Here is a 48,442-nt window from a genome sequence, read left to right on the forward strand (position 1 = left end):
GCGGCATCCGTGCGCAGTTCGGCACCGCTGCCGCGCGGCTGCGCCTGGCCGTCCCGGCGCGGAGTGGTGAGCTGGCCCAGGTGCAGCGCGCTGTCATGCGGGCTGGCGCGCAGATGCGCACCGACCTCACCAGGGCTGTCGTCGAACACGAGCTCGGCATGGGCGTTGCCGCCATGCTCGCGCGACTGGATGCCCGACAGCGCACGGTTGCCCGGCAGCTGGCCGGCACCGGAGAACCGCGGCGGCGCATGCCGGCCGTTGTGCAGCACGCCGACGACCACCGGGCGGTCCATGTCGCCGTGGAGAAAGTCCACCAGCACTTCCTGGCCGATGCGCGGCAGGAACTGGTGGCCGAACCCGTCGCCCGCGCTCGGTAGGGCGACCCGTATCCAGGTGGAGGCATGCGCCAGATCGGCGTCATCGCCATCGGCGCGATCCTCAGCCCGCTGCCAATGGAAGCGGATGCGGATGCGGCCGAGCGGATCGGTATGCACGGTCTCGCCCGGCGGGCCCACCACGGTGGCGCTCTGCGGCCCGTTGGCCGTCGGGCGGTGCAGGCGGTCGGCATACTCGGGCACCAGCGGCTGGTCGTGCGGCAGCGCCCGGAAGCGGGTGCGGCACTGGCCGGGCTGCAGACGGTCGTCGGGCGATGCATCTGGATCAACCTCCACCCGTGCGGGAAGGTTGTTGCAGGCCTGCAGGTGCACGCCGCTGACCAGGAAGCTGCGCGCGTTCACGTCCAGGGTCGCATGCGCGGGATGGCCCTCGATGACCACTGCGTCGCCGGTGGCCAGGCCGCGCAGTCCACCTTCACCACGCCAGGTGCGCGAGCGCAGTTCGCGCGCCTGCATGCGCAACTGGCTGTAGCGCGCCAGTTCCTGCGAGCTGCCGGCGTAGTACAGCGTCTCGGCACGATGGTCTTCCAGACCAGCTGTGGCGGTGCGCGCCGGATCATGGAGCGGCTGTGCGTTGTCGTCACTGCCGTGCAGCGGTTGTGCGCGGGCATAGTCGTAGCTGGACAGGGCCACGGCGGCGGGTGCCAGGCGCTGGCAGGCCTGCCAGTGCTGCAGGGTGTCGCGGTCGTCATCGTGGCGACCGGCCCGGTAGGGCAGGGCGACGGTGCGGTCCGGGTCGAACAGGGGGGTGTCGGTCAGGCACAGTACGTGGCGCGGCTGGCCGTCTGCGATGTCGAACCGGAAGCGATAGCTGATGCCTTCCTCGGCCAGCAGCCGGTCGATGAAGGCGTGGTCGCTCTCGTTGAACTGCACGCAGTACGAACGCACCGGATGCGACCGCAGCAGGTGCTGTACGCAGTCGAAGGCGGTCGCCAGGCAGGCGTTGCGCTGTCGATGCTCATCCAGCAGCGTGGTCACGATCTCCGGTACGCTCAGGTCCTGGAAGATCCGGCAGGCGCGACGTTGCTGGAGCAGCGCCAGCGCCGAGCCGATCTGCAGCACCATGCGGGTGTGGCCCGCGTGCATGCCGGTGCGGCGGACGGCATGGATGATGCCGTTGAGCCAACGCCGTCCGCCACCCGCCGTGGTGACGCCCACACCCACCACCCGACCGGGCAGTGCGCTGATGTCGCTCTCGGGACCAGGCACAAGGCCGTGCACGGTGAGGGAGAAATCGGTATTGAGCGCATCGCGGAAATCGATGCGTTGTGCGAGCAGAGGGAGCGGTGCGCCTGCGGTGCCCCAGTGCAGATCAATCAGACGATGCAGGGACGTCCACTGCGCGGACGGTGCGTTCCATTGCGACATCGGTGACTCGTTGTTACGCCGTTGAAGGCCGTGCAACGAGTCTATGAACGTACCGCCGCCGCCGACAGAGGCAATAGCGTCGATACGCAGGGGAGATTCAAAAGATGGCGTAGATTCCGATAGGTGTGTGCGATCAACACCGATGGGAAACGCACGTGTCAGCGTCAGCGGTGTGCATCATTCCGCGTGATGCACTGCCGCAGGGACAACCAACGTCACCGTGCCGCCCACGGTGACGTTCGTGCGGACTCAGAACATGTGCAGGCCGCCGTTGACGGCATAGTCGGCGCCGGTCACATACGCCGCGTCATCCGAGGCCAGCCAAGCGCACAGGCTGGCCACTTCCTCCGGCTTGCCGAGGCGGCGGATCGGCACGGACGCCGCCAGCCGGTCCAGCACGTCCGGCGGGAAGCTGCTGATGGCCTGGCTGGCGATGTAGCCCGGCGAAATGGTGTTGACGGTGACGCCGCGGGTAGCCACTTCGTTGGCCAGCGCGCGGCTGAAGCCATGCATGGCGGCCTTGGCGGTAGCGAAGTTGACCTGGCCGATCTGGCCCTTGTGCGCGCTCACCGAGCCGATGTTGACGATGCGTCCCCAGCCCCGCGTGCTCATGCCGTCGATCACCTGCTTGGTGATGTTGAACAGCGCGTGCAGGTTGGAGCCCATCACCGCGTTCCAGTCGTCCTGGGTCATCTGCCGGAACAGGACGTCGCGGCTGCCGCCGGCGTTGTTGACCAGCACATCGATCTCGCCGACTTCGGCCTTGACCTTGGCGAAGGCGGCCACGGTCGACGCCCAGTCGGTGGCGTCGCCCTCGGAGGCGATGAAATCAAAGCCCAGCTCACGCTGCTCGCGCAGCCAGGCCGACTTGCGAGGCGAGTTCGGGGCGCAGCCGGCCACCACGGTGTGGCCGTTGCGGGCGAGCTTCTGGCAGATGGCGGTGCCGACGCTGCCCATGCCACTGGTCACGTACGCGATGCGAAGGGTCATGGCGAATCTCCTGGATGAGGGTCAGGCGGCGAAGGGGTAGAGGGCGCACAGCAGGCTGCCGGCCATCAGCACCAGCGAGACCATCACGGCCCACTTGAGCGTGAACTTCTGGTGGTCGGCAAACTCGACCTTGGCCAGGCCCACCAGCAGATAGGTGGACGGCACCAGCGGACTGAGCAGGTGCACCGGCTGGCCGGCGAGCGAGGCGCGCGCCATTTCCACCGGGGTGATGCCGTAGTTGCCGGCGGCCTCGGAGAGGATCGGCAGCACGCCGAAATAGAACGCGTCGTTGGACATGAAGAAGGTGAACGGCATCGATGCCAGCGCGGTGATCACCGCCAGGTACGGACCCCAGGCATCCGGGATGACCGCCAGGAAGCTGTGCGACATCGCTTCGACCATGCCGGTGTTGTTGAGGATGCCCGTGAAGATGCCGGCGGCGAAGATCAGCGACACCACCGACAGCACGTTGCCGGCATGGTTGACCACGCGGCGGCGCTGCTCGGCCAGGTTCGGGTAGTTGATCACCAGCGCGATGGCGAAGCCGACCATGAACAGCACCGGCATCGGCAGCACGCCCAGCACCAGCGCGGTCATCAGCGCCAGGGTCAGCCCCAGATTCACCCACAGCAGTTTGGGGCGCTTGGTGTCTTCGGCGTCGTCCAGAGTGGGCAGGGCGCCATCGTCGGAAACGCTGGCGTCCATCCACGAGCCGCCCGTGGGCAGGCTGACCACGCCGAGCCGGCGGCGCTCCTTCAGGCCCAGGTACCAGGCCAGCAGCAGCACCGACGCGCACGCCAGCACCATCGCCGGGATCAGCGGCACGAACACATCGGCCGGGTCCACGTGCAGCGCGGTGGCGGCACGCGCGGTAGGGCCGCCCCACGGGGTCAGGTTCATCACGCCACCGGCGAGGATGGTCACGCAGGTCATGTTCAACGCGTTCATGCCCAGCCGCTGGTACAGCGGCAGCATTGCCGAGACGGTGATCATGTAGGTGGTGGAGCCATCGCCATCCAGCGAGATCAGCATCGCCAGCGCGGCGGTGCCCAGCACGATCTTCATCGGATCGCCCTTGACCATGCGCAGGATCACCCGCACCAGCGGGTCGAACAGCCCGGCATCGATCATCACTCCGAAGTACAGGATGGCGAACATCAACATCACGCCGGTGGGCGCGATCTTCTTGATGCCTTCCAGCATCATCTCGTCGATGCCCGCCCCGAAGCCGCCGATGATGGCGAACACGATCGGGATGGTGATCAGGGCGACCAGCGGCGACAGTCGTTTGCTCATGATCAGATACATGAACGTAATGACCATGCCAAAGCCGAGGATGCTCAGCATCATCTGCGGACTCCTTGCAACGTGGGGGTGGGGTTAGAAATCGAACTGCAGGCGGCCGGTGACCGCGCGGGTGCGGTCCACGGTGGCGTCGGCGAGGCGGTCACGGTTGCGGCTTTCGATCAGGTTGAGCATGAAGCGCAGGTTCGGGCGCATGTACCAGTTGCCGCCGAGCGTCCAGGCGTCGGTACGCGCATCGATCAGGTCCGGCTGGCCGATCAGGTGCTGGTCGCCGCGCATCTGGTCGTAGCGCAGCGCCAGCTCGAAGGCACCTGCCTTGTGGCGCAGGTCCTTGACCCGTGCGAAGCGACCGGTCTTGCGGTCATACGCCCGCGATTCGCCGGTGACGAACCAGCTCACCAGGCCATAGCCGGCCATCACCTTGGCGCGCTGGCTGCCATCGTCGAAGGTGGCGCCGCTGAATTCGCCCTGCCAGGACAGCGGCCCGCGCACCTGCGCATACTCCATCGACCACTTGTTGACGTCGGTATCGCGGCCGGTCGAGAAGTCGACCAGCGTCAGCCGGCTGTTGTCGGACAGGTGGCCGGCCGGGCGCGGACGGATCTTCAGCCCGGGCACGCCGTTCGCGCCGGGGTTGTCATAGCGCTCGTGGGCCAGCGACAGGCCCAGGTGCAATACGTCGCCGGCGGTGGCGCCGGGCGCCCACGTGACCCGGCCGCCGGCGGCGCGGCCCTTGACCTGCCAGGTGTCGATGCTCTCCAGGCTGTAGGCGCTGGCGGCCCAGGTCATATCGCCTTTGGCGGCCTGCCAGGAAGCACCCAGCCGGTACAGCGGGGCCAAGGTGGTGCCGGCGTTGCCGCGCTCCAGGAAGGAGCCGTAATTGGAACTGGTGCGGTCATCCAGCGAGAAGAACTGCTTGAACTGGCCGACGGTCAGCTTGCCGCCGCTGAAGTCGCGGCTGACATAGACGTCCTTGGCCTCGACACGGTCACCGGAGAAATCCGCTTCCAGTTTGTAGTCCACAGCGAAGAAGCGACCGGACACGTCCATCCACGCGCGGCGGATTTCGGTGTCGTCCTTGTTCGGGGTGCCGCGGCTGTCGTTGTCGAAGTCGGCGAAGTCCAGGTGCAGGCGGCCGCCGACGCTGGCGGTGACCGGGCGGTCGTCGTCACTGCCGTCGGCGGCCCAACCGGGGGCGCCCAGCAACAGCAGGGTGCAGGCAACAGGCGCGCGCCAGCGCAGCGAATTCAGTTCCACGGACCCTCCCAGGTACACGTTGTCGATGGGGTGACGGCAAGCACATCGGCACGGGGCGATGCGAGCGCGCAGCCTAGTGCCGGGAAGCTGTCATCCACCTGTCAGCGGTTGCTGCACCGCAGCGCATCGCACGACGGCGGCCGTACGCGCTAGCATTCGCGCACCGTTCCCGATCCCGACCGATGCGCATCCTGCTGGTGGAAGACAACCCGGACCTGGCCGATGCGATCGTCCGTCGCATGCGCCGCAGCGGCCATGCGGTGGACTGGCAGAACGACGGGCTGGCTGCTGCCAGCGTGCTGCGCTACCAGCGTTTCGATCTGGTGGTGCTGGATATCGGCCTGCCCAAGCTGGACGGTCTGCGGGTGCTGGCGGGCATGCGCGAGCGCGGTGACAGCACCCCGGTGCTGATGCTCACCGCGCGCGACGGCATCGAAGACCGGGTGCAGGCGCTGGACGTAGGCGCCGACGACTACCTGGGCAAGCCGTTTGATTTCCGCGAGTTGGAGGCCCGCTGCCGTGTGCTGCTGCGCCGCGCGCGCGGCCAGGCCAGCGAGGTGGTGCAGGTCGGTGGCTTCCAGTTCGACAACGCCGCGCACCGGGTCAGCCTGGACGGACAGCCGATCGATCTGCCCAACCGCGAGTTCCGCCTGCTGGAGATCCTGATGGGGCGGCTGGGGCAGGTGGTGGGCAAGGACGAGATCGGCAACGGGCTGTTCGGCTTCGATGACGACGCCGGCCCCAACGCCATCGAGCTGTATGTGGGGCGCCTGCGCCGCAAGCTCGCCGGCGCGCCGCTGCGGATCGTGACCGTGCGCGGCAGCGGCTACCTGCTGGAAGTGGTGGACCCCGGGACTGCGGAGCCGGACGATGGCCGCTGAGGCTGCCGCCACGCCACGCTCGATCCGGCACACCCTGTGGCTGTATCTGGGCGGGCTGATGGCGCTGTTCGCGGTGGCGCTGCTGTTCGGCGCGCGTGACTACGGCCAGCGCGCGGCCAACCGCTCCTACGATCACCTGCTGGTGTCCTCGGCGCTGTCGATCATCGATTCGGTGGCGCTGGTGGAGGCGCAATGGCAGGTCGATCTGCCGTACGCGGCGCTGGACCTGCTGGCGATGGCACCGGAGGACCGCGTGTTCTATCGGGTGTCCGATGCCCATGATCGCACCGTTACCGGCTACGACGATCTGCCGGCCGCGCCGCGCACGCCCAGCGACCGGCCACAGTTGTTCGATGCACCCTACAGCGGCGAGACGGTGCGCTTTGTGGTGGTGTCGCGGCGGGTGTCCTCGCCGTCGGCGCAGGGCGAGGTGCGCGTGCAGGTCGGGCAGACCCGCCGCGCCCGTGAAGTGCTGGCCCAGGACATGGTGACCCGCGCGCTGGTGGCGATCGTGGTGCTGTCGCTGATGTCGCTGGCACTGGTGGGCATCGGCGTGCACCGCGCACTGCGTCCGCTGGTGCGGGTGGAGCGTGAACTGGCCCGCCGCGAACCGTCCGACCTGCGGCCGCTGGATGCGGTGGTCCCGCGCGAAATGGACAGGATGGTGGGGGCGTTGAATCACTTCATGGGGCGGCTGTCGAGCAGCAACGAGACCCTGCGCGCCTTCATGGCCGAGGCTGCGCACCAGATGCGCACGCCGCTGGCCGCACTCCGCGCCCAGGCGCAGCTGGCGCTGGACGATGAAGACCCGGACGACATGCGGCGCAGCCTGCAGGCGATCGAGCGCAATGCCACCCACATGAGCCGGCTGCTCAACCAGCTGCTGAGCGACGCCAGCGTGATCCACCGCGCCAATCTGCAACGCTTCGCTGCGGTGGACCTGGCCGAGATCGTGCACCAGGCGCTGCACGAGGCGCTGCCGCAGGCGTTGCCCGCCCCGCGCGTGCAGCTGGCGGCAAGCCCGGCGCCGGCCTGGGTCAACGGCGACGCCCTGCTGCTGCGCGAAGCGATCAAGAACCTGATCGACAACGCGCTCAAGTACGGTGGCGACGGCCCGCTGCAGATCGCGCTCACCGAAGCCGCCGGGTTCTGCGTGCTGACCGTGGCCGACCACGGCCCGGGCATCGCCGCGGCCGATGCCGAGCGTGTGTTCGAGCGTTTCGCCCGCGGCGAGGGCGCGCCCGCAGGGGGCGCCGGCCTGGGGCTGGCCATCGTCAAGCGCGTGGTGGACAGCCACGGCGGACACATCGATCTGTCCAACCGCGTGGGCGGCGGTGGCCTCATCGCCACCATCCGCCTGCCGAGGATGCACCCATGACGCTGCGCTGCCTGCTGCTCCTGCTTTGCCTGGCCTGCGGTCCTGCCGTTGCCGCGCCGGGCGATGTCCAGCGCTTCCCCGCGCAGGGCGTGCCCACGGCCCACCTGCGCATCCACGGCTCGACCGACATTGAAGTGTTCGCCACCGTGATCGCCGATTACCAGCGGCTGCACCCGGGCACGGAGATCGTCTACGAAGACGTGATCACCCAGGACATGTATGCGCGCTACCTGCGCGACCGCACGGGGCCGGCCGCCCCGGACATGCTGATCAGTTCGGGCATGGACCTGCAGACCAAGCTGGTCAATGACGGCCACGCGCTGGCGCACCGCTCGCCGCAGACCGATGCGCTGCCCGGCTGGGCGCAATGGCGGCACGAGGCCTTCGGGATCAGCTACGAGCCCGTGGCGATCGTCTACAACACCCGCGCGCTGCCGGCGGCCCGGGTTCCGCGCACGCGCCGGCAGCTGCTGGAACTGCTGCGCGCGCCGGACGCGCCCCTGTTGCGCCGGGTCGGCACTTACGACGTGGAACGCAGCAGCGTGGGCTACCTGCTTGCCACCCAGGATGGGCAGCGCGGCAGCATGGCCGGCGCGCTGCTGGGCGCGCTGGGCGACAACCAGGTGCAGCTGGAAGAGCGCACCGGCGTGCTGCTGGACAAGGTCAGCCGGGGTGAACTGTCGCTCGTCTACAACGTGCTGGGCTCGTATGCGCAGGCGCGCATCGATGCGGGCGCGCCGCTGGGCATTGTCGAGCCGGAGGACTACACGCTGGTGGTGCTGCGCACGGCGGTGATTCCGCGCAGCGCACGCCACGCCGAAGAGGCGCGCCGCTTCCTCGATTACCTGCTCTCGCCGCGTGGGCAGCAGGTGCTGTCGCGCGAGGCGCGGTTGATGCCGATCCTGCCGGCGCAGGGGCAGCAGCGCGGGCGCTCGCCCGAGCGCAGCTACCGGCCGATCCAGCTGGGGCCGGGGCTGCTGGTGTACCTGGACGGGCTCAAGCGCCGCCAGTTCCTCGACGCCTGGCGTGGCAGCATGCTCCAGCAGGACCGGTAACGCCGGGCGCCACCGCAGTGCCGGCATGCGCCGCTGACCACCGCCGCGAACCGCCAACGTCACTACAATGACCGCATGAGTGCATTGACCGTCCTGATCGCCGACGACCACCCGCTGCTGCGCGCGGCGGTCGTTCATTCCCTGCGCCAGGCGCTGCCGCTGGCGCAGGTGATCGAAGTGGCCAGCGCCGCCACGCTGGAAGCCGCGCTGGACCAGCACCCGGAGATCGAACTGGTGCTGCTGGACCTCACCATGCCCGGCGCACGCGGGTTTTCCTCGCTGTTGCATGTACGCGGTGCGCACCCGGACATCCCGGTCGTGATCGTCTCCTCCAATGACCACCCGCGGGTGATCCGCCGTGCGCAGCAGTTCGGCGCGGCCGGTTTCATTCCCAAGTCGGCGCCCGCCGAGACCGTCGGCCAGGCCGTGTCGGCCGTGCTCGAGGGCGGTGTGTGGTTCCCGGCAATGGCCGCCGAACGTTCCGAATCCGATGCCCTGCTGGCCGCGCGTCTGGCCCAGCTCACGCCGCAGCAGTTCCGTGTGCTGCTGTGCCTGGCCGACGGCCTGCTCAACAAGCAGATCGCCTACGAACTCGGCCTGGCCGAGAACACCGTCAAGGTGCACGTCACCGCGATCCTGAAGAAACTCGAATGCCACAGCCGCACCCAGGCGGCCGTGCTCGTCAAAGCCCTGGAACCGGAAGGCAGCGCCACCGACCTGTAGCGCCGGCCTCTGGCCGGCTGCTTTCCGCTACGCCACCGACAACTCTGCGCCGCGCGCGATGAGCCGGCTTCCGACCCCTTGAACCCCCGCGCTGCGCGCGATAGCCGACTGGACGTCGGCTCTACAGAGGCGGCGTCCGATACCCGAACATCCGGTGTTGCGCGCGGCAGCCGGCCTCCAATACCCGTAGAGCCGGCCTCTGGCCGGCTGCTTTCCGCTCCGCCACCGACAACCCTGCGCCGCGCGCGATGAGCCGGCTTCCGACCCCTTGAACCCCCGCGCTTCGCGCGATAGCCGACTGGACGTCGGCTCTACAAAAGCAATGGTTCTATCCGCGGTGGCGCACCAGCAGCTGCGTTATCAATGCGCGCAGCGCTGGCGGGCGGACCGGCTTGGCGAGGAACCCCCAGCCCTTGTCAGCGGCGCTGGCCCTGAGTGCCTCATCGCGCTCGGCGGTTACCACGATCACCGGGGGACGGCTCTTCCAGCGCCCGGCAAGGTCTTCGTACAGTGCCGGGCCGGCGAAGTCGCCCATGCGTACGTCCAGCAGCACCAGCTGCGGCACGCTGTCGGGCGTGGCTGCGTCCAGCGCAGCCTGCGGGCCGTCGGCGAGATCAACGCGGCAGCCCCATCGCTCCAGCAGCGTGCGGGTGGCGGTGCAGACGCGCGGGTCGTCGTCGATGCTCCAGACCCGGCAACCGCGCAGCGGGCTGTCGTCGCCGGGGTCGGGCGACGCTGGCGATGCTGCGGCGGACATCGCCGGTGCCACGTCGCTGGCCTCGCCAAGCGGTACCTCCACACTGAACACGCTGCCGCGTCCCAGCGTGGAGCGCAGCGCGATGCGATGGCCGAGCAGGCGCCCGATGCGCTCCACGATGGCCAGTCCCAGGCCCGCCCCGCGCTCCTGGTCCACGCCGTCATCCAACCGGCGGAATTCCTCGAAGATCTCGCCCTGCAGGCTCTCCGGAATGCCCGGGCCCTGGTCGTGCACCTCGATGCGCAGCTGTTCGCCCACCCTGCGGCACCCGAGCAGCACGCGGCCGCGCGGGGTATAGCGCAGCGCATTGGACAGGAAGTTCTGCAGGATGCGCCGCAGCAGCGCCTCATCGCTGACCACCACCGCGCGTGTATCCACCCAGCGCAGCTGCAGCCCGCGCGCGTCGGCGGCGATACCGAACTCGCGGGCCAGCGTTTCCAGCAGCGGCGACAGCGCGAACGGCTGCACGCGGGTCTGCAGCGTGCCCGATTCCAGCCGCGAAATGTCCAGCAGGCTGTTGAGGATGGCGTCCTGCGCGGCCAGTGCCGCATCGACATGCTCGCTCAGTGCGCGCGGATCGCCCTGCAGCTTGCCGCGCAGCACCGAGACGAACATGCGCGCTGCGTTGAGCGGCTGCAGCAGGTCGTGCACGGCCGAGGCCACGAAACGCGATTTATAGCGGTTGGCGCGCTCGGCCTCACGCCGCGCCTCGTCGAGATCGCGGGTGCGCTCGGCCACGCGATGCTCCAGCGCATCGGCGAGCGAGCGCAGCTCGCGCGCGGTGTTCTTGTAGCTGGTGATGTCCGCATAGCTGGTCACGAAGCCACCATCGGGCAGCGGATTGCCGCGGATCTCCAGCACGGTGCCGTCGTCCTTCTCGCTCTCGCGCATGTGCGGGCGGCCGCTGCGCAGATGGTTGAGGCGACGCTCGATTGCTTCTTCGATCGGCCCCGGGCCGAGCAGGCCGCGGCGTGCGTTGAAGCGGAAAATCTCTTCGATCGGCCGTCCCACCTGGATCAGGCCGGACGGAAACCGGAACAGCTCCAGATAGCGCGCATTCCATGCCACCAGCTTCTGTTCGTTGTCGATCACCACCACGCCCTGCGGCAGGTGCGCCAGGCTGCGGCTGAGACCACTGTCGGCTTGCTGGGCGGCCTGCAGCACCCCGTCCTGCGCGGTACGCAGCTCCTGTGCATGCTGCTTGAGCACGCTCTCCAGCTCGCGCCGGCTGCGCTGGCGATGCGCGGCCAGGCGCCGCCGCTGCTGCACGAACAGCACCAGGAAGCCCAGTGCCAGCCACGCCGCGCCACCGCCGATGGCGGCACTGCGCCCGGCGCTGGTGGCCGCGCCGGCATCGTGCAGCAGGTGCAGGTTCCACTGTTCTTCCGGCAGCGCCAGGGTCTGCCAGAGCATCTCGCCGGGGAGCACGGGGTCGAGCAGGCGCACCATCCGCCCGCCATCGTCCAGCACGCTGCCGGTGCGTGCGCGCAGTGGCTGCAGCGAGCGGTCGGCGTACTGGCGGCTGTCGAGCATCTCGCGCCGCTCGGCCGCGCCCAGCGGGCGCAGCAGGCGATAGCGCCACGCATCGCGGTTGGCCAGGAACACCACGTCGTGTTCGTCGCTGACCAGCACCACGTCGGGGCTGGACAGCCATTCCTGCTCCAGCGCCGCCAGTTCGATCTTGATCACCACCACGCCGATGCGACGACCGTTGTCCTCGATTGCCTGCGACAGGTAGTAGCCGGGTACGCCGGTGGTCATGCCGATGCCGTAGAAACGGCCGTGGCCGGTGGCCAGTGCCTGGCGGTAGTAGGGGCGGTAGCTGTAGTCCTCGCCCACGTTGCTGCTGGCCTGGTCCCAGTTGCTGGCGGCCACGGCCACGCCGTCGTGCCCGACCAGGGTCAGTGTGGAAGCGCGGGTGACCTGGTTGGCCTGCTGCAGCTTGAGGTTGAGGCGCTGCGCGCCGGCGGCATCCGGGCGTTGCAGCAGTGCGCGGCGCAGGTCCGGGTCCAGCGCAAGCACCTGCGGCAGGGTGCCGAAACGGTCGACGCGCTGCTGCAGGCCCTGGCCGTACAGTGCGAGCTGGCGCTGCACCTGGCCGCTTTCAGCGTTCAGCGCACGCCGCCAGGCGTAGTGACCGGCCGCGGCCGCGCACAGCAACGTGCCGCCGATCATCAGCAGCAGGGTCAGCAACAGGGTGCGGTGGCGGCCGAGCCAGTACATGGCGGCAGTCTACGGTCGCAGGGCGGGCGCGGCGTGCACGTCCGCCCTGCGCAGGTCGATCAGAAGTGCATCTGTGCGCGCAGCTCGACGATCTCCGGCCGGGTGCGCACGCCGCGACGGCTGGCGTCGGCCTTCACGTAGTTGGCCTGGAACTTGAAGTGGCTGGTGAGGTACCAGTTGGCGCCCAGCGTCCAGTCGTGCTGGCGGCCACCGAAGACATCGGCGTCGTCCAGGTCCAGGCGGCTGTAGCGCGCCACCAGTTCGACCGCGCCGTAATTGTGGGCCGGCTTGATGTTGGCCACGGCGCCGGCACTGTACGGGCGGGATTCACCGGTGAGCACCCAGCTGGCCATCGCATACTGGCCGTGGCCGGTGTAGTCCGGCTTGCCCTCACGGGTAACGGTGGTCTGCAGGGCTTCGCCCTGCACCGAGAACGGGCCCCGGATCCAGATGCCTTCCAGGCCGGTGCGGCGGATCTGATCGGCGGTGGTCAGGGCGCCGGAGTCGACCAGGCGGATGTCGGTCAGGCCGGCTTCCGGGCGCGCGCGCAGGCGTGCGCTGGCCGCATGGTGCACGTCGCGGCCATCGCGGTAGCCGCGCGGGTTCTCCTGCGAATACGCCAGGCCCAGGTGGACCACGTCGCCAGCCGCCTTGAACGGGGTCCACACCGCGCGCACTGCCTGGGTGGTGCCGGGGTTGTCGCCCTGCAGGTCCTTGCCGCCGTAGGCGCCGGCCTGGAGCAGGTACTGCGGGCGTTCCAGCACCCATTCGGCACCGGTGCGGCGGCCTTCGTAGAACGCCTGCACGGGCAGAGCGGTCTCCAGGAAGCTGCCGGCGCGCGAGGAGGTGCCCGCATCCAGGCCAACCGGGGTCTTCATGTAGCCGACGCGGAAACGGCCGATGTCGCGGCCGATGAACGCCTTGCTCTCAACGCGCACGAACACGTCCAGCCAGGTATCGGCCTGGAAGTCGTAATAGACCATCGCGTCGTAGACGCCCTTCTTCTTCAGGGTGGCGCCGAACTCCTTGCGCCGCACCGCATCGGCATCCTCGATGCCGCTGCCGTTGGAGAAGTCGTTGAGGTCGTAGGCAATGTTCGCGGTGGCGGCCAGCTCGGTGCCGTCGCTGAAGGCCACTTTGGTCGGCCAGTTGTCCCAGTCCGCCGCAGTGGCGGCCACGGGCGCGGCGGTCAGGCAGGTCAGGGCGAGGAACAGGGGGGTCGGGCGCATGGGCATCGGCAATCTGAAAGGAATGGGGCAGAACAACAACGGCCGCAGACCGGAAAACTGTGGGGGAGGGCCCCGGCCGGTACGGCCACCCGTCGCCGTGGGGGCGCGGTGCCGGTGCAGTGTAGGCAGCGGCGGGAGCTGAACCGGGGGGCTAGTACCAATAGGTTATCTGCGTGGCGCGGACGGCGGCGTAAAAAGGCCACGCCCGATGCCGCCCGCTGCGGCCGGCCTCCTTCGTGATACAGCCGGAGCTTCCCATGCACGTTCCCACTTCCACGCCGCTCGCGGCCAAGCCGTTGCCGTTCTACCGCCAGCTGTACTTCCAGGTGGTGGTGGCGATCGTGCTGGGTGCCATCCTCGGCCACTACGAGCCGGCGTTTGCCGAATCGCTCAAGCCGCTCGGCGATGCCTTCATCAAGCTGGTCAAGATGATCATCGCCCCGGTGATCTTCCTGACCATCGTCACCGGCATCGCCGGCATGACCCACCTGCGCACCGTGGGCCGGGTGTTCGCCAAGTCGATGGCCTACTTCCTGTTCTTCTCCACCCTGGCGCTGGTGGTGGGCATGGTGGTGGCGCACGTGGTGCAGCCCGGTGCCGGCATGAACATCAACCCGGCCGACCTGGACCAGACCGCGGTCCACACCTACGTGGAGAAGTCGCACGAACTGACCCTGGTCGGGTTCGCGATGGACATCATTCCGTCCACCCTGGTCAGCGCCTTCGTCGAGGGCAACATCCTGCAGGTACTGTTCGTGGCCGTACTGTTCGGCATCGCGCTGGCCCTGACCGGCGAGAAGGGCCGCCCCGTACTGACCTTCTTGGAGGCGCTGACCGCCCCGGTGTTCCGCCTGGTCCATATCCTGATGAAGGCCGCCCCGATCGGCGCCTTTGGCGCGATCGCCTTCACCATCGGCAAGTACGGGGTCGGGTCGCTGGTCAACCTGGCCTGGCTGGTGGGGTCGTTCTACCTGACCGCCTTCCTGTTCGTGGCCGTGATCCTGGGCGTGGTCTGCCGCCTGTGCGGGTTCTCGGTGTTCAAGCTGGCCCGCTACCTGAAGGCCGAGCTGCTGCTGGTGCTGGGCACGTCTTCGTCGGAATCGGCACTGCCCTCGCTGATGGAGAAGATGGAGAAGGCCGGCTGCAGCAAGTCCGTGGTGGGCCTGGTGGTCCCGACCGGCTACTCGTTCAACCTGGACGGCACCAACATCTACATGACCCTGGCCGCGCTGTTCATTGCCCAGGCCACCAACACCGAACTGACCCTGGGCCACCAGATCGCCCTGCTGCTGGTGGCGATGCTCAGCTCCAAGGGCGCTGCCGGCGTCACCGGCGCCGGCTTCATCACCCTGGCCGCCACCCTGGCCGTGGTGCCGGAGGTGCCGGTGGCCGGCATGGCGCTGATTCTCGGCGTGGACCGTTTCATGAGCGAATGCCGCTCGCTGACCAACTTCATCGGCAATGCCGTGGCCACTGTGGTGGTCTCGCGCTGGGAGAACGCGCTGGACCGCGACCGTCTGGCGATGGTGCTCGATGGCCGCGAGTCGGAGCTGCCGCCGCTGGTCGTGGACGACCTGCCGGCGCCGCTGCCGGCCGCGGCCCACTGAGCCCGGTGATCTGATTGTGTGGTGCATGGTCGTGTCGTTCCTGCCGGGGCGGCACGGCCATGTTTTGTTCCCAACGTCGGATGCGCGCTGTCATCTGCGCGCGGCAGGCTGGCCTGCATACGCCGGCGAACGGCCGCCGCGCTGCGCTGGATTATGTGCGGTTGCAGCATGACCGCGACAGCGTAGCGACAGGTCCGGCCACGCCAACGGGGGTATGATCCCCTGTTCCTCTCGCCCATTCATCTGCAGAAAGCGATGTCCAACGAAGATTTCAAACAGGCTGCCCTCGATTACCACCGCATGTCGCCGCCGGGCAAAATCCGCGTCGCAGCGACCAAGCCGATGCTGACCCAGCGTGATCTGTCGTTGGCGTACTCGCCGGGCGTGGCACACGCCTGCGAGGCCATCATGGCCGACCCTCAGCAGGCCAGCGAACTCACCGCCCGCGGCAACCTGGTTGCGGTGATCTCCAACGGCACCGCCGTGCTGGGCCTGGGCAACATCGGCCCGCTGGCCGGCAAGCCGGTGATGGAAGGCAAGGGCGTGCTCTTCCAGAAGTTCGCCGGCATCGATGTGTTCGACATCGAGATCGATGAGAACGACCCGGACAAGCTGGTTGACATCATCGCCTCGCTCGAGCCGACCTTCGGGGGCATCAACCTGGAAGACATCAAGGCCCCGGAGTGCTTCATCGTCGAGCGCAAGCTGCGCGAGCGGATGAACATCCCGGTGTTCCATGACGACCAGCACGGCACCGCGATCATCGTCGGCGCCGCAGTGCTCAACGCGATGGTCGTCACCGGCAAGAAGATCGAAGACGTGAAGCTGGCCACCACCGGCATGGGCGCGGCGGGTATTTCCTGCGTCAACATGCTGGTGTCGCTGGGTCTGAAGAAGGAGAACATCCTCGCCTTCGACCGCGACGGCGTGATCCACACCGGCCGCAGCGACCTGGACCCGGAGAAGGCGCGCTACGCGCGCGATACCGACAAGCGCACGCTGGCCGAGATCGTCGACGGTGCGGACATCTTCCTGGGCCTTTCGGCCCCGGGCATCCTGACCGCGGACATGGTCAGGACGATGGCCAAGGACCCGGTGATCTTCGCGCTGGCCAACCCGACCCCGGAAATCATGCCGGAAGTGGCCCGTTCGGTACGCCCGGACGCGATCATCGGCACCGGTCGTTCGGACTACCCGAACCAGATCAACAACGTGCTGTGCTTCCCGTACCTGTTCCGCGGGGCGCTGGACGTGGGCGCCACCGCGATCAACGAAGACATGAAGATCGCCTGCGTGCACGCGATCGCCGCGATGGCACGCCGCGAGGCCAGCGACCTGGGGTCGGCCTATGGCGATGAGACCCCGAGTTTCGGCCGCGACTACCTGATTCCGCGCCCGTTCGACCGCCGCCTGCTGGTCGAGCTGTCGGCCGCCGTGGCACAGGCCGCGATGGATTCGGGCGTGGCGACCCGTCCGGTGGCCGACATGGGCGCCTACCGCGAGAAGCTGGCCCAGTTCGTCTACCGCACCAGCCTGATGATGAAGCCGGTGTACGACCGCGCGCGTTCGGACAAGCAGCGCGTGGTGTATGCCGAGGGCGAAGAGGAAGTGGTGCTGCGTGCGGTGCAGAACGTGGTCGACGAAGGCCTGGCGCAGCCGATCCTGATCGGCCGCCCCGACGTGATCGAATCGCGCATCGAGCGCATGGGCCTGCGCATGAAGGCCGGTGTCGACTTTGACATCACCAACATCAACGACGACCCGCGCTTCAACGATTACTGGCAGTACTACCACAACCTCACCGGCCGTCGCGGTGTGACCGTGGCGGCCGCCAAGAACCTGATGCGGTCGCGCCCGACGCTGATCGCGGCGGTGATGGTCGCGCGCGGCGAAGCCGACGCGATGCTGACCGGCGTGGTCGGCCGCTTCCACAAGAAGCTGGGCTATGTGCGCAGCGTGCTGCCGCTGGAGTCGAAGGTGACCTCGACCTCGGCCATGACCGGTGTGATCAACCAGCAGGGCGTGTTCTTCTTCGTGGACACCCACGTGCAGGAGGATCCGACCGCCGAGCAGATCTGCGAAGCGACCCTGCAGGCGGCCTACCGCATGAAGCTGTTCGGGATCGAACCGAAGGTGGCGCTGCTGTCGCACTCCAACTTCGGCAGCCACGATTCCAGGGATGCGCTGAAGATGCGCACCGTGCGTTCGCTGCTGCTCAAGCGCAATCCGCGCCTGAACGTGGATGGCGAAATGCAGGGCGATACCGCGTGGGACGAGGCGCTGCGCCACAAGCTGCTGCCGGACAGCACGCTGAAGGGCCGTGCCAACCTGTTCGTGCTGCCCAACCTGGAGGCGGCCAACATCGCCTACAACCTGGTGCGCGTGTTCACCGATGGCGTGGCGATCGGCCCGATCCTGATGGGCGTGGCCAAGCCGGTGCACATCCTGACCACCAGCGCGACCTCGCGCCGCGTGCTCAACATGACCGCCATCGCGGCCGTGGATGCGCAGATCCGCAAGCAGCTGGAGGCGGAGAAGAACGCGTAAGGCGTTCTTCCCACGACCGTTTGCCAGCGCGCGCCCTTCGGGGCGCGTTCTGGTTTCGCGCAGTGCCTCTGCCATACGCGCGCCGCACAGGCGTCACCCGCCTGCAACCTCCCAAGGGCCCAATACCCCCACGCGGCCCGGCCGTGGGGACGGTCCACGCGGCCGCCCCCACCCTGGGCCCGACCAGATCATCATTGGCCAGCCTGCGGAGCGGTGTCATGCGTCATCGAGAAACCAAGCGGTACTTCAAACAGCTGTTCGCGCTGTACGCCGGCCTGGTCGGCGCACGCTGACCTGGCAGGGCCGGCCGTTGGTCGGCGGCCCTCCGCACTGCCACCGATACCCTGGCGCGCGGATGCGCCCCGTCGACCGGCGGTGGGCGATGCCATCCCGGCCTCATCTGTCGATCCGGGCGTACTGCGCCCACAGCGCAGGCAACGCCAGGCCGGTCTGCTGCTCCCACAGGGCCGGTGTATACCGCCCGTCGCGCAATGCGCCGTCCAGGGCCTTCACCAGGCCCGGGTGTCGCGCCTCGCCCCACTTCAGAAACGCGCCGGTCACCCGGTAGCCGGTCTCGACGTTCTGCCCATCCTTCACCGTCGTCGGCAGCGCCCAGCCAGCGGCGGCATTGTCGCTGCCATAGCGGTCGCGCGCGTAGTCGGCGATGCCCTCCACCAGCCAGCCCGGCACGCGTTCGTTGGCGTACTCCGGATAGCCCTGCACGATGTGCATCGCCTCATGCGTGACCAGGTCGATGTCGTCGGGGTGTTTGGCCAGCCAGGCCGGGTTGATGGTGATGGTGGCCGCCTTTTCCCTCTCGCCAACGTACGCGATGCCGTCGTAGCCCGGATCGATCACGATGCGCACCTGCGCCGGTGCGCCGGGATGGAAGTCGGCCCGTTCGCGCACGTAGGCCGCGAAGAACGTCTCGATGATGCGTGACCGCACCGGGGCGGCCAGCGCATCTGATGGATCGCTGTAGGTCAGGGTCACACCCTCCCGGTGCTCGGTGGCGTCGAACGCGGTCGCATCGAACGCCCCCAGCGCCCCCAGCAGCAGGGTCGTGCCGGCCGCGTGCTTCAGAAAACCGGTCATGCCCATGCTCAGTGCTCCCCCATCGGTGCCAGAAGCTCGACCTCGGCCAGCTGCATCCGTCCCGGCGCGGCGATGCGCAGGCGGTACTCGGCGTAGCGGCCGGGTCTGCCGATGGCGAACGGCCGGGTCTGCTGCGCCCAGTCGAAGGCTTCGCCGCGTCGCTCGTCCAGCGTGGTCCAGCGGCCGCCGCTGCGACGCGCTTCCAGCGTCCATGCGCCGCCGCGGATCGGGCCGGTGCCGCTGGTCAGCGTGTACATCGTGGCAGCGCCATCGGCCAGCCCGGTGAGCACGATCGTCCCGGTGCCCACCGGCACGGTGGTGGCGGCATCGTCATCGATCAGGGCCGGCAATGCCGCGCCATCGGCGGTCTGCGCCTGTGCGCCGGCGCCCAGCAGGTCATGCAGCAGGGCAGGGCGCTGGCCACGCGCGGTGAGCGAGCGCGGCGCGTCGTCCGGGCCGGTTCCCCATGTCGACGGCGCCGGGCCCATCACGAAGTCGAGGGTGGCCCCCTTGGCGATCACCTCGTGCGGCACCCAGGTCTTCGTCCACGGCCGACCGTTGATCTTCAGTGACTGCACGTACACGTTGTCGCGCGAATTCTCCGGCGCGTTCACGGTCAGCACCGCGCCGCCCTGCAGCGTCACCTTGGCGTAGCGGAACAGGGGCGAACCGATCACGTACTCCGGCGCGCCCATGCGCAGCGGGTACAGACCCAGCGAGGCCAGCACGTACCACGCCGAGGTTTCACCGTTGTCCTCGTCGCCCGGGTAGCCCTGGCCGATCTCGCTGCCCACGTACAGCCGCGACAGGATCTCGCGCACGTGCTTCTGGGTTTTCCACGGCTGTCCGGCGTACAGGTACATCCACGGAATGTGGTGCGCCGGCTGGTTGCTGTGCGCGTACATGCCCATGCGCACATCGCGCGCCTCGGTCATTTCGTGGATGGTCCCGCCGTAGGAGCCGGCGAAGGCCGGGTCGGCGGTTTCGGGGGTGGCGAAGAAGGCATCCAGTTTGGCGGCGAGCCCGTCGCGCCCGCCGTACAGCGCGGCCAGGCCCTCGCCGTCGTGCGCGGCGGTGAAGGCGAAGGTCCAGCCATTGGATTCGGTGTAGTCGTGGCCCCACACGCGCGGGTCGTAGTCCTTGGCGTCCACGCGCCACGCACCGTCGGCGGTGCGGCCCTGGAAGAAGCCCGCCGCCGGATCGAACAGGGTGGCGTAGGTGCCGGCCCGGTGGCGGAAGTAGTCGGCTTCGGTGGCGTAGCGTTCGCGCGCGGCAGCGCTGCCCGCGCGACGGGACAGTGCCTCGGCCATGTTGGCGATGCCGAAGTCGTTGAGCGCCCCTTCCATCGTCCACGACATGCCCTCGTGCACGTCGGCACTGGCATAGCCGCGGAACGTGGAGCGGTCCATGCCCTTGCGGCCGACATGGCGGTCCGGTGGCACCACGGTGGCGTTCTTCAACGCAGCCGCGTAGGCCTCTTCGGGATCGAAGCCACCGATGCCCTTCAGCCACGCATCGGCAAACGCCACGTCCGAACTGGTGCCCACCATCAGGTCGGCATAGCCGGGCGAAGACCAGCGCGCGACCCAGCCGCCGGCGCGGTACTGCTCCAGGAAGCCCTGCACCAGCGCACCGGCATCGTCGGGGGTGAACAGCGCGTACGCCGGCCAGGTGGTGCGGAAGGTGTCCCAGAAGCCGTTGTTGACGTACACCTTGCCGTCGCGCACCGGCGCGAAGCTGCGCAGAGCGCTGCCGTCGGTGTTGTCGTCGGCGGCGCTGGCCTGGCTGGCATAGCGCCAGTCCGGCGCGGCGGCGGTGCCGGCGTTTTCATGCCCCGAGTTGGGGTACAGATACAGACGATAGAGGCTGGAATACAGCGTGGTCTTCTGGTCGTCGCTGGCATCGCCGATGTCGAAGGGTGCCAGGCGCGCGTCCCAGGCGTCCTGCGCGCGCGCGGCCACCCGCTCCAGGTCGTCGTCGGCGGCCAGCTCCAGCGCAAGATTGTGGCGCGCCTGGTCCAGCGAGATCAGCGAGGTGGCGATGCGCATGGTGACGCGCCGGTCGTGGTCGACGTCGAACTTGATGTAGCCGGTGGGGCGCCCGGTCTCGATGCGGCCGCTGCTGCGCCACGGGCGGTCGAAGCGGGCCACCACATACATGCGGGTGGCACCGTTGGACAGCCCGCTGCGCGTGTCGGTGTAGCCGGACAGGGTCTGGGTGGCGGCGTCCAGCGTCAGACCGCCACGCGCGTCGACATTGTCGAACAGCAGGTTGGCATCGCCCTCGGCCGGGAACTCGAAGCGGAACAGCGCGGCATGGTCGGTCGGCGCGATCGCAGCGGACAGGCCGTTGTCGAAACGCACGTCGTACCGGTACGGCCGCGCGCGCTCGTTGTCGTGGGAGAAGGTCAGCGCCCGTTTGGCGCGGTCGGCGACGGGCACGCCACGCGCGGTGGAGGGCATCACCTGGAAGGTCTGGCGGTCGCCCATCCACGGGCTGGGCTGATGGCTCAGGGCCAGCGCCTGCAACTGCGGGCGGTTGGACGCATCGTTCTGCTCGTTCCAGCGGTACAGCCAGTTCAACGCGCCGGCGTCGGTCACCGGGGTCCAGAAGTTGAAGCCGTGCGGTACCGCCGTGGCCGGGAAATTGTTGCCGCGCGAGAACGTGCCGTTGGCCTGCGTCCCGCGGGTGGTCAGCACCCAGTCCGACGGTCGCTGCGGCACTGTGCGCGGCTGCGCGTCCAGCACGATGTCATCGATCCAGCCCGACACCGGCGCGCCGTCCGCGGCGGCCACCTCCAGCTCCAGCGCCACCACGCGGCGCCCGCGCAATCCGGCCACATCGCCCAGCCGGACCGCCTTGCGCGCCCACTGCTGCGGATACAGGGTCTTCGAGTCGCCCTGCGCGCGGGCGCCCAGCGCCACGCCATGCTGGTCGCGCGCGGCGCTCGCCGAGACGCGTTGACCATTGTCCAGCACCAGGTCCAACGACACATACGTGGAGGCGACGGTGTCCTTGGCGACGATTTCCGGCAGCACCAGCCACGACAGCGTGGTATCGGCATCGATGGTCAGGTCGGTGGCGAACAGCCGCGTGCGTGCGGTACCGCCCGCACTGGTGTAGTGCAGCGCCCGCAGGCCGCTGTAGCCCACCCCGGCCTTAGCCGCGTACGGCGCGCGTGGTCCGTTGCCCACCGCAACCCGCAGCGTGCCCGCAGCGGCAGTGGCCGTCGGCGACGGCTGCCCGGCTTCGAACGAGGTCTGCAGGCCTTGGCCGGCGGCGGGGAACGCCGCAGCGGCGCAGGCCACGGCGAGGGCCAGGGGGAGGAGGGCGTGGCGGGGGGCGGACAGGGTCATGCAAGGGTCTCCCGAAAGGGCAGGCGGCAGGCAGGGCCCGCATCGGCGACCACGGCAGACAGCATCGCACCGGCCGCCACGGGGGCGGCCGAAGAGGCGATGCATGTCCGGCGGGGGACGGGCCATGCGATCGGGTGGTGGATCGGAACCGGTCCGATGCTGCAACAGGCGGACCCACCCTGACAAGTGAAATTAGTTCGATCTAAATCCGGATTTCGGCTGGAAACGGTGCCTGGTTGACAGTCGATTTGGATCGATTTAAAAAGGTCGGTCGGATGGGTCGGGCCGACATCACCGCCGCGTCACCGGCAGCGGCCCCGCGGCGCTCCAGGTGCTAGAATCGCGGGCCTCGCAATTCCTTTGTGTGTCCACGCCATGAGCCATACCGCCACCGCGCCCGCCAACGCCGAGAAGCGTTACACCGTGCACCGCAGCGACCTGCCGCTGAGCTGCCCGACGCCGGAAATGGCCCTGTGGAACTCGCACCCGCGCGTGTACCTGCCGATCGAAGACGAGCCCAAGGGCGAGGCCGCGTGCCCGTACTGCGGCTCGGTGTTCGTGCTCGCCGACTGACCGGCGCCAGCATCCGTGCGCCCCATGACCGTGGTGCAGCTGCTGCCGGCGCTGCACTCCGGCGGGGTCGAACGCTCCACCCTTGAGATCGCCTCCGCCCTGGTTGCCGCTGGCCACCGGGCCATCGTCGTGTCTGCGGGGGGGCGTCTGGTCGAGCCGCTGCTGGCCAGCGGTGCCGAGCACCTTACGCTGGACATCGGCCGCAAATCGCTGCTGACCCTCCGACACGTCCTGACCCTGCGCAATCTGTTCAACGAGGTCGGCGCGGACATCGTGCACGCGCGCTCCCGCCTGCCTGCCTGGCTGGGCCTGTATGCGGTGCGCAACCTGCCGGCCGCGCGCCGCCCGCACTGGGTCACCACGGTGCATGGGCTCAACTCACCGGGCCGCTACAGCGCGGTGATGACCAGCGGCGAACGGGTGATCTGCGTTTCCCGGTGCGTCCGCGACTTCGTCCGCCAGCATTACCCGGACGTGGACCCGCAGCGCCTGCAGGTGATCCCGCGTGGCGTGGACCCGGCGCAGTTCCCGCGTGTGCCGCGCCAGGACCGCCGCGCGCGGCTGGCCGTGGCGCAGGCACATCCCGCCCTGGCGGGCGAGGCGCCGCTGCTGCTGCTGCCTGGGCGCGGTACCCGTCTCAAAGGTCACCGCCATGCGCTGCAGCTGCTGGCGGGCCTGCACGCCGGCGGCGTACCGGCGCGGCTGTGGATGCCCGGCACCCGCGAACCGGGGCGTGAGGCGTACGTGGCCGAGCTGGAACAGCAGGCGCGCAGCCTCGGCGTGGCCGACGCCGTGCTGATCACCGCGCCCACCGCGAAGATCGCGCAGGCGTATGCGGCCAGCGACCTGGTGCTGCAGCTCTCCGACAAACCCGAAGCGTTCGGCCGCACCGTGGTCGAGGCGTTGTCGGTGGGCCGACCTGTACTGGGCTGGAACCACGGCGGCGTGGGCGAGCTGCTGCAGCACCTGCAGCCGTCCGGCGCGGTACCCTTGCACGACAGCGACGCATTGCTGGCGCAGGCCCGCCACCTGTTGGCGCAACCGCCCACGCTGCCGTCGCGTATTCCGTTTACCTTGCAGGCGATGCAGCGTGACACGCTCCAGCTCTATGCCTCCCTCGCCGGTTGAGCCGGCCCTGATGCCCGGTTCGCCGGCCTCCCGCGCAGGCCGTTGGGCGCCGTGGTGGGTGATCGCCTTTGTGGCGATGTGGCCGCTGCCCGGCGTCGCCGAAGGCGTGCTGGTGCTCGGCGCGCTGTATGCAGCCGTGCGCATGGTGCAGCTGCGGCTGGCCGGCAAGCAGCGCCTGCTCAGCAGCCCGGCGTGGGCGCTGACCAGCATCCTGTTCCTGGGGTACTGGCTGCCGCAGGCTTTTTCGGCATTCGATGCCATCGATCCGGGCACGGCCTGGCGCAAAACCGCAGCCGGGCTGCGCTATCTGCCGTTCATGTGGCTCGTCGCGATCGCGGTGGCCTCGCCGCAGCGCCGTGCGCTGACCCTGGGCGGCATCGCCACCATCACGGCGGTGTGGACTGTCGATGCGCTGGCGCAGGCCGCGCTCGGCACCAGTCCGCTGTTCTGGTCGCTGGACCAGCTCAAGTGGGCGGTCAGTGGGCACGGTCTGTGCTCGCCGCAGGAAATGGCGGCGGCGGACCGGCTCAGTGGCGTGCTGGGTCCGTGCAACCTGAAATTCGGCCAGGTACTGGCCAGCCTGTCCCCCTTCCTGCTGTTCTCCGCCGCCCGGCGAGCGGGGGTGTGGGGCTGGGCGCTGGCCGCCGCTGCCGTTGGCGCGGTGCTGGTACTGGCCGGTTCGCGCGCGGCCTGGGTGACCTACGGCCTGGTGCTGGTGTTCTCCGGTTGGCGCCTGCTCGGCGCCCGCGCGCTGGTGGCATGCCTGGCGGTCGGGCTGGTGGCGGCGGTGGCGCTGGGCCTGGGATCGACCCAGGTGCGCGAGCGGGTCGCGCGCACGGCGATGGCCTGGGAAGGCGAGGGCGATGGCATCAACCAGGCGCTGTCCGGCCGCGAACAGATATGGAGCGCCGCCGGCTGCATGATCCAGCAGCATCCCTTCAACGGCGTGGGCGCGCGCGGGTTCCGCGATGCCTATCCGGACTGCAATCCCACCCCGGAGCGACCGGAAGTGTGGGGCGATGGCCCGGCGCTGCACGCGCACCAGATCGTGCTGGAAATCCTCGCCGAAACCGGCGTGCTGGGCCTGCTGCTGTGGCTCGCTGCGGTCGCCCAGGCCTGGCGTGCCTGGCGCTTCGCGCCGCAGGCCGCACGCGAACGCGCGCGCCCGGCCATGCTGGCGCTGGCGGTCACGGTGTTTCCGTTCAACACCCACCTGGCGTTCTATTCCACCTTCTGGGGTGGCCTGACGCTGCTGCTGGCGGCGCTGTACGCCGGAAGCCTGCTGGCGCGGGATGAGACGGACGCCGGATCACGGTAGAAACGACCGTTGGTCGGCTCTACCGGTAGTAGTCGCTGCGGCCGCCCGGCTGGCGCTTGAAGCGGCGGTGGATCCACAGGTACTGGTCCGGTGCCTCGCGCACCATCGCCTCGATGGCCTGGTTCACGCGGGCGGTATCGGCTTCCACGTCGTCGCTGGGGAAGTTCTCCAGCGGTGCGCCGATCTTCAGGAAGTACTTTCCGCCTTCACGGCGATGGAAATACGGAATGACCGCGCAGCCGGTCATCCGCGCCAACTGGTGGGTTGCGGTGATGGTGGACGCGGTGTGGCCGAAGAACGGCACGAACACGGTGTCCTTGCCACGCATGTCCTGGTCGGGCGCGTACCACAGGAAGCCACCCTTCTTCAGGTGACGCACAGTGGCGCGGATGTCTTCGTTGGCATACATCGCCTTGGCGTAGCGCAGGCGGCCGAACTTCACCGCCCATTCGTACACCGGGTTGCGGTGCCTGCGGTACATGCCCGACAGGTCCACGTGGTCGCACAGCAGGCGCCCGCACATCTCCAGAGTCATGAAGTGGCCCGAGACCAGCAGCACGCCACGGCCCTCGGCCTGCATGCGCTGGAGGTGCTCCAGGCCTTCGATCTGCACCTGCGGCCGGATGCTGTCGATGCTGCCCCACCAGGCACGGGCAAACTCGAAGATGCCCACGCCGAGCGCATCGAAGCTGTCGCGCAGCAGGCGCTGGCGCCAGGCGTCGTCCTTTTCGGGGAAGCACAGCTTCAGGTTGACCTCGGCCGCGCGGCGGCGGCTGCCAGCCACCCGGTACGCCACCGTGCCGACGCCGCGGCCCAACGCGCGCTGCAGCCACCACGGCAGCCGCGCGACGGCGAAGGCGCCCAGCATCACGGCAAACATCGGCCAGTGGCGCGGATTGCGCAGGGACGGGCGGGTGGCGGTGGACGCGTTATCGGACATGCACCGATTCTAATGGATACGCCCTGGCGGGTGCGTCCACGCGGCCGCTGCGCGTGTCTTTCGCGGGGGGCTCCCGTATCCTCTGCGCATGCGTAAAAGCCCTGTCGAATGGATCCTGCGCGGCCTGTACTCGGTCGTGCTGTACCTGCTGCTGCCCATCACTGTGTACCACCTGGTGTGGCGCGGCTTCCGGGTGCGTGAGTATTTCCAGCGCTGGGACGAGCGCTACGCGTCCTACCCGCACTCCAGTGGCCAGCCGAGGGTGTGGCTGCACGCGGTCTCGGTGGGCGAGGTGAATGCCGCCGCGCCGCTGGTCAATGCGCTGCGCGCGCAGCGCCCGGACATCCGCTGGGTCATCACCACCATCACCCCGACCGGCTCCGAGCGCGTGCGCGCGCTGTGGGGTGATGCAGTGGACCACGTGTACCTGCCGTACGACGTGCCGGGCAGCGTGGGGCGCTTTCTGGGCCACTTCAAACCCAGCCTGGCACTGATCCTGGAAACCGAGCTGTGGCCGAACCTGCTGTTCGGCTGCCGTGACCGCCGCATTCCGGTGTACATCCTCAATGCCCGCCTGTCGGCGCGCTCGCTGCGCGGCTATCGCCTGCTGCGGCCGTTGATCGGGCGCGCGCTGCGCACCGTGACCTGCGTGGCCGCGCAGTCGGCCGACGACGCCGAGCGCTTCCTGCAGCTGGGGGCCACGCCGGAGCAGGTGCAGGCGCTGGGCAACCTGAAATTCGACATCGCCACGCCGAACGTGCAGGACTTCATCGCGCGTTTCCACGACCTGGTGCCGGCAGAACGCCCGGTATGGATTGCCGCCAGCACCCATGAGGGCGAAGAACAGGCCACCATCGACCTGCATCGCCGCCTGCGCGAGGCGGTGCCGGGCCTGCTGCTGTTGTGGGCGCCGCGGCATCCGGAGCGTTTTCCACGGGTGGAGGCGCTGGCCCGCGAGCAGGGCTGGAAGGTCGCCACGCGGCGCCAGCAGCAGTGGCCGCAGGCCGACACCGATGTGTTCGTGATCGATACCCTGGGCGAGCTGATGTCGTTCTACGGGTGTGCCCAGGTGGCCTTCGTCGGTGGCAGCCTGCAGGCGATCGGCGGGCACAACCTGCTCGAGCCCGCTGCGATGGGCACGGCCACGGTGACCGGCCCGCACCTGCACAACTTCGCCGAGATTTCCCGGCGCATGCGTGAAGCCGGGGCGGTGGTGATCGCCGAGGATGCGCAGGGCGTCGGCGATGCGCTGCTGACGCTGCTGCGCGATCCGGATGCGCGCGAGGACATGGCGCGGGCCGGGTGTGCGCTGGTCAGCAACGGCCGCGGCGCGTTGAAGCGCACGGTGGCCCTGATCGGGCCGGCACTGCCGCCGCCGCTGGAGTGAACGCGGCGCTGCGGCGGCTGTTCCAGGCCGGTCATTGCCGCTACTTCATGGCTTCGAGCGGCACCAGCGATACCCACACGAGCAGCAGTGCCAGCCACAGCCAGCGCCAGCGACCCATGCCGCGCCACGCCGCGCGCCAGGCGCCGGGCAGTTTTTCCGGGCTCATGTCGGCCTCCTTCTGGCAGCTGATCGCAGAGAATCCACGGTGCGAAGTCCGTAGAGATACACGCCGGTGAAGCACAGCCCTGTCAGCAGCGTGCCGGCCAGCAACCAGAGCAGCCGGATGGGCCAGCCACCGAAGCTGCCGAAGTGCAGGGGATCCGCCATTTCGGCGATGCGCTGATGGACCCCCAGCTCCCGGCCGTCATGCCTGCCGATCACTTGCCCGGTGTGCAGGTCCACGGCGATGTTGTTGGCCCGCTCGCGCACCAGCCAGGCATCGGCCTCCCCCAGGAACAGGATGCTCCCGCCATCGCGCGCGGGGATGGCGCCGAGGATCTCAAGGCGGGGCCAGTGCTGGTGGACGGTCTCCATCGCGGCATCGACGGCGGTTGGGTCGACGGCGGCAAGGCGGTCAACGCCGTTGGCCAGTCGCACGGTCGGCGCGGCCGGCGCATCGCCGCCGAGTGACTCGATCAGATACCACGCTCCGGTCAGACCGATCAGCAGCAGAAACCAGAGTGACCAGACCCCGGCCAATCGATGGACATCGCCCCACAGGCGGCGCGGTCGCGAGGCGTCGGGCCGTTTGAAGAACCCGCGCCACCACTTCTTGTAGATGTACAGGCTGCTCAGCAGCGAGAGCAGCAACGGGATGGACAGCGCCGCCACCAGTGGCACGCCCCACGCCACCGGCAGCATCAGGTGGCGATGGGTGTTGCGCAGCAGCCGTTGTGTATTGAGCCAGCCCGTGTCGCCGGTTACCTGCGCGGTGTAGGGGTTGATCCAGACAAAGCGTCGCCTGCCATCGGGGAGGCGCATCTGCGCCCGCGCAGCGAACAGGCGCGTGTGGCCGGCGGAGATGCTTTCCAGTTCCCAGTCCGGGTGTGCCGTCTGTGCGGCATGGATGATGGGCCCCCATCCAGCTTGCTCACCGCTGTCGGCCACGCGGATGGGCGCGTGCAGCAGCCAGTCGATCTCCTGCGAGAATACCGCCAGCGTGCCGGTGAGGCAGACAAATCCCATGAACAGGCAGAGCTTCAGGCCGAGCCAGCTGTGCAGGTCGAACCACAGTCGGCGCCCGCTGCCACTGCGCGCAGGGCGATCGGGATGCGCTGGCGCAGGCGGAGGCATGGGCAGTCTCAGAAGGCGTAGGCGGCTTGCACGTACACGCGGCGAGGCTCACCCGGGAAGTGGCCGGTGCGCTCGGTGAACCCGCTGGCGGCATAGACCCTGTCGAAGAGGTTCTTGACGTTCGCCTGGTACTGCCACTGCTTCCACGTGGTCTTCCAGCTCATATCGAACACGGTATAGGCCTTTACCGCCTGTCCATCCAGGCTGACGCGCTCGCCCACATGATCGGCACCAAAGCCGATGGCGGAGTTGATCGCCGGCAGGTCGTAGCGGGTCCACAGGCCCAGCTTGTTCTGCGGTGCGTTGGCGAAGCGGTCGCCGGAGGCATTGGTGATGCCGGTCGGGCCCATGTCCTTCACACGCGCGTCGTTGTACGCATAGGTCAGATTCACCACCCAGCGCTCGGTGACGTCGGCCAGCAGGTCCAGTTCCATGCCGGTGCTGCGCACCAGCCCAAGTGCCGCCAGCTGGTTCACCCCGTCCACCACGTCACCGGTGGCCTGCACGATGTTGCTGCGGTCGATGCGGTAAGCGGCCATGTTCAAGGTCACGCGATCGGCCAGCAGGGATTTCATGCCGACCTCCCACTGCCTGCTGCGCTCGGCGTCGAACGGGCCGCCCGCGGCGGGGTTCTGGTTGGCCGCGCTTTGGGGCACGAAACCGCTGGCCACGTTGGCGTAGAAGTTCAGACCTTCGCGGACGGTAACGGTGCTGCCCAGCCGCCAGCTGAGGTCGTTGCCATCGACACGGCTGCCGCCAATGCGGTCGTCATCCTTGAAGCCATCCCAGCGCAACCCGGCCAGCACATGCCAGCGCGCGGTGAGCGCCAGTTCGTCCTGCAGGTAAGCGCCGTAGCGTTTACTGCGGGTCGATGTGCTTCGCCAGGGCAGGGCGGCCAAGTTGTAGTCATGCCAGGTGCTGGCCCCATAGACCGGATTGAACAGATCGATGCCGTGTACCGGCCCGGCACCGCGTGCAAGGTCGGCGCTGTTGGCGGTCTGCGCGGTGAAGTCGGCGTCGAGCTGATACACATCGGCACCGAACAGCATTGTGTGTCCGATGCTGCCGGTGTTGATCCGCCAGACCGCGTTGGCGTTGGCGGTGAACGCCTCGTTGTCGCGGATCTGGTTGCGCAGCTGGCGCGTCATCCACGCGGCCACACCATCGCGGTCACGATCAATCAGTCCCATCGGCTCGTGGTACATCTGGTGTTCGTTGTTGCTGAACCAGCGTGCGGCGACGTCCACGTCCAGGTTGTCGCGCGGCGCGAAACGGTACTGCGCCAGCGCCACCCTGGCACGCATGTCGAGGAAGTCGCTGGCCTCGTTGTGGTTCCAGCGGCGGTCGGTGAGGAAATTCCCGGCATCGTCCACCGGCACGCCGCGCAGGCGGTTGCCGCCCAGGTTCTGGGTGATGTCGGTGAACTGCAGGGTCAGCTCGCCGGTGTCGCCCACGTCGACGGCGAGCGAGGCGTCACCGATCACGCTTTCGCTGTCTGCATTCCACCGCACGCCCTGTTCGGCGTCGCTATACAGCCCGGCGCGATAGCGCACGCTGCCCGCAGCGTTCATTGGCCCGGTGGCGTCGATCGATGCCGCGCTGAAATCGTTGTTGCCGGCCTGCAGTTCGATGCGGCGCTCGGGCGTGGCTTTCGGCTTGCGTGTCACGTAGTTGATGACGCCTCCGGCGTCCCCGCCGCCGTAGAGCGCGCCGGCCGGCCCCTTCAGGACCTCCACGCGCTCGATATTGAACAGCTGCGGGACCGAAAAGCCGGCATAAGGATCGCCGCGCAGACCGTCATACAGCACGTTTTCCTGGCGGAAACCGCGCATGGTCACGCCCGCATAGCTGAAGAAGCTGATGCCGCTGATGCTGCGATACAGGTCGGTGACATAGCGGGCGGCCTGGTCTTCAATCAGCTCTCGCGGTACCACCTGGATGGACTGCGGTACCAGTGCCAGCGGCGTGTCCGTACGCGTCCCCACCGCCGCGTCATCCACCCGGTAAAGGGTCTGGGCGCGGCCGAGCACCTGCACCGTGTCCAGCTGCACCGCATCGGAGGACGGGGGGGCGGCGTGGGCCGGGAGGCTGGCCAGGGTCAGGGCGAGGCCCAGCGTAGAGAAACGAAGCGACGGACGATTCATTGCACGGTGAATGGGGGAATTGGTGCGAATGAGAAAGATTAACATGTAGCGGCCCGTTGTTTGCCGCTCGCGCGTTGATCCGGCGTGCTTCAGCCCGAAGCACGGACTGTCGGCACTGTGTTCCCAAGAAAAAGCGCCGACGTTACCGTCGGCGCTCGGGACGTGCGATGGATTGCCAGGGCGGCCATTCCGGAGCCGCGCCCGCCGTCGATCAGTTGACGGTGGTGCTCGGCGTGGCGGCCTTCAGCGTCAGCAGGCGGTTGATGTCCTGCAGTTCGGCGATGTCCAGCGTGCCGATCGCCTGGCCCAGCTGCAGGCGGTTCTGCAGGAAGGTGTAGCGGGCGTTGGCGTAATCCAGCTGGGCCGAGAACAGGATGCGCTGGTTCTGGATCACGTCCAGCACCGTACGCGTACCCACTTCCAGGCCAACCTGCGAGGCGTCGTACGCGCTCTGTGCCGAGACCACGGCCAGGCGGCGTGCTTCCACTTCGCTGATGCCGGCCACCAGGGTCTGGTACGCGTTGCGGGTGTTGCGGTCCAGGGCGCGCTTCTGCTGCTCGTAGCCATCCTGGGCGATGTCGCGCTGGGCCAGGGCCTGGCGCACGCCGGACTGGGTGGCGCCGCCGGCGAAGATCGGCACGCTCAGGGTCAGGCCGACGCTGTTGGTGCGCAGGTCCGGGTTGTAGGAACTGCCGCTGCCAACGCCGGCATCGCCCCAGGTGGCGCTCTTGCCGTAGTTGCCGCCCAGCGACAGGGTCGGGTAGTGACCGCCGCGTGCGGCCGACACGCCGGATTCGGCGGCGCTGACCTTCAGCTCCTGTGCCTTCAGCGCGGGGTTCTGCGCGACGGCTTCGCTCACCAGCTGGTCCACGGTGGCGTACTTGGCCGGCAGTTCCGGACGGAAGTCGGCCGGCAGCGCGCGCAGGTCGGTGACCGGCTGGCCGGTCAGTTCGGTCAGTGCCTGGTAGGCGTCGGCCAGGGTGTTCTGCGCGATGATCGTGTTGGCGCGGGCCTGGTCGTACTGGGCGCGCGCTTCATGCACGTCGGTGATGGGCGCCAGGCCCACTTCCAGGCGCTTGTCGGCGAAGTCGAACTGCTTCTTGGCGGCCGCTTCGTTGGTCTGTGCAGCCGACAGCGATTCGATGCCCACCAGCACGTTGAAGTACGCCGCCGAGGTGCGCACGATCAGGTCGTCGTTGGCCGAATCCAGGGTGAAATCCGCCGCCTTGCTCAGTTCGCGCTGCGACCGCAGGTTGGCGAACTGCGACCAGTTGAACAGCGTCTGGCTGCCCGTGACGGTGTAAGTGCGGCGCTTGCTGGTGGTGCTGCCGGTATTGAAGCCCTGGTCGTCGGTGCGGGTGCGGTTGAGCGCGGCCTCGCCATTGATCTGCGGCAGCAGTGCCGCGCGCGCCTGCACGGCGCCTTCCTTGTCGTACAGACGGGTCGATTCAGCCGCGGAGAGCTGCGGATCGCCGTTGCGCGCCATTTCGTAGACCTGCAGCAGGTCGGCGGCAGAGGCGGTCATCGGCAGCAGGGCGGCGGCCAGCGCAATAGCGAGGGATCGGCGGATCATTGCGGCTTCCTTGGACTCAGAGTTGGAACTGGGGCGCCGGGGCGGCACCGCGCAGGTAGTCGATATCGGTTTCGAACAGCGAATCAATGCTGCCATCGGACTTGACCAGCACCGCTTCCATGACCGGCGAATGGCCGCGGATCACGAACAGGCGGCCACCGGGGCGCAGCCACTGGGTGAAGCGCGCCGGAACGGTCTCCACCGCGGCGGTGATGCAGATCGCGTCGAAACGGCGCTCGGTCTCCCACGCCAGGGCATCGGCGGTTTCAATACGGACGTTGTTGCCCAGACCGGCGGCATCCAGGCGTGCACGGGCGGTGGCGGCCAGGTCCGGTTCGATTTCCAGGCTCAGCACTTCGCGGGCCAGTTCACCCATGCAGGCGCTCAGGTAGCCGCTGCCGGTGCCGATTTCCAGCACTTCATCGCCCGGCTGCAGATCCAGGGCCTGCAGGGTACGGCCTTCGATGACCGGCTTCATCATCTTCTGCCCGAAACCCAGCGGCAGCTCGATGTCGGCATAGGCCAGGGCTTTGTGCGATTCAGCGACAAACGCCTCCCGCGGCAGACGTGCCAGTACATCGAGCACGCGAATGTCCAGTACGTCCCAGGGACGGATCTGTTGTTCAACCATCAGTTCGCGGGCGTGGGCGTAATCGATCATCATGAGGTTCTAATCCAGCGCAGTGGGCCGGCCATTTTACCGGTGCCGGGAGCCGGCGGCGCGCTGAGAGCATCGCTGCCGTCGCGCCGGGGTCGCAGTGCCGGAAGTCACCGCGACCTCCGGTCCATTCATGTTGTTGTCACCGCCCGTGGCGGGTGGCGTACGCCCTCAGGAAAAAGGCGACACTGGCGTCCACATGGGCGTCGGCGTCGCACTCGGCCGGGGCCGGCCGCAGCCCGCACATCATATGCGTATGCAGCTCGCCTTTGATGAGGGTGAAGAACTGCAGCGCCGCCGTCTGGAAGTCGGTGATCTCCAGTTCGCCCCGTTCGGTGCGGGCGCGCAGGAACTCGGCCAGCGCGTCGCTGGTGCGCTGCGGGCCGGCCAGCCAGAACATCTCGCGGATCCGGTCGTCGGTGTCCGGCGCCATCATCACCCGCTGTACGGCCACGGCAGCCGGCGAGGTGATCATGGTGAAGAAGGCCCGTCCGATGCCCACCAGCTGCTCGCGCAGTGCGCCATCGGCATCGGTGACAAACAGTGCATCGGGCAGCATCTCGTTGCAGGTGGACTTCACAGCTTCGGCGAAAAGCGTTTCTTTATCGCCGAAATGACTGTAAACGGTCAGCTTCGAAACGCCTGCCTGACTGGCGATGCTGTCCATGCTGACGCCGCCGTAGCCCTGCTCGACGAACAATGCCTTGGCCGCATCCAGGATGGCCGCACGCTTGCCCAGATCCTTCGGGCGGCCGGGTCCGGCGGCCTTGGCAGGGAGCTTGGGCGGGGGGGCGGAGGACGTCGGATCGATCATGCAAACAATACTAGACCAATCGGTTCGATATTTATACTATACCGGCTGGTTCACTATTGGCCGTCATGGAATAGAGTGTCTCTTCCGTGCGGCTTCCCCGGTATTCAAGGTCCAGGACCTCATGAACAACTTGCGATGGATGGGCGGTGGGCTGCTGGCGGTGATGCTGGCGGCGTGTGGCAAACAGGATGCCGAGCCGGTGGCACCGATCCCGGTGCTGGTGGTGCATCCGGGCACGGTCGATGGCCAGGGGGTGGCGGCCTATCCGGGCGAGGTGCGTGCGCGCGAGGAAAGCCCGCTGTCGTTCCGGGTCGGCGGCAATCTGATCAAGCGCCATGTCGATGCCGGCCAGCGCGTGCGCAAGGGCGAGGTGCTGGCCGAGCTGGACGCGGCCGACTACGCGTCCCAGGCAGCCGCTTCGCAGGCCCAGCTCGCGGCCGCCGAGGCCGATCTGGTGCGCGCCCGCGACGATCAGAAGCGCTATGCGGCGCTGGCCGAGCAGCAACTGGTCAGCCGCTCCGCATTGGATGCGCAGACCGCTGCTTTCAAGGCCGCGCAGGGCCAGGCCAACGCCGCCCGCGCCAACCTCGCCGTGTCGCGCAATCAGGCCGGCTACGCGCAGCTCCGCGCGCCGGCCGATGGCGTGATCGCCAGCCGCCAGGCCGAGGCAGGGCAGGTCGTCAGCGCGGGGCAGACTGTGTTCACCCTGGCGGCTGACGGTGGCCGTGAGGTACTGATCGCGCTGCCGGAAAGCAGCATCCGCGACTACAAGGTCGGCCAGCCGGTCCAGGTCGAGCTGTGGAACCGCCCGGGTCAACTGCTGCCAGGCACCCTTCGCGAAATCGCCCCGGCCGCCGATGCCCAGGCGCGTACCTATGCCACCCGCGTGAGCCTGGCGCCCGAAGCGCTGGGCGAAGTGGAACTGGGCCAGAGCGCGCGCGTATTTGCCAGCGCCGGTCGCAGCGGCGCCCTGCAGTTGCCGCTGGCGGCCGTGCAGCGCGGTGCCGACGGCAAGGGCAGCGTGTGGGTGGTGGATGCGGCCAAGGGTACGCTGAAGGCGGTGCCGGTGACCGTCGGCGCCTACGGTGCCGAGTCGGTGCCGGTGCTGTCGGGGGTGGGTCCGAACGACTGGGTGGTCGCCGCCGGCGGCCATCTGCTCCGCGAGGGCCAGGCGGTGACGGCGGTGGATCGCCAGAACCGACCGGTGCTGGCGCCGGCCAAGGCCGCCGCGCCGGCCGCCCCGGCCAAGGGGCACTGACCCCGTGCGCCGTTTCAATCTCTCCGAGTGGGCGCTGGGCAACCGCCCGCTGGTGCTGTTTGCCATGCTCGCCTTCGCCGTCATCGGTGCCTGGTCCTACAAGCATCTGGGTCAGTCCGAGGACCCGCCGTTCACCTTCAAGGCAATGGTGGTGCGCACGCTGTGGCCCGGCGCCACCGCCGAGCAGGTCTCGCGCCAGGTCACCGAGCCGATCGAGAAGGCGCTGATGAACACCGGCGAGTACGAGTTCATCCGGTCGTACTCGCGTCCGGGCGAATCGCAGGTGATCTTCATGGCCCGCGACAGCCTGCGCTCCAAGCAGATTCCGGACCTGTGGTACCAGGTGCGCAAGCGCGTGGGCGATGTCCGCGCCACGCTGCCGCAGGAGATCGTCGGGCCGTTCTACAACGATGAGTTCGGCGACACCTTCGGCAACATCTACGCGCTGACGGGCGAAGGCTTCGACTATGCGGTGATGCGCGATTACGCCGACCGCATCCAGCTCGAACTGCAGCGGGTACCGGACGTGGGCAAGGTCGATCTGGTCGGCCTGCAGGACGAGAAGGTCTGGATCGAACTGTCCAACACCAAGCTGGCCACGCTGGGCGTGTCGCTGCAGCAGGTGCAGCAGGCGCTCGCCGACCAGAACGCGGTGACCGGGACCAGCTTCTTCGAAACCCCGACCGACCGCGTGCAGCTGCGCGTGACCGGGCAGTTCAACAGCATCGAGGACATCCGCCAGTTCCCGATCCAGGCCGGCGACCGCACGCTGCACCTGGGCGACATCGCCGAGGTCAAGCGCGGCTTCGCCGACCCGGCGTCGCCCAAAATGCGCTTCATGGGCGAGGATGCGATCGGCCTGGCGGTGGCGATGAAGGACGGCGGCGACATCCTCAAGCTCGGCGGTACGCTCGATGCCGAGTTCGAGCGCCTGCAGAAGACGCTGCCGGCCGGCATGCAGCTGCGCAAGGTCTCCGACCAGCCGCACGCGGTGGAGGAATCGGTCGGCGAGTTCGTGCAGGTGCTCACCGAAGCGGTGGTCATCGTGCTGCTGGTGAGCTTCTTCTCGCTGGGCCTGCGCACCGGCCTGGTGGTCGGCGTGACCATCCCGCTGGTGCTGGCGATGACATTCTTCGTCATGCATTACTTCGGCATCGGCCTGCACAAGATCTCGCTCGGCGCGCTGGTGCTGGCGCTGGGCCTGCTGGTGGACGATGCGATCATCGCGGTGGAGATGATGGCCACCAAGATGGAGCAGGGCTACGACCGCCTGCGCGCGGCCAGTTTCGCCTGGGAATCGACCGCTTTCCCGATGCTGACCGGTACGCTGATCACCGCCGCCGGCTTCCTGCCGATCGCCACGGCCGCCTCCAGTACCGGCGAGTACACCCGCTCGCTGTTCCAGGTGGTGACCATCGCGCTGGTGGTGTCGTGGATCGCCGCGGTGCTGTTCATTCCCTATCTCGGCGACAAGATGCTGCCGGACCTGTTCAACCCGCAGCCGCCCAAGCCGACCAGCCTGGCCGGACGCTGGCGCGCGCGGCGCGTGCAGTGGGCGGACCGCCACCCTGCCTTCGCGCGCTGGATCGCGCCGAAAGAGCACGCGCACGACCACGACCCGTACCAGCGCCCGTTCTACACGCGCTTCCGCCGCTTCCTGGATGCCTGCCTGCGTCATCGCTGGTGGGTGATTGCGGCGACCATCGCGCTGTTCGTGTCCTCGCTGATGCTGTTCCGCTTCGTGCCGCAGCAGTTCTTCCCGGATTCGACCCGGCCCGAACTGATGGTGGACATCGAACTGGCCGAAGGCGCGTCGCTGGCCGCCACCCAGGCACAGGCGACCAAGCTGGAGAAACTGCTGAAGGGCCGCGATGGCATCACCAACTACGTCGCCTATGTCGGTACCGGTTCGCCGCGCTTCTACCTGCCGCTGGATCAGCAGCTGCCGGCCACCAACTTCTCGCAGTTCGTGGTGCTCACTGCCGATGCCAAGGCCCGTGAGGCGACCCGTGACTGGTTGATCAAGGACGTGATCAAGCAGTTCCCGGACGTGCAGATGCGCGTGACCCGCCTGGAGAACGGTCCCCCGGTCGGCTACCCGGTGCAGATGCGCGTCTCGGGCGAGCACATCGCACAGGTGCAGGCGATCGCACGGCAGGTCGAAGCCAAGGTCCGCGAAAACCCGTACGTGATCAATGTCAATCTGGACTGGAGCGAACCGAGCAAGGTGGTGCGGCTGGTGATCGACCAGGACCGCGCACGCGCGCTGGGCGTGAGCAGCGCCCAGGTGGGCCAGTTCCTGAGCAGCTCGTTGTCGGGCATGCGGGTGAGCACGTATCGCGAAGGCAATCGCCAGATCGAGATGCTGCTGCGCGGGCCGGACAATGAACGCGCCCAGCTGGACCTGCTGGCCAGCCTGGCCATTCCGACCAGCAGCGGCACGCCGGTGACGCTGTCGCAGGTGGCCCGCCTGGAGTACGCCTTCGAGGACGGCATCATCTGGCACCGCAACCGTCTGCCGACGGTGACCGTGCGCGCCGACATCGGCGATGGCATGCAGGCACTGGACGTGGTGCAGCAGATCCTGCCGACGCTGGACGGCATCCGTGCGGATCTGCCCAGCGGCTATCTGCTGGAAACCGGCGGCACCGTGGAGGACTCGGCACGTGGGCAGGACTCGATCAAGGCCGGCATGCCGCTGTTCCTGATCGTGGTGGCCACATTGCTGATGCTGCAGCTGCGCAGCTTCTCGCGTGCGGCGATGGTGCTGGTCACCGCGCCGCTGGGCATCATCGGCGCTACCTTGTTCCTGCTGCTGTTCCGTGCGCCGTTCGGCTTTGTCGCCCTGCTCGGCACCATCGCCCTGGCCGGCATGATCATGCGCAACTCGGTGATCCTGATCGACCAGATCCAGCAGGACATCGACGCCGGCCACGATCGCTGGCACGCCATCATCGACGCCACCGTGCGCCGCTTCCGCCCGATCGTCCTGACCGCGCTGGCCGCGGTGCTGGCGATGATTCCGCTGTCGCGCAGCGCGTTCTACGGCTCGATGGCGATCTCGATCATGGGCGGCCTGATCGTCGGCACCGTGCTGACCCTGGTGTTCCTGCCGGCGCTGTATGCCGCGTGGTTCCGGGTGAAGCCGGATGAGGCGAAGAGCACCGGGGAGTAACAGGCGGCGGCGCGCAACCGAACCGGTGGGAGCCTCAGAACGCCTTCACCGGCATCAATAGAGCCGACCGTGTGGGTCGGCTGCTCTCCGGACCGGCACCTTGCCAGACACGGCTGGCAAGGAACGGGGACGGAATCAGGTGCGCAGGTGCGCCAGCACCGCCTCGGTGGCCTGGGGGGTGCTCACCGCCGCGCCCCCGGCCGCCAGGTCGGCGGTGAACACGCCGGCATCCAGCGCCGCATGCACGGCCGCTTCCACGGCCGCTGCTTCCGCTTCCAGCCCCAGTGAATGGCGCAGCAGCATCGCCGCGCTGAAGATCGTGGCGTAAGGATTGGCGATGCCCTTGCCGGCGATGTCCGGGGCCGAGCCGTGGATGGGCTCGTAGATGCCTACCGCGCCGGGTTCACCCAGTGACGCCGACGGCAACAGGCCGAGTGAACCGGCCAGCATCGAGGCTTCGTCGGTGAGGATGTCGCCGAACATGTTCTCGGTCACGATCACGTCGTACTCGCGCGGCTTGGCCAGCAGGTGCATGGCCATCGAATCGACCAGCTGGTGTTCCAGCGCCACGTCCGGGAATTCCTCGCGGCCGATCCGCGCGGCTACATCGCGCCACAGACGTGAGGTTTCCAGCACGTTGGCCTTGTCCACCGAGGTGACCTTGCCGCGACGGGTCCGCGCCAGCCGGAAGGCGGTGCGCAGCACGCGCTCGATCTCGCCCACGCTGTAGCTGCACAGGTCGCTGGCGCTGTCGGCAGTGCGGGTCTTCTCGCCGAAGTAGATGCCCCCGGTCAGCTCGCGCACCACCACGACGTCCACCCCCTCGAGCAGCTCGGCCTTGATCGGCGAAGCACCGACCGCGGCCGGATGGGGGCGCACCGGGCGCAGGTTGGCGTACAGCCCCAGCGCCTTGCGGATCGCCAGCAGGCCCTGCTCCGGGCGTACCGTGGCATTCGGGTCGGACCACTTCGGGCCGCCCACGGCGCCAAGCAGAATCGCGTGGGCGGTGCGGCAGGCCTCCAGCGTGACGGCCGGCAATGGCTCGCCATGACGGTCGATGGCGATGCCGCCGATGTCGTGTTCGGTGAAACGGAAGGTGTGGCCAAAGCGTTCGGCTACCGCGTCCAGCACCGCCAGGGCGGCAGCGGCGACTTCCGGACCAATGCCGTCACCCGGCAGTACGACAATCTCAGCGTGCATGTTCACTCTCGTAACGTTCGATTTCAGAGGTACGGCCCAACAGATACCCCAACTGGTCCACGCCTTCCAGCAGGCAGGTCTGCGAGAAGCCGTCCAGCGGGAAGGGGTAGACGCGACCATCGGGCGTGCGCAGCGCGCGCGCGGCGATGTCGATGGTCAGGGTGTCGTCAGGACGCTGCATCAGCGTCTGCACGTCGGCCTCGTCCAGCACGATCGGCAGCAGCCCGTTCTTCAGCGCATTGCCGCGGAAGATGTCGGCGATCTCGCTGCTGACGATGGCGCGCAGGCCCAGGTCGGTCAGCGCCCACGGCGCATGCTCGCGCGAGGAACCGCAGCCGAAGTTGCGGCCGGCCAGCAGGATGCTGCGCCCGGCGTTGTGCGCCTGATTGAATGCAAAGTCCGGATTGGGTGTGCCATCGGCCCGCCAGCGCCAGTCGTTGAAGGCATGCTTGCCCAGGCCGGCGCGTTCGGTGGTGGACAGGAACCGCGCCGGGATGATCTGGTCGGTGTCGATGTTGGTTTCGCGCAGCACCACGCTGGTCGAGGTCAGGGTACGGAAGCCGCTCATCAGGCCACCTCCTGGGCGGCATACAGGTCGCGCGGGTCGGACACCCGTCCGTTCACCGCAGCCCAGGCCGCGGTCATCGGCGAGGCCAGCAGCGTGCGCGAGCCCGGGCCCTGGCGGCCTTCGAAGTTGCGGTTGCTGGTGCTCACCGCCAGCTGGCCGGGGGCGACGAGATCGCCGTTCATGGCGATGCACATCGAGCAGCCCGGCTCGCGCCACTCGGCACCCGCGCCGCGCACAACCTCGTGGATGCCTTCTGCCTCGGCCTGGCGCTTGACGATCTCCGAACCGGGCACCACCAGCATGCGTACGCCTGCCGCGACACGGCGGCCACGCAGCACGTGCGCCACCTCGCGCATGTCGCTCAGCCGCCCGTTGGTGCACGAGCCGACGAACACCACGTCCACCGGCGTGCCGGCCAGCGTCTGGCCTGCCTGGAACTGCATGTAGTCCAGTCCCTTCTGGTCGGCGGCGTCGTTGGCGGCCGGGATGGGCCGGTCCACCGCGATGGCCGTGCCAGGGTGGGTGCCCCAGGTCAGGGTCGGACGGATGTCGCTGGCATCGATATGCACCTCCGCGTCGAAGCGCGCGCCCGGATCGCTGCGCAGCTGCGTCCAGGCGGCCACGGCGGCATCGAACGCCGCCCCCTTGGGGCCGCGCGGGGTGTTGGCGACCCAGTCGAACGTGACCTGGTCGGGCGCGACCATGCCGGCGCGGGCGCCGGCCTCGATGGACATGTTGCACAACGTCATGCGCTGTTCCATGTCCATTGCCTCGATGGCGCTGCCACGGAATTCCAGTACATGGCCGGTGCCACCGTTGACCCCGATCACGCCGATGATGTGCAGCACCACGTCCTTGGCGCCCACGCCCTGCGGCAGGATGCCATCGACGGTGATCGCCATCGTCCTGGCCTTGCGCTGCAGCAGGCACTGGGTCGCCAGCACATGGCCGACTTCGCTGGTGCCGATGCCGAAGGCCAGCGCGCCGAACGCACCGTGGGTGGAGGTGTGGCTGTCGCCGCAGACGATGGTCATGCCCGGCTGGGTGAACCCCTGTTCCGGAGCGATCACGTGCACGATGCCGCGGTTGGCCGACTGCATGTCGAACAGTTCGATGCCGTGCTCGCCGCAGTTGCGCGCCAGCATCGCCACCTGGGCTTCGGAGGCGGCGCTGGCGTAGGGCAGCCTGCCATCCGGGCTGGCCGGCAGGGTCGGGGTGGAGTGGTCCATCGTCGCCTTGGTCCGGTCCGGCCGGCGCGGCGACAGGCCGCGCTCGCGCAGTTCGGTGAACGCCTGTGGCGAGGTTACTTCGTGGATCAGGTGCAGGTCGATGTACAGCACGGCAGGCGCGCTGTCCGATTCGGGTACGACGACGTGGGCGTCCCACAGTTTGTCGTACAGGGTGCGGGGAGCTGGGGTCATGGAATGGCCTTGCTGTGGTTCGTGATACGGAAATTCATCGGATCGGCAGGCGCGCGTCGAAGCGCAGGCGCACATAGTCTGCGCTCCACTGGCCGCGCGCATCGCGCCGGGTGGGCGCCAGCAGCGCCACGGCATCGTCGAGCACGCGCTGTCGCTGGTCGGCTGCCAACCCGACCAGGAAGGGGGAGGCGAAGGTGCGCAGCCAGCCCTGCATGCCGGTCGGCAGGACGGTCGGGCGTGGCAGGCACTCGATGTAGCGCACCCGGAAGCCGTGCGCGCGCAGGCGGTCCGCGTATGCATCGGCGGTCGGGAAATACCAGGGGAACGCCGGTACGACGTGGCCGTTGCTGGCCAGCGCGGCCTGCAGGGCGCTGGTGATGGCGGCCACATTGCCGTGTCCGCCCATCTCGGCGACGAAGCGGCCGCCGGGTGCCAGCGCGCGGCGCACGCCCTCGATGACGCGGTCCGGCTCGCGCATCCAGTGCAGGGCGGCATTGCTGAACACCGCATCGAACTGGCGGTCGAAGGTCAGGGCATGGGCATCCATGATCTGCGCGGCGACGCCGCGCGCGCGCGCGGCGCCGACCAGCTCCGGCGCGGCATCCACGCCGGTGACATGCGCACCGCTCAGGGCCAGGTCGAAGCTCAACACCCCGTCGCCGCAGCCCAGATCGAGGATGCGCTCACCGCGTTGCGGATCAAGCAGCCGCGCCACCGCGCCGCCGAGAAGCGGTACGAAGCCGGCGTCGATGGCGTAGTCGTGGGCGTTCCAGCACTGGCCGGCGGCGGGGATGTCGTAGCTGTCGAAGGCACTCATGGCAACTCCTTCAGGCGGCGGCGCTGGCCGCGGGGTGTTCGGTGACGGCATTGCGCTGGCGCAGCAGGCGGTTGGCCACATCCAGCCAGGCCAGTGCGGACGCCTCGATGATGTCGCGGCTGGTGCCGGTGCCTTCGTACTCCACGCCGTCGTGGCGCACGCTCAGGTTGGCTTCGCCGCGGGCATCGGCGCCGATGCCCACGCTGTGGACGTGGTAGCTGTCCAGCATCAGCTGCACGCCGGTGGCCGAGGACAGCGCGCCGAACAGCGCGTCGACCGGACCATCGCCCTGCGCGGTCTCGGCCACACGGTTGCCGTCCGGGTCGGACAGTTCGACCAGTGCGTTGGCGCGGCTGCCGACGTCGCTGATGGTCATCGAGGCCAGGCGGTAGCCGTTCTGGGTGGAGCTGCCCTGCATCAGCACCTGCAGGTCGGCGTCGGTGACCACGCGCTGCTGCTCGCACAGCGCCTTGAACTGCTCGAATACCAGCTTCAGTTCTTCCTCCTCCAGCCAGAAGCCCAGCGCACGCAGGCGGGCCTCGACGGCGGCACGACCGCTGTGGCGGCCCAGCACCATCTGCGAGTTCTCCCAGCCCACGTCTTCAGGACGCATGATTTCGTAGGTGCCGCGATGGCGCAGCATGCCGTGCTGGTGGATGCCCGACTCATGCGCGAACGCATTGGCACCCACGATGGCCTTGTTGCGCTGGACCGGCATGCCGACCAGGCGCTGCAGCAGCTGCGAGGTGGCCACGATGCGCGGTGTGTTGATGCGGGTGTCTTCCTCGTAGAACGCGTTGCGTACCTTCAGCACCATCGCCAGTTCCTCCAGCGAGCAGTTGCCGGCGCGTTCGCCGATGCCGTTGATGGTGCACTCCACCTGGCGCGCGCCGCCCTCGATGGCGGCCAGCGAGTTGGCCACGGCCAGGCCCAGGTCGTTGTGGCAGTGGGTACTGAAGACGATGCGGTCGCTGTCGGGAACACCGGCGATGACCCGCTGGAACATGCCGCGGATTTCTTCGGGCGTGGTGAAGCCCACGGTGTCGGGCAGGTTGATGGTGGTCGCACCAGCCGCTACGGCCACGCGCGTCACCTCGATCAGGAAGTCTTCCTCGGTGCGCGTGGCGTCCTCGGCGGAGAACTCCACATCATCCACGTAGCTGCGGGCCAGGCTGACATGCCTGTGGACCGATTCCAGCACCTGCTCGCGGCTCATCCGCAGCTTGTGCTCGCGGTGCAGCGGGCTGGTCGACAGGAACACGTGCAGGCGCGCGTTGGCGGCCGCGTCCAGCGCCTTGGCGGAGGTTTCGATATCGGCGGCCAGGCAGCGCGACAGCACCGCCAGGGTCGGGCGGCGGACTTCGCGGGCGATCATCGCCATCGCCTCACGGTCGGACTGCGAGCTGGCCGGGAAGCCGGTCTCGATGATGTCCACGCCCAGCTCGTCGAGTGCGCGGGCCATCACCAGCTTCTGCTGCGGGCTCATGCTGCAGCCCGGCGACTGCTCGCCGTCACGCAGGGTGGTGTCGAAAATTCGGATGCGGGGGGAGTCGGGCGTGGTCACCAGGAGGTCTCCTCGACAACAAGGTCGGATGGGGTGGCAAAGGAAGGGGAAGCGGGGGATGTCGGGGACGGTGCGAGCACGGTCGGCAGCGGTGGACGCGTGCGCTCGCTGGCGCGGCGGCGGGGTTTGCGCGGCGGGCGCGGGCGGATGTCGGCGAGCAGCTGGGCCAGGACCAGCGCATCGATGTTGCCGCCGGAGACCACCGCGCACTTGCGCTTGCCGGCTACGCGCCGGCCTGCCGCCAGGGCCAGCGCACCGGCGCCTTCGGCGATCACGTGTTCCTCCAGCGCCAGCCGCACCAGGGTTTCGCGCAGCTCGGCTTCGCGCACGATCACCACATCGTCGAGCAATGCAGCGCACAGGCGCCGGGTCAGCAGGCCGGGAATCTTGACCTTGACGCCGTCGGCGAGCGTGGCGACCGGGGTGATCTCGCGGACGTCGCCGCGGATGGCACGCGCCATCGAATCGACGCCTTCCACCTGCGCGCCGACGATGCGCACGCCCTGCGACTTCAGCGCCAGCGCCACGCCGGAGGCCAGGCCGCCGCCGCCGATCGGCACGATCACCACATCCGGTGCATGCGGGGCCAGTTCGATGCCCAACGTGCCCTGGCCGGCGATCACGTCCGGATCGTCGAACGCGGACAGAAACCGGTAGCCATGCTGGTCGGCCAGTGCGCGGGCAAAGGCGTAGGCCTCGTCGTAGCTGCTGCCGTGCTGGCGCACGGTGGCGCCCCAGTGGGCGACGCCGGCGATCTTGGTGGCCGGTGCACCGTGCGGCATCACGGTGATGGCCGGGATGTTCAGGCGGTAGGCGGACCACGCCACGCCCTGGGCGTGGTTGCCGGCCGACGCGCAGATCACCGGGCGCTCGTCGCCACGCTCGCGTCCGGCCAGCAAAGCATTCAACGCGCCGCGCACTTTGTAGGACCCGGTGCGCTGCAGGTTTTCCAGCTTCAGCCAGGTGCCGAAGCGCTCGGCGTAATGCAGCGGGGTGGGCGGCAGGAAGCGGCGCAGCCGCGCCTGCGCGGCCAGCACGTCGGCGACGCTTACATCGCCTACATCCGGTTCCTGCGGGGCGCGGCTAGCGGGCATGCCGGCTCCGGCTGCGCCCCATGACAGGCGGGCGCGCGCAGGGGGAACGCATCGCCCGGCGTGCAGCGCCTGCCGCCGGGGCGTGGCGGGCTGCCGGCGTGGCGGCGCGGCTCTGCAGGCACCCTGCGAGAAGACGCCTCCGTACCGGCACCGGCATGGCGGTGCGGGCAGTCATGCGGATACTCCCGGCGTCGGGTCCAGCGCGCTGATGCGCACCGACACGCAGTCGTAGATCTTCTCGATCTGGCGACGCAGTGTTTCCGGCGGTCGGGTGCTGTCCACCACCAGCTGCAGGTGCCAGCGGCCATCGTCGGCGGCATTGGGCGCACCGGCGATCGCGCGGGGCGCGAAGCCGCGCCGTTCGGCCATGCCGATCACGCGCAGCAGCGCGCCCTCGGCCGGCGTCAGCACCAGGTCAAGCCGGTATTGCATTGGGGGTCTCCTGGGTCTGGTGGGCCGGGTTGCTTTCCAGCATCGTGCTGTTGGCGTTGTTGGGCGGCACCAGCGGCCATACGTTGGCGCGCGCGTCGATGGCCACGTGCAGCAGCGCCGGGCCCGGCTGGGCCAGCAGTGCGGCCAGGCCGCCCTCGACGTCATCGCGGGCATCGATGCGCGTGGCCGGAATGCCGAACACCTGCGCCAGGGCCGCGAAATCGGGGTTGTCGGACAGGTCGATCTCGCTGTACCGCTCGGCGAAGAACAGTTCCTGCCACTGGCGAACCATGCCCAGCGAACTGTTGTCCAGCAGCACGATCTTCACCGGCAGGCGGCAGCGCCCGATGGTGGCCAGCTCCTGCACGTTCATCATGAAACTGCCATCGCCTGAAACCAGCACGACGGTGCGGTCGGGGCAGGCGAACTGCGCGCCCATCGCGGCCGGCAGGCCGAAGCCCATCGTGCCCAGCGCGCCGCTGGTCAGATGGTTGCGCGGGTGATTGAAGCGGCAGTGCTGGGCGACCCACATCTGGTGCTGGCCGACATCGCAGGCGATGATCGCGTCCGCCGGGGCCAGCTCGCTCAACCGCTTCAACAGCGCCGGTGCGTAGATGTGCCTGCCGGGTGCGTCATAGCGCGGCGCGAAGCGTTCGCGATGGCCGGCACAGCGCCGGCGCCACGCCTCCTGGGCCGGCACGGGTGCAGTCAGGGCGGCGGTCAAGGCGCGCATGGCAGTGCCGACGTTGCCGGGCACGGCGACATCGGCGGTGCGCAGCTTGGAGATCTCGTAGGCGTCGGCATCGATGTGGACGACCCGCGCGAACGGCGCGAACTCGTTCAACTTGCCGGTGGCGCGGTCATCGAAGCGCGCGCCCACCACCACCAGCAGGTCGCTCTCCTGTACCGCCATGTTGGCGGCGCGGGTACCGTGCATGCCCAGCATGCCCAGGTAATGTGGATGCTGTGGCGGCAGGGCACCCAGGCCGCGCAGGGTCAGCACGGTGGGAATCGCGGTGGCGTCGACAAAGGCACGGAAGTCCTCGACGGCATCGCCCAGCGCCACGCCACCGCCGGCATAGATCACCGGCTTTTCGGCCGAGGCGATGGCGGCGATGGCCTGTGCGATCACATCGTCCTGCGGTGCCGGCAGCGCCGGCACGGTGGCCGGCACGTGGGCGGGCAGGTGCGATGCATCGGCGACCTGGACATCCTTCGGCAGGTCGATCAGGACCGGGCCGGGACGCCCCTCACGGGCGATCCGGAACGCGTCGCGGACGACCTGCGGCAGGTCCTCGACCCGGCGCACCAGCCAGCTGTGCTTGACGATCGGCAGGGTCAGCCCGAACACGTCCAGTTCCTGGAATGCGTCGGTGCCCAGCAGCGGCGTGGCGACCTGGCCGGTGATGCAGACCATTGGTACCGAGTCCAGCATCGCATCGGCAATGCCGGTAACCAGATTGGAGGCGCCCGGGCCGGACGTGGCGACGCAGACGCCGACCTGGCCGCTGGCGCGCGCGTAGCCATTGGCCGCCAGGGCGGCGCCCTGCTCGTGGCGTACCAGGATGTGCTTCAGCCCGGAATCCACCAGGGCGTCGTAGAACGGCATGATGGTGCCGCCCGGATAGCCGAACAGCGTGTGCACGCCCTCGGCTTCCAGGGCCTGCGTCAACCAGCGTGCGCCGTTGCGGGGCGCGGTGCTGTGTGCGGAGGTGTTCATGCGGTGACCTTTGCGAAAGCGGTGGGAGAGCCGCGCGGTTACGCGGCTTGACTTTGCAGCCAGACCATCTTGGCGCGCAGTTCCTTGCCTACCTTCTCAATCGGGTGCTCCAGGTCGGCCTGCTTGAACCGGGTGTAGTTCGGCAGGCCTGCTTCGTACTCGGCGACCCAGTTCTTGGTGAAGGTGCCGTTCTGGATGTCGGTCAGTACGTCCTTCATGCGCGCCTTGGTGCCGGCATCGATCACCCGCGGGCCGCTGACGTAGTCGCCGTACTGCGCGGTCTCGGAGATGAATTCCAGCATGCGGGTGATGCCCCCTTCGTAGAACAGGTCCACGATCAGCTTCAGTTCGTGCAGCACTTCGTAGTAGGCGATTTCCGGCTGGTAGCCGGCTTCCACCAGTGTTTCGAAGCCGGCCTGCACCAGCGCCGAGGCACCGCCGCACAGCACGGCCTGCTCGCCGAACAGGTCGGTCTCGGTCTCTTCCTTGAACGTGGTCTGGATCAGGTTGGCACGTGCACCGCCCAGACCGGCCGCATAGGCGAGCGCGTACTCGGCGGCCTTGCCGCTGCGGTCCTGGTACACCGCCCAGATGCACGGCACACCACGGCCGATTTCATACTCGCGGCGCACCAGCGCGCCAGGACCCTTCGGTGCGACCAGCACCACATCCAGATCCTCGCGCGGGGTGATCATGTTGAAGTGCACGTTCAGGCCGTGCGCGAACAACAGCACCGCGCCCTGTTTCATGTTCGGCGCGAGCACGTCCTCGTAGAGCTTCTTCTGCACCATGTCCGGGGTCAGCACCGCCACCAGGTCGGCGTCTTTCACCGCATCGGCGGGCGCTTTCACGGTAAAGCCGTCGGCCTGTGCCTTGACCTCGGTCGGGCCACCCGGACGCAGCCCGATGACGACATCGAAACCGGATTCGCGCAGGTTCAGCGCGTGCGCGCGGCCCTGGCTGCCGTAGCCGACAACAGCGATCTTGATCTGGGGCAGGTCGTTGGTGCTCATGGGAGAGGTTCCTTGGAGGTAAGAAAAAAGACGGCCGGCGGTCTCAGGGACACGCCGGCCGGTCAGGGGAAGCGGCGGCACGCGCATCGCACCGCCCACACGTGCCCGCCGCGCAGGCGGTGGGCGTGAATCGGGCGGCGGCGGGATGGCGGGTCATGGCGGAAGGCGGCTCGGAAGGGGGAGGGG

The 48,442-nt window shown here is 68.6% G+C and carries 36 protein-coding genes (1 of these 36 only partly in view); 12 read left to right on the forward strand and 24 right to left on the reverse strand.

What is annotated here, in order from left to right; all coding sequences use genetic code 11:
- From OC534_RS01065 to OC534_RS01080, 4 genes are all read right to left on the reverse strand, one after another.
- On the reverse strand, positions 1–1,763 hold the 5' portion of the coding sequence (locus OC534_RS01065; RefSeq protein ID WP_262071229.1) for a type VI secretion system tip protein VgrG. The gene continues 769 nt to the left of window position 1, outside the view; the window shows 1,763 of its 2,532 coding nt (coding positions 1–1,763); its start codon is at positions 1,761–1,763; its stop codon lies off the left edge, out of view.
- 249 nt (positions 1,764–2,012) lie between these two features.
- On the reverse strand, positions 2,013–2,753 hold the full coding sequence (phbB, locus tag OC534_RS01070; protein WP_017357352.1) for an acetoacetyl-CoA reductase: 741 nt from the start codon (positions 2,751–2,753) through the stop codon (positions 2,013–2,015).
- 21 nt (positions 2,754–2,774) lie between these two features.
- The gene (locus OC534_RS01075) at positions 2,775–4,100 is read right to left on the reverse strand and encodes a CitMHS family transporter (protein ID WP_026070985.1); all 1,326 of its coding nucleotides are present in this window, start codon (positions 4,098–4,100) and stop codon (positions 2,775–2,777) included.
- Between the two features lie 33 nt (positions 4,101–4,133).
- Entirely contained in the window at positions 4,134–5,315 is a 1,182-nt protein-coding gene (locus OC534_RS01080) for a porin (protein ID WP_262071230.1), read from the reverse strand.
- 182 nt (positions 5,316–5,497) lie between these two features.
- On the opposite strand from OC534_RS01080, the gene OC534_RS01085 reads away from it, so the two are divergent.
- From OC534_RS01085 to OC534_RS01100, 4 genes are all read left to right on the forward strand, one after another.
- Positions 5,498–6,196, forward strand: coding sequence for a response regulator transcription factor (locus OC534_RS01085; RefSeq protein ID WP_017357355.1), 699 nt, complete (start codon positions 5,498–5,500; stop codon positions 6,194–6,196).
- Positions 6,186–7,574 (forward strand): sensor histidine kinase, encoded by a 1,389-nt coding sequence (locus OC534_RS01090; RefSeq protein ID WP_017357356.1) that lies wholly within the window; start codon positions 6,186–6,188, stop codon positions 7,572–7,574. Before OC534_RS01085 ends, OC534_RS01090 begins: the two co-directional genes overlap by 11 nt.
- Complete coding sequence (locus OC534_RS01095) at positions 7,571–8,629, forward strand: ABC transporter substrate-binding protein (RefSeq protein WP_017357357.1); 1,059 nt, start codon at positions 7,571–7,573, stop codon at positions 8,627–8,629. Before OC534_RS01090 ends, OC534_RS01095 begins: the two co-directional genes overlap by 4 nt.
- Positions 8,630–8,704: 75 nt before the next feature.
- Entirely contained in the window at positions 8,705–9,352 is a 648-nt protein-coding gene (locus tag OC534_RS01100; RefSeq protein ID WP_017357358.1) for a response regulator transcription factor, read from the forward strand.
- Positions 9,353–9,680: 328 nt separating this feature from the next.
- Here OC534_RS01100 and OC534_RS01105 read toward each other — a convergent pair whose 3' ends face one another.
- The gene (locus OC534_RS01105; RefSeq protein WP_262071231.1) at positions 9,681–12,332 is read right to left on the reverse strand and encodes a PAS-domain containing protein; all 2,652 of its coding nucleotides are present in this window, start codon (positions 12,330–12,332) and stop codon (positions 9,681–9,683) included.
- 59 nt (positions 12,333–12,391) lie between these two features.
- Positions 12,392–13,561 carry a porin gene (locus OC534_RS01110; protein WP_017357311.1) on the reverse strand — a complete coding sequence of 390 codons (1,170 nt, stop codon included), beginning with the start codon at positions 13,559–13,561 and terminating at the stop codon, positions 12,392–12,394.
- A 257-nt stretch (positions 13,562–13,818) separates the two neighbouring features.
- Here OC534_RS01110 and OC534_RS01115 point away from each other — a divergent pair, with 257 nt between their 5' ends.
- Both OC534_RS01115 and OC534_RS01120 read left to right on the forward strand, forming a co-directional pair.
- Positions 13,819–15,168: a dicarboxylate/amino acid:cation symporter gene (locus tag OC534_RS01115; RefSeq protein WP_017357310.1), complete on the forward strand. Its 1,350-nt coding sequence runs from the start codon at positions 13,819–13,821 to the stop codon at positions 15,166–15,168.
- A gap of 255 nt (positions 15,169–15,423) precedes the next feature.
- Positions 15,424–17,715 (forward strand): NADP-dependent malic enzyme, encoded by a 2,292-nt coding sequence (locus OC534_RS01120; RefSeq protein WP_136002927.1) that lies wholly within the window; start codon positions 15,424–15,426, stop codon positions 17,713–17,715.
- 396 nt (positions 17,716–18,111) lie between these two features.
- Here the strand turns inward: OC534_RS01120 and OC534_RS01125 are convergent, their stop codons facing one another.
- Together OC534_RS01125 and OC534_RS01130 are read right to left on the reverse strand one after the other, a co-directional pair.
- Positions 18,112–18,816 (reverse strand): basic secretory family protein, encoded by a 705-nt coding sequence (locus OC534_RS01125; protein ID WP_262071232.1) that lies wholly within the window; start codon positions 18,814–18,816, stop codon positions 18,112–18,114.
- 2 nt (positions 18,817–18,818) lie between these two features.
- Positions 18,819–22,166 carry a GH92 family glycosyl hydrolase gene (locus tag OC534_RS01130; RefSeq protein ID WP_262071233.1) on the reverse strand — a complete coding sequence of 1,116 codons (3,348 nt, stop codon included), beginning with the start codon at positions 22,164–22,166 and terminating at the stop codon, positions 18,819–18,821.
- Positions 22,167–22,541: 375 nt separating this feature from the next.
- Between OC534_RS01130 and OC534_RS01135 the strand changes: the two genes are divergently transcribed.
- From OC534_RS01135 to OC534_RS01145, 3 genes are read left to right on the forward strand one after another with little or no spacing between them, the layout of a single operon-like run.
- On the forward strand, positions 22,542–22,739 hold the full coding sequence (locus tag OC534_RS01135; RefSeq protein ID WP_136002930.1) for a zinc-finger domain-containing protein: 198 nt from the start codon (positions 22,542–22,544) through the stop codon (positions 22,737–22,739).
- A 15-nt stretch (positions 22,740–22,754) separates the two neighbouring features.
- Positions 22,755–23,867, forward strand: coding sequence for a glycosyltransferase (locus OC534_RS01140; protein WP_153164744.1), 1,113 nt, complete (start codon positions 22,755–22,757; stop codon positions 23,865–23,867).
- Positions 23,848–25,185, forward strand: coding sequence for an O-antigen ligase (locus OC534_RS01145; RefSeq protein ID WP_153164868.1), 1,338 nt, complete (start codon positions 23,848–23,850; stop codon positions 25,183–25,185). Before OC534_RS01140 ends, OC534_RS01145 begins: the two co-directional genes overlap by 20 nt.
- A 19-nt stretch (positions 25,186–25,204) precedes the next feature.
- On the opposite strand, the gene OC534_RS01150 is transcribed toward OC534_RS01145, so the two are convergent.
- Positions 25,205–26,125 (reverse strand): LpxL/LpxP family Kdo(2)-lipid IV(A) lauroyl/palmitoleoyl acyltransferase, encoded by a 921-nt coding sequence (locus OC534_RS01150; RefSeq protein WP_017355402.1) that lies wholly within the window; start codon positions 26,123–26,125, stop codon positions 25,205–25,207.
- Positions 26,126–26,213: 88 nt separating this feature from the next.
- Here OC534_RS01150 and waaA point away from each other — a divergent pair, with 88 nt between their 5' ends.
- Entirely contained in the window at positions 26,214–27,512 is a 1,299-nt protein-coding gene (gene waaA, locus OC534_RS01155; RefSeq protein WP_017355401.1) for a lipid IV(A) 3-deoxy-D-manno-octulosonic acid transferase, read from the forward strand.
- A gap of 40 nt (positions 27,513–27,552) precedes the next feature.
- Here the strand turns inward: waaA and OC534_RS01160 are convergent, their stop codons facing one another.
- The 6 genes from OC534_RS01160 to OC534_RS01185 all read right to left on the reverse strand — a co-directional run bounded on the left by OC534_RS01160 (position 27,553) and on the right by OC534_RS01185 (position 33,994).
- Positions 27,553–27,678, reverse strand: coding sequence for a hypothetical protein (locus tag OC534_RS01160; protein WP_262071234.1), 126 nt, complete (start codon positions 27,676–27,678; stop codon positions 27,553–27,555).
- Complete coding sequence (locus tag OC534_RS01165) at positions 27,675–28,805, reverse strand: PepSY-associated TM helix domain-containing protein (protein ID WP_136002933.1); 1,131 nt, start codon at positions 28,803–28,805, stop codon at positions 27,675–27,677. Before OC534_RS01165 ends, OC534_RS01160 begins: the two co-directional genes overlap by 4 nt.
- Positions 28,806–28,813: 8 nt before the next feature.
- A complete protein-coding gene (locus OC534_RS01170; RefSeq protein ID WP_262071235.1) occupies positions 28,814–30,949 on the reverse strand; it encodes a TonB-dependent receptor in 2,136 nt (711 codons plus the stop codon).
- A 211-nt stretch (positions 30,950–31,160) separates the two neighbouring features.
- Positions 31,161–32,522, reverse strand: coding sequence for a TolC family outer membrane protein (locus OC534_RS01175; protein ID WP_017355397.1), 1,362 nt, complete (start codon positions 32,520–32,522; stop codon positions 31,161–31,163).
- A gap of 16 nt (positions 32,523–32,538) precedes the next feature.
- Positions 32,539–33,186, reverse strand: a complete 648-nt coding sequence (locus tag OC534_RS01180; protein ID WP_017355396.1) for a protein-L-isoaspartate O-methyltransferase — start codon at positions 33,184–33,186, stop codon at positions 32,539–32,541.
- Positions 33,187–33,322: 136 nt separating this feature from the next.
- Positions 33,323–33,994 (reverse strand): TetR/AcrR family transcriptional regulator, encoded by a 672-nt coding sequence (locus OC534_RS01185; RefSeq protein WP_017355395.1) that lies wholly within the window; start codon positions 33,992–33,994, stop codon positions 33,323–33,325.
- 121 nt (positions 33,995–34,115) lie between these two features.
- Here OC534_RS01185 and OC534_RS01190 point away from each other — a divergent pair, with 121 nt between their 5' ends.
- Positions 34,116–35,252 (forward strand): efflux RND transporter periplasmic adaptor subunit, encoded by a 1,137-nt coding sequence (locus OC534_RS01190; RefSeq protein WP_017355394.1) that lies wholly within the window; start codon positions 34,116–34,118, stop codon positions 35,250–35,252.
- 4 nt (positions 35,253–35,256) lie between these two features.
- Positions 35,257–38,427, forward strand: coding sequence for an efflux RND transporter permease subunit (locus OC534_RS01195; RefSeq protein ID WP_262071236.1), 3,171 nt, complete (start codon positions 35,257–35,259; stop codon positions 38,425–38,427).
- A gap of 135 nt (positions 38,428–38,562) precedes the next feature.
- Here the strand turns inward: OC534_RS01195 and leuB are convergent, their stop codons facing one another.
- The 9 genes from leuB to ilvC all read right to left on the reverse strand — a co-directional run bounded on the left by leuB (position 38,563) and on the right by ilvC (position 48,256).
- On the reverse strand, positions 38,563–39,627 hold the full coding sequence (gene leuB, locus OC534_RS01200; RefSeq protein WP_262071237.1) for a 3-isopropylmalate dehydrogenase: 1,065 nt from the start codon (positions 39,625–39,627) through the stop codon (positions 38,563–38,565).
- Complete coding sequence (gene leuD, locus OC534_RS01205) at positions 39,617–40,195, reverse strand: 3-isopropylmalate dehydratase small subunit (RefSeq protein WP_262071238.1); 579 nt, start codon at positions 40,193–40,195, stop codon at positions 39,617–39,619. The genes leuB and leuD overlap by 11 nt, the downstream gene beginning before the upstream one ends.
- Positions 40,195–41,616, reverse strand: a complete 1,422-nt coding sequence (gene leuC / locus OC534_RS01210) for a 3-isopropylmalate dehydratase large subunit (protein ID WP_262071239.1) — start codon at positions 41,614–41,616, stop codon at positions 40,195–40,197. The genes leuD and leuC overlap by 1 nt, the downstream gene beginning before the upstream one ends.
- A gap of 34 nt (positions 41,617–41,650) precedes the next feature.
- Positions 41,651–42,433 carry a class I SAM-dependent methyltransferase gene (locus OC534_RS01215; RefSeq protein WP_017355389.1) on the reverse strand — a complete coding sequence of 261 codons (783 nt, stop codon included), beginning with the start codon at positions 42,431–42,433 and terminating at the stop codon, positions 41,651–41,653.
- A 10-nt stretch (positions 42,434–42,443) separates the two neighbouring features.
- Positions 42,444–43,997, reverse strand: a complete 1,554-nt coding sequence (locus OC534_RS01220) for a 2-isopropylmalate synthase (RefSeq protein WP_017355388.1) — start codon at positions 43,995–43,997, stop codon at positions 42,444–42,446.
- Entirely contained in the window at positions 43,994–45,091 is a 1,098-nt protein-coding gene (locus OC534_RS01225) for a threonine dehydratase (RefSeq protein ID WP_153164741.1), read from the reverse strand. Before OC534_RS01225 ends, OC534_RS01220 begins: the two co-directional genes overlap by 4 nt.
- A gap of 171 nt (positions 45,092–45,262) precedes the next feature.
- Positions 45,263–45,523 (reverse strand): ACT domain-containing protein, encoded by a 261-nt coding sequence (locus tag OC534_RS01230; protein ID WP_153164740.1) that lies wholly within the window; start codon positions 45,521–45,523, stop codon positions 45,263–45,265.
- A complete protein-coding gene (gene ilvG, locus OC534_RS01235) occupies positions 45,507–47,243 on the reverse strand; it encodes an acetolactate synthase 2 catalytic subunit (protein ID WP_136002940.1) in 1,737 nt (578 codons plus the stop codon). The genes OC534_RS01230 and ilvG overlap by 17 nt, the downstream gene beginning before the upstream one ends.
- A 38-nt stretch (positions 47,244–47,281) precedes the next feature.
- Positions 47,282–48,256, reverse strand: coding sequence for a ketol-acid reductoisomerase (gene ilvC / locus OC534_RS01240; RefSeq protein ID WP_017356279.1), 975 nt, complete (start codon positions 48,254–48,256; stop codon positions 47,282–47,284).
- Positions 48,257–48,442 lie beyond the last annotated feature (186 nt).

Source organism: Stenotrophomonas sp. Marseille-Q5258 (assembly GCF_946900935.1).
Classification (GTDB): Bacteria; Pseudomonadota; Gammaproteobacteria; order Xanthomonadales; family Xanthomonadaceae; genus Stenotrophomonas; species Stenotrophomonas nematodicola.

Excerpts from the sequence above, each read along its gene's own strand:
- OC534_RS01190 (WP_017355394.1), top strand. The coding sequence starts at position 34,116 with ATGAACAACTTGCGATGGATGGGCGGTGGGCTGCTGGCGGTGATGCTG.
- OC534_RS01115 (WP_017357310.1), top strand. The coding sequence starts at position 13,819 with ATGCACGTTCCCACTTCCACGCCGCTCGCGGCCAAGCCGTTGCCGTTC.
- leuC (WP_262071239.1), bottom strand. The coding sequence starts at position 41,616 with ATGACCCCAGCTCCCCGCACCCTGTACGACAAACTGTGGGACGCCCAC.
- leuD (WP_262071238.1), bottom strand. The coding sequence starts at position 40,195 with ATGAGCGGCTTCCGTACCCTGACCTCGACCAGCGTGGTGCTGCGCGAA.
- OC534_RS01225 (WP_153164741.1), bottom strand. The coding sequence starts at position 45,091 with ATGCCCGCTAGCCGCGCCCCGCAGGAACCGGATGTAGGCGATGTAAGC.
- OC534_RS01170 (WP_262071235.1), bottom strand. The coding sequence starts at position 30,949 with ATGAATCGTCCGTCGCTTCGTTTCTCTACGCTGGGCCTCGCCCTGACC.
- waaA (WP_017355401.1), top strand. The coding sequence starts at position 26,214 with ATGCGTAAAAGCCCTGTCGAATGGATCCTGCGCGGCCTGTACTCGGTC.
- phbB (WP_017357352.1), bottom strand. The coding sequence starts at position 2,753 with ATGACCCTTCGCATCGCGTACGTGACCAGTGGCATGGGCAGCGTCGGC.
- OC534_RS01175 (WP_017355397.1), bottom strand. The coding sequence starts at position 32,522 with ATGATCCGCCGATCCCTCGCTATTGCGCTGGCCGCCGCCCTGCTGCCG.
- leuB (WP_262071237.1), bottom strand. The coding sequence starts at position 39,627 with ATGCACGCTGAGATTGTCGTACTGCCGGGTGACGGCATTGGTCCGGAA.
- OC534_RS01135 (WP_136002930.1), top strand. The coding sequence starts at position 22,542 with ATGAGCCATACCGCCACCGCGCCCGCCAACGCCGAGAAGCGTTACACC.
- OC534_RS01110 (WP_017357311.1), bottom strand. The coding sequence starts at position 13,561 with ATGCGCCCGACCCCCCTGTTCCTCGCCCTGACCTGCCTGACCGCCGCG.
- OC534_RS01165 (WP_136002933.1), bottom strand. The coding sequence starts at position 28,805 with ATGCCTCCGCCTGCGCCAGCGCATCCCGATCGCCCTGCGCGCAGTGGC.
- OC534_RS01185 (WP_017355395.1), bottom strand. The coding sequence starts at position 33,994 with ATGATCGATCCGACGTCCTCCGCCCCCCCGCCCAAGCTCCCTGCCAAG.
- OC534_RS01145 (WP_153164868.1), top strand. The coding sequence starts at position 23,848 with ATGCCTCCCTCGCCGGTTGAGCCGGCCCTGATGCCCGGTTCGCCGGCC.
- OC534_RS01075 (WP_026070985.1), bottom strand. The coding sequence starts at position 4,100 with ATGCTGAGCATCCTCGGCTTTGGCATGGTCATTACGTTCATGTATCTG.
- OC534_RS01125 (WP_262071232.1), bottom strand. The coding sequence starts at position 18,816 with ATGGGCATGACCGGTTTTCTGAAGCACGCGGCCGGCACGACCCTGCTG.
- ilvG (WP_136002940.1), bottom strand. The coding sequence starts at position 47,243 with ATGAACACCTCCGCACACAGCACCGCGCCCCGCAACGGCGCACGCTGG.
- OC534_RS01130 (WP_262071233.1), bottom strand. The coding sequence starts at position 22,166 with ATGACCCTGTCCGCCCCCCGCCACGCCCTCCTCCCCCTGGCCCTCGCC.
- OC534_RS01215 (WP_017355389.1), bottom strand. The coding sequence starts at position 42,433 with ATGAGTGCCTTCGACAGCTACGACATCCCCGCCGCCGGCCAGTGCTGG.
- OC534_RS01085 (WP_017357355.1), top strand. The coding sequence starts at position 5,498 with ATGCGCATCCTGCTGGTGGAAGACAACCCGGACCTGGCCGATGCGATC.
- OC534_RS01150 (WP_017355402.1), bottom strand. The coding sequence starts at position 26,125 with ATGTCCGATAACGCGTCCACCGCCACCCGCCCGTCCCTGCGCAATCCG.
- OC534_RS01230 (WP_153164740.1), bottom strand. The coding sequence starts at position 45,523 with ATGCAATACCGGCTTGACCTGGTGCTGACGCCGGCCGAGGGCGCGCTG.
- OC534_RS01160 (WP_262071234.1), bottom strand. The coding sequence starts at position 27,678 with ATGAGCCCGGAAAAACTGCCCGGCGCCTGGCGCGCGGCGTGGCGCGGC.
- OC534_RS01095 (WP_017357357.1), top strand. The coding sequence starts at position 7,571 with ATGACGCTGCGCTGCCTGCTGCTCCTGCTTTGCCTGGCCTGCGGTCCT.
- ilvC (WP_017356279.1), bottom strand. The coding sequence starts at position 48,256 with ATGAGCACCAACGACCTGCCCCAGATCAAGATCGCTGTTGTCGGCTAC.
- OC534_RS01105 (WP_262071231.1), bottom strand. The coding sequence starts at position 12,332 with ATGTACTGGCTCGGCCGCCACCGCACCCTGTTGCTGACCCTGCTGCTG.
- OC534_RS01180 (WP_017355396.1), bottom strand. The coding sequence starts at position 33,186 with ATGATGATCGATTACGCCCACGCCCGCGAACTGATGGTTGAACAACAG.
- OC534_RS01100 (WP_017357358.1), top strand. The coding sequence starts at position 8,705 with ATGAGTGCATTGACCGTCCTGATCGCCGACGACCACCCGCTGCTGCGC.
- OC534_RS01120 (WP_136002927.1), top strand. The coding sequence starts at position 15,424 with ATGTCCAACGAAGATTTCAAACAGGCTGCCCTCGATTACCACCGCATG.
- OC534_RS01090 (WP_017357356.1), top strand. The coding sequence starts at position 6,186 with ATGGCCGCTGAGGCTGCCGCCACGCCACGCTCGATCCGGCACACCCTG.